This window comes from Variovorax davisae, assembly GCF_030316845.1.
GTDB classification, from domain to species: Bacteria; Pseudomonadota; Gammaproteobacteria; order Burkholderiales; family Burkholderiaceae_C; genus Variovorax; species Variovorax davisae.
In genome coordinates, this window is sequence record NZ_JASZYS010000013.1 from 112,130 (window position 1) to 166,188 (window position 54,059).

Here is a 54,059-nt window from a genome sequence, read left to right on the forward strand (position 1 = left end):
CGCACGGTGCTGATGGTGGAACACAACATGAAGGTCGTGGCCGAACTCTGCGACCGCATCACGGTGCTGCAGGCCGGCGAGGTGCTGGCCGAGGGCAGCTACGACGAAGTCTCGAACGACGCGCGGGTGCGCGAAGCCTACGTGGGAGGGGCCCATGCCTGAGCAGAACGTACCCTGCCTGGAGGTCCGCGGCCTCACCGGGTTCTACGGCGAGACGCAGGCGCTGCACGGCATCGACTTCGTGGTGCAGCCGGGGGAGGCGGTGTGCCTGCTGGGGCGCAACGGCGCCGGCAAGACCACCACGCTGCGCGCGGTGGTGGGGCTGCTGGCCAAGCGCCGGGGCCACATCGCGATCGACGGCCGCCCGACCCAGGGCATGGCGCCCGAGGACATCGCCCGCCTGGGCGTCGCCTACTGTCCCGAAGAGCGCGGCATCTTCGCCAGCCTGGACGTGGAAGAGAACCTGCTGCTGCCCCCGGTGCTGATGCCCGGCGGCATGACCATCGACGAGATCTACACGCTCTTCCCCAACCTCAAGCTGCGCCGCAAGAGCCCCGGCACGCGGCTGTCGGGCGGCGAGCAGCAGATGCTGGCGATCGCCCGCATCCTGCGCACCGGCGCCAAGCTGCTGCTTTTGGACGAGCCCACCGAGGGCCTGGCGCCGGTGATCATCGAGAAGATCGGCGAGGCCATCGGCATCCTGCGCCAGCGCGGCTTCACGATCCTGATGGTGGAGCAGAACTTCCGCTTCGCCTCGGGGGTCGGCGACCGCTTCTACGTGATCGAGGAGGGCCGGGTGGCCGAGCATTTCGACCGCCGGACGCTGGCCAGCGACCACGCGCGCATCGAGGCGCTGCTGGGCGTCTGAGGCGAACCACGAAAAGACAAAGAGACATCCTATGCTGGACACCCTGTTTGGATTTCCCCTGGCCGCCATCGCCGGCCAGGTGCTGGTGGGCATGATCAACGGCTCGCTCTATGCGTTGATGAGCCTGGGCCTGGCGATCATCTTCGGGCTGCTGCGGGTGGTGAATTTCGCGCATGGCGCGCAGTACATGCTCGGCGCTTTCGTGGCCTGGGGCCTGCTGGAGTACCTGGGCCTGAACTACTGGTGGGCGCTGGTGCTGGCGCCGCTGGTGGTGGGCCTGAGCGGCGTGGCGCTGGAGCGCACGCTGCTGCGCCGGCTCTATCACATCGACCATGTCTACGCGCTGCTGCTGACCTTCGGCTTCGCGCTGATCCTGGAAGGCGTGTTCCGCTACAAGTTCGGCGCCACCGGCCAGCCCTATCCGAACCCGATCGCGGGCGGGCTGGACACGCCGATGGCCTTCTTCCCCTGGTACCGGCTGTGGGTGATCGCCACCTCGATGGGCATGTGCATCCTGACCTGGTTCGTCATCGAGCGGACCAAGCTGGGCTCCTACCTGCGCGCCGCCACCGAGAACCCGAACCTGGTGCGGACCTTCGGCGTGCGCGTGCCGCGCATGCTGATGCTGACCTACGGCCTGGGCGTGGCGCTGGCGGGCTTCAGCGGCGTGATGGCCGCGCCCATCTACCAGGTCAATCCGCTCATGGGCTCGCAGCTGATCATCGTCGTCTTCGCGGTGGTCGTGATCGGCGGCATGGGCTCGATCATGGGCGCCATCGTGGCCGGCTTCGGCCTGGGCGTGCTCGAGGGCATCACCAAGCTGGTGTATCCGGACGGCGCCGGGATGGTGGTGTTCGTGGTGATGCTGATCGTGCTGGCCGTGCGCCCGCAGGGCCTGTTCGGCAGCCTGCGCTGAAACCGCTCGAAGGAGACAACATGACCGCTACATCCTCATTCTTCGAGCGCCACCGCACGGCCCTGCTGGCCGGCGGTGCGCTGGTGCTTCTCGTCGCGCCGTTCGTGGCCTATCCGATCTTCCTGATGAAGCTGATGTGCTTCGCGCTGCTCGCGGCCTCGCTGAACCTGATGATCGGCTACGTCGGGCTGCTGTCCTTCGGCCATGCCATGTTCTTCGGCTCGGCCGGCTACGCGACGGCGCATGCCGTCAAGGTCTGGGGCTTCGATCCCTTGCTGGGCGTGCTTTTCGGTGCGGCCGTGGCGGCGGCGATCGGCGCCACCACCGGCGTGCTGGCGATCCGGCGCGCGGGCATCGCCTTCTCGATGATCACGCTGGCCTGCGCGCAGCTGGTCTACTTCATCGCGCTGCGCTCGCCCTTCACGGGCGGCGAGGACGGCATCCAGAACGTGCCGCGCGGCAAGCTGCTCGGCCTGCTGAGCCTGCAGGACAACCTCACGCTCTACTACGTGGTGATGGTCGCGGTGGTGGCCGCCTTCTGGCTGATCTGGCGCGTGGTGCATTCGCCCTTCGGCCAGGTGCTGACCGCGATCCGCGACAACGAGCCGCGCGCCATCTCGCTGGGCTACCGGGTCAACCGCTACAAGCTGCTGGCCTTCACGCTGTCGGCGGCGCTGGCCGGGCTGGCCGGCGGCATGAAGAGCATCGTGTTCCAGATCGCGACGCTCACCGACGTGAGCTGGGTCACCTCGGGCGAAGCCCTGCTGATGGGCATCGTCGGCGGCCTGCAGACCATGCTCGGCCCGGTGGTGGGCGCCATGGTGGTGGTGACCATGGCCAACCAGCTATCGGCCTTCGCCGAGGCGGTGATGATCGTCCAGGGCACCGTCTTCGTGCTGGTGGTCATGCTGTTCCGCCGCGGCATCGTGGGCGAGATCAATGCCTTCCTGGCCCGGCGGGCGCAACCCCGCGCCGGCGGCCCGCCGGCTTCCGCAGCGGCGCCCACGGGAGCCGTCCATGAATGAACGTCCCGAACCCCTTCTGCTGCACGGCCGGCTCGCCCTGGTGACCGGCGCCGCCGGCGGCATCGGCCGGGCCATCGCGCTGCGCTACGCCCGCGCCGGCGCCCGCGTGCTGCTGGCCGACCTGCGCGCCGCGGATTGCGCGGCCGCCGTGCGCGAGATCGCCGACGCGGGCGGCAGCGCCTGGGCCTTCGCGCTGGACATCACCGACGTGCCGGCCTGCGCCGCGCTGGCCGAACGGGTCGGCCGCGAGATCGGCCCGCTGGACGTGCTGGTCAACAACGCCGGCATCCTGCTGCGCGAAGGCATCGACACGCCCGAGGCGCATCGCAAGATCCGCCACGTGTTCGACGTCAACGTGATGGGCGGCTTCAACCTGCTGCATGCCTTCCTGCCGGCGCTGCGCCAGACGCGGGGCTGCGTCGTCAACATCGCCTCGGGCGCGGCCTTCATCGCGCAGGCCGGCTGCATCGGCTACTCGGGCTCCAAGGGCGCGGTGAAGATGCTGACGCAGTCGATGGCGGTCGACCTCGCGCCGGACGGCATCCGCGTCAACGCGATCGCGCCCGGCGTGATCGAGACCGCCATGACCGATGCCACCCGGGCCGATCCGCAGCGCCTGCAGGGCTTCCTGCGCCGCACGCCGCTGGGCCGCGTCGGCCAGCCGGAGGAGATCGCCGAACCGGCGCTGTTCCTGGCGTCGCCGATGGCCAGCTACATCACGGGCGTCACCCTGCCGGTGGACGGCGGGGTGCTGGCCGCATGACGCGAGGCGCCGAAGACATGGCCCGGGAACCTCATGGCATGCGCATCATCCTGACCGGCGCGGCGCGCGGCATCGGGCGCGCGATGGCCGAACGGTTGGCGCGCGATTCGCTGCAGCGCCACGGCTTGCCGGCGCGCATGGTGCTGGCCGATCTGCATCGCGACGAACTCGAATCGCTGGCCGGGGCATTGCGCGGGGAGGGCGCCGAGGTGCATGCCCTCATCGCCGACATGAGCGACCCGGCGGCACCGGAGCGGCTGGTCGCGGCCGCGGCCGCTTTCGGCGGCCTGGACGCCGTCGTCAGCAATGCCGGCGCCGCGATCCCGGCCTCCCTGCTGGAGGCGCGGCTGGCGGACTGGGACCAGGTCTTCGCGCTGCACGTGCGCGCCGCCTGGCTGCTGGGGCGCGCGGCCCACCCCCTGCTCAAGGCCGCCAGGGGCAGCATGGTGGTCACGACCTCGATCTCGGGCAGCCAGCCGACCGCGCCGCTGGCCGCCTACAGCCCCAGCAAGGCGGCGGCGCTGATGCTGGTGCGGCAGATGGCGCTCGAATGGGGGCCCGACGGCATCCGGGTCAACGCGCTGTCGCCCGGTCACCGAAACCCCGGGCACCGCGGCGGTTTATGCAGATCCCGCGTCGCGCGCACAGCGCGAAGCCCGCGTGCCGCTGCGCCGTATCGCCCGGGCCGAGGACATGGCCAATGCGCTGTCTTTCCTGGTCGGCCCCGACGCCGGCTATGTCAGCGGCACCGACCTGCTGGTCGATGGCGCGCTGTCCGGCGTGCTGATGGGCAGCCTGAACATGGCCGGCTGGAGCGCCGGCTGACCCCCGCGAATTGCAATTTGTTGACCAGAACCTGCATGGAGATGCGCATGAACGCCGACACTTCGAACAATCCCGACGCCGCCATCGGCCAGAACGACCCCGGACCGCGACGCGTCGACGTCCTCGTGGTCGGCGGCGGCTTCGGCGGCATGTACGCCGTCTACCGCTTTCGCGAGATGGGCCTGCGCCTGCAGGCCTTCGAGGCCGGCGGCGACCTGGGCGGCGTCTGGTATTGGAACCGCTACCCCGGCGCACGGGTCGACCTGCCCAGCATCGACTACAGCTATTCCTTCTCGCCCGAGATCGAGCAGGAATGGACCTGGTCGGAGCAGTTCGCGGCCCAGCCCGAACTGCTGCGCTACATCGACTTCGTCGCCAACAAGCTCAGCCTGCGGCCGCACTTCCAGTTCGACACCCGCGTCAACCGGGCCAGATGGGACGCGGCGCGCGCGCTGTGGGTGCTCAAGACCGACCGGGGCGAGACCTGGGAGGCGCCGTTCTGCGTCATGGCGACCGGTCCGCTGTCGATCCCGAAGGAGCCCGACATTCCCGGCGTGAAACGCTTCAAGGGCCGGTTGCTGCATGCCGCCAGGTGGCCGCATGAACCGGTCAGCTACGAGGGCCAGCGGGTGGGCGTGATCGGCACCGGCTCGACCGGCATCCAGATCGTGCAGGAGATCGGCCCGCAGGCCGGCGAACTCTTCGTCTTCCAGCGCACGCCGAGCTTCACCATGCCGATGCGCAATGTCGAGCTCGACGCCGAGTACGTGGCCGAGGTCAAGCGGCACTACCCGGGGATCCGGGAGGCCGCACGCAACAGCGCCGTCGGCGGCACGCGGCCGCAGTCGACGCGGGCCTTCTTCAGCGTGACCCGGGCCCAGCGCCAGGCCCTGCTGGAGGACGCCTGGAAGCAGGGCGGCCTGGCCATGCTCGGCACCTTCTCGGACCTGATGCTCAACGAGGAAGCGAACGAGCAGGTGGCCGAGTTCGTGCGCAACCGGATCCCCGAGATCGTCAAGGACCCGGTGACCGCCGAGAAGCTCAAGCCCAAGGGCTATCCGATCTTCGCCCGCCGGCCCTGCCTGGACTCCAGCTACTACGAAACCTACAACCTGCCGACGGTGCATCTGAAGGATTGCCTCAGCGATCCGATCGTCGAGGTCACCGAGAAGGGCGTGCGCACCGAGTCGGGCGAGGTGGAGCTCGACATGCTGATCCTCGCCACCGGCTACGACGGATTCACGGGCGCCATGATGGCCTTCGACGTGACCGGGCGCGACGGGCGCAAGGTCAACGACAAGTGGAAGGAGGGCGCGCGTTCCTATCTGGGGCTGATGATGGAGGGGTTCCCGAACCTCTTCATGACCACCGGCCCCAACGGTCCGGCGGCGCTCGCCAACATCATCCGCATCAGCGAGCACGACGTGGACTGGATCGCCGGGGCCATCACCCATATGCAAAAGAACGGCCTCCAGACGATCGAGCCCACCCCCCGAGCGGAAGAGGAATGGATGGGCGTGGTGCGCAACCTGGCCAGGCGCTCGCTGATCAACAAGGCCAAGACCTGGTGGGTCGGCGCCAACGTGAAGGACAAGCCGCAGGGGCTGACGCTGTTCACCGGCGGCTTCCATGCCTACCGCCAGTACACGGCGGCGGCCGTGCAGGACGGCTACGCCAGCTTCAGTTTCGGGCCGGCGAAGGCCGAGCAGGAGCCCGAACCGCGCTTCGCCGCGGCGGATCCGGTCGCCGGGGTCGAGGCTTCGGCGTCGCACGCGTGACCGCATCCGGGCGCCGGCCGCGTTCTAATCGCGGACACCGGGCGCCAGGACCGGACGCCACCCTCCAGAACGAAGGACACACCATGTTTGCCGAACCCTCCGCCAAGACACAAGACCTGCTGCAGCGCCTGCGGCAATTCTTCGACCAGCACATCTACCCCAACGAAGCGCGCTATCACGAAGAGATGGATGCGTTTCGCCGCCAGGGCAACGCGTGGCAGGTCTCGCCGCTGATAGAGGAACTCAAGCCGCTGGCTCGCGCCGCCGGCCTCTGGAACATGTTCCTGCCGCACGAGCACCGCGGCGTGCCCGGCATCTCGAACCTCGACTACGCACCGCTGTGCGAGGTGATGGGGCGTGTCTCGTGGTCGGGCGAGGTGTTCAATTGCTCGGCCCCCGACACCGGCAACATGGAAACCATCGAGCGCTACGGCACCGAGGCGCAGAAGGACCAGTGGCTCGAGCCGCTGCTCGCGGGCCAGATCCGCTCGGGCTTCCTGATGACCGAGCCGGCCGTGGCCTCCTCGGACGCCACCAACATCCAGTGCACCATCACGCGCGAAGGCGACGAATACGTCATCAACGGCCGCAAGTGGTTCTCTTCGGGCGCGGGCAGCCCGCGCTGCAAGATCTTCATCGTGATGGGCAAGACCGACACCGAGGCGCCGCGCCATGCGCAGCAATCGATGGTGCTGGTGCCGCGCGACACGCCCGGCGTGAGCGTGCTGCGGCATCTCTCGGTGTTCGGCTACGACGACGCGCCGCACGGCCACATGGAGGTGCTGCTGGAGAACGTGCGCGTGCCGGTCGGCAACATCCTGCTGGGCGAGGGCCGCGGCTTCGAGATCGCCCAGGGCCGCCTGGGCCCGGGACGCATCCACCATTGCATGCGTTCGATCGGCGCGGCCGAGCGCGCGCTGGAGTTGATGTGCGACCGGCTTCGTTCGCGCATCGCCTTCGGCAAGCCCCTGGCCGAACAATCCGTCTGGCACGAACGCATCGCCGAGTCGCGCTGCCTGATCGACCAGGCGCGGCTGCTGACGCTGAACGCCGCCTACAAGATGGACACGGTCGGCAACAAGGAGGCGCGTGCCGAGATCGCCATGATCAAGGTGGTGGCCCCCAACATGTCGTGCAAGGTGGTCGACTGGGCCATCCAGGCCCATGGCGCGGCCGGTGTCAGCCAGGACTTCTGGCTGGCCGAGGCCTATGCGCACCAGCGCACCGTGCGCATCGTCGACGGGCCGGACGAGGTGCACCGCAATGCCATCGCCAAGCTCGAACTGGCCAAGCGGCCCGTGGCGGCGTAAGGAGGCTCAGCCCCTGGCGAAGGCCAGCAGGTCGGCGCTGACCTCGTCCTTGCGCGTGGTGCACATGCCGTGCGGCGCGCCCTGGTAGACCTTCAGCGTCGCACCCTTCACGAGTTCGGCGGACAGCAGGGCGGAGTCGGCGATGGGGACGATCTGGTCGTCGTCGCCGTGCAGGATCAGCGTCGGCACGTCGAACTTCTTCAGATCCGCGGTCAGGTCGGTTTCCGAGAAGGCCTTGACGCAGAAGTACGAGGCCGGCATGCCGGCGGCCATGCCCTGCAGCCAGAACGCATCGCGCACGCCCTCCGACACCTTGGCGCCGGGCCGGTTGTAGCCATAGAAGGGCAGGCTCAGGTCCTTCCAGAACTGCGAGCGGTCGGCCAGCACGCCGGCTCGGATCTGGTCGAAGGCCTCGATCGGCGTGCCGCCCGGGTTGCCTGCGGTCTTGACCATCAGCGGCGGCACGGCGCCGATCAGCACCGCCTTGGCGACCCGTCCGGTGCCATGGCGTCCGATGTAGCGGGCGACCTCGCCGCCGCCGGTCGAGTGCCCGACGTGGATCGCGTCTTTCAGGTCGAGCTGCTGCACCAGCGCCGCCAGGTCGTCGGCGTAGGTGTCCATGTCGTTGCCCTGCCAGGGCTGGCTCGAGCGGCCGTGGCCCCGGCGGTCGTGGGCGATGCAGCGAAAGCCGTGCGCGGCAAGGAAGAACATCTGGTCCTCGAAGGCATCGCTGGACAGGGGCCAGCCGTGGCTGAAGACGATCGGCTGGCCGCTGCCCCAGTCCTTGTAGAAGATCTCGGTGCCGTCGGCGGTGGTGATGCTGCTCATGGTGCTTCCTTCAGGTGAGTGGAGCCCCCACTGTGGGGCCCGCGCATTGCAGCGGCATTGCAGCCGGCGGCGGCCTGTTTCACCTGCAACCGAGCGTGCGGGCCAGGCTTTCGGCCAGCGCCTGCGGGTCGATCGATTTCAGTTGTAATTTGCACGTAGGCTTTCGTAGGAACAATTGCACTACGCTCCCAGCACCATGAATACCGCCGCCCCCCACATCCTTGTCGTCGACGACGATCCGGCACTGCGCGAACTGATGTCGGACTACCTGTCGGAAAACGAGTTCCAGGTGACGGCCGTCGCGACCGGGGCCGAGATGAACGCGGTCTTGCAGGACAGCGTGATCGACCTGGTCCTGCTCGATCTCCGGCTGGGCCGCGAGGACGGCATGCAGCTGGCGCGCAGCCTGCGCGACACCAGCGAGGTGCCGGTCATCATCGTCACCGGCAAGCAGGAGGAGGCCGACCGGGTGATGGGCCTGGAGATCGCGGCCGACGACTACGTCACCAAGCCCTTCAGCAACCGCGAGATGCTGGCGCGCATCCGAGCGGTCCTGCGCCGCTACCAGGCGCGCGCCGATGCGGTGCCGTTGGGCCGCAGCACCAAGCGCCGCGCCTATCGCTTCGCCGGCTGGGAGCTCAACCTGCTGGCCCGCCGGCTGACCTCGCCCGAGGGACAGCGGGTCGAGCTCAGCAACGGCGAGTTCAACCTGCTGCTGGCGCTGTGCGAGCAGCCGCAGCGCGTGCTGTCGCGCGACCAGCTGCTGGAGCTCTCGCGGCTGCACGGCGCCGAGGTCTACGACCGCTCCATCGACGTCCAGATCCTCCGGCTGCGGCGCAAGATCGAGGTCGATGCCTCGGCGCCGAAGATGATCCGCACCGAGCGCGGCGCGGGCTACGTGTTCGAGCCGCAGGTCCAGGCGCTGCACTGAGCGCCGGGCCGCGGCCCGCCCTCAACGCCGCGGCTGCCTGGTGTCCGCAGCGCGCGGCCTGGACGGCACGTCGAGCCCGTCGACGCGCCGGCTCAATGCGCTCAGCTGCTGGTGCAGGGTCGAGACGCTGGCGCGGAGGTCGTCGAACTGCTGGGCCTGGAACTTCGATTGCCGCTCCAGCGCGGACAGCAGCAGTTCCGTGATGTCGGACATGGTGCTGCCCGCCCGCTCAGGCCTGCCGCCCGGTCTCGAACAGGAACCAGGCGCGTCGCTCGGCTTCGTCGATCCAGTTCTCCAGCAGGCTGGCCGTGGCGACGTCGCCGTGCCCGTCGCACATCGCGTGGGTGGCGCGCATGAAGTCGGCCAGGCGCAGGTTGTCCTCGCGCAGTTCGGCGAGCATGTCGGCCGGCGTGACGAAGGGCGCATCGTTGTCCGACAGGCGCTGGTGGCGCGAGATGTCGCCGATCGACCGCAGCGTGGTGGCGCCGAGCTTGCGGGCGCGTTCGGCGATCGGGTCGGTGGCCGCGAAGAGCTCGGCCGACTGGTCGTCGAGCATCAAGTGGTAGTCGCGGAAATGCGGGCCGGACATGTGCCAATGGAAGTTCTTGGTCTTCAGGTACAGCGCGAAGCTGTCCGCGAGCAGGGCCGCCAGGCCGGCGCCGATGTCGCGACGGGCCTCGGTGCCGAGGGTCGTCGGCGTGCGCAGCGGCGCCTGGCGGCGGGCGATGGTGGATTCGAGTGGAGTGGACATGGAAGCGGCCTCTGTGAGTTGCATCGGTGGAGGATGAAGCGCCGGCCGATGCGGTGCCGGCGTCCATGGACGAACTTTGCGCATCGAGGATTGCCGGTTGATTTCAGGTCCGCGCGGCGATCTTGCAGTTGAAATCGACCGCGGCGCCCTACGCCTGGGCGCCCGGGTATGCGGAAACCGACTAAGGGTCTGCCGATCGCGTCGTTCACAGGCGCGCGCCGCAGGCGAAGAATCCCTGTCCTCACCACCAGGATCCTTCGCGCATGCTGCACCGTCATACCTTCATCCGCCTCGCCGCCGCGCTGCTGCTGGCACCGGCGCTGGCCGCGGCCGCGCCCGCCACCGGCGAGCCCGTCTGGTTCGGCGTCAGCGGCCCGCTCACCGGCCAGAACGCCCAGTACGGCGCCCAGTGGAAGGCCGGCTTCGACCTGGCGCTGGAGCGCATCAATGCCGATGGCGGCATCCATGGCCGGCCGCTCGCTTACGTCTTCGAGGACAGCCAGAGCGACCCGCGCCAGGCCGTCGGGCTGGCGCAGAAGTTCGTCAACGACAAGCGCATCCAGATCGAGCTCGGCGACTTCTCGAGCCCGGCGTCGATGGCCGCCTCGCCGATCTACCAGCGTGCCGGGCTGGTGCAGCTGGGCTTCACCAACTCGCACCCGGACTTCACCAAGGGCGGCGACTACGTCTGGAGCCCGTCGGTCAGCCAGGCCGATGCGCAGCCGCTGCTGGCCGACCTGGCCGTGAAGACGCTGGGCTTCCAGCGGGTCGCGGTGCTGTTCCTCAACACCGACTGGGGCCGCACCAGCCGCGACGTGTTCGTGAAGGCCGCCGAGGCCCGCGGCGCCCAGGTGGTGATCGCCGAGGGCTACCAGCCCGACGAGAAGGACTTCCGCTCGACCCTGGTGCGGGTGCGCGATGCCAACCCCGATGGCCTGGTGCTGATCTCCTACTACCCGGACGGCGCGCTGATCGCGGGCCAGGTGCGCAGCGTCGGCCTGAAGCAGCCGATCGCCGCCAGCGGCTCGGTGTACTCGCCCAAGTTCATCGAGCTGGGCGCCGCCGCCGTCAACGGCATCCACACCAACACCGCCTTCTTCCCCGATGAGCCGCGTCCCGAGGTGAAGGACTTCGTGCAGCGCTTCCGGGCCAAGTACGGCAAGGAGCCCGATGCGTTCAACGCCTATGCCTACGACGCGGTGGTGATCGCCGCCGCGGCGCTGCGCGTGGCCGGCCCGAAGGGCGACCGCACGGCCGTGCGTGACGCCTTCTACAAGATCAAGGACGTGCCGAGCGTGGTCTTCGGCAAGGCCAACTTCGATCCGCAGACCCGCCGCGTGATCGGCGTCAAGAGCATCGACCTCGTGGTGCAGGACGGCAAGTGGGCCCTGAGCGACGGCAAGCCCGCCAAGGCCTCGGTCGCCGCGGCGCGATGAACCTGTCGTTCACGTCGTTCTTCGACTACACGGTCAACGGCCTGATCATCGGCAACATCTATGCGTTGCTGGCGGTCGGGCTGGCGCTGATCTTCGGCGTCTCGCACCTGATCAACTTCGCCCACGGCTCGGTCTACACGGTGGGGGCCTACATTGGCTGGGCCGCCATCACCTTCCTGCACACGCCGCTGCCGCTCACCATCGTGTTGGTGGTGCTGGGCTCGGGTACGCTCGGCATGCTGATCGAGCGGGTCGGCCTGCGGCCGCTGCAAGGCTCGGCGCGCATCGCGCCGCTGCTGGCGACCATCGGCATCAGCTTCGTGCTCGACATCCTGGTCCAGCTGGTCGCGAGTCCCGACCCGCGGGCGCTGCCGACGCAGTTGCCCGACTGGCGGCTGCAGATCGGCTCCGGCACCATCGGCGCGCTCGACCTGCTGATCGCCGGCATCGGCCTGGCCAGTGCGGCGCTGCTGTTCGGCTTCCTGCGCTTCACCAAGCTCGGCTGGGCCGTGCGGGCGACCGCGCAGGACCGCGACGCGGCGCAGCAGATGGGCGTGGACGTGAACCGGGTCAACCAGAGCGTGTTCGCGATCGCCTCCGCGCTCGGCGGCCTCTCGGGGCTGCTGGTCGGCATGTACTACAACAACATCAGCCCCGCGATGAGCTTCCAGGCGACGCTCAAGGGCGTGGTCGCGACCGTGGTCGGCGGCGTCGGCAACGTGCCGGGCGCGATCGTCGGCAGCATGCTGCTGGGCCTGATCGAGAGCTATGGCGTGGCGCTGTTCGGCACGCCCTACCGCAACCTGTTCGCCTTCGCGCTGCTGCTGGTGATCCTGGTCTGGAAGCCCGACGGCCTGTTCGGGCGCCGGCGCGCCTTGCCGCCCGAGCCGCTCACCGGCACCTTCATCGCGCCGAGCCGGCCCTGGCACCCGCCGCGCTGGCTGCAGGCCGCGCTGTTCGCGCTGGCCGCCGTGCTGCCGCTGCTCGGGCCTTCGCCCTACCTGCTGCAGACCTTGACCAACGCGTGGCTCTATGCGGCGCTGGCCCTGAGCCTCACCCTGGTCGCGGGCACCATCGGCCAGATCTCGCTCGGCCATGCGGGCCTGCTCGCGATCGGCGCCTACGCCTCTTCGCTGCTGGTGCTCGACCTGCAGCTGCCGGTGGGCACCGGCATCCTGCTCGCGGGCCTGCTCACCGCGCTGATCGGCACGGCGCTGATCTTCCCGGCCTTCCGGCTGCGCGGGCACTACGTGTCGATCGCCACGCTCGGCATCGGGGAGATCGTCGCCCTGACCATCCTCAACTGGGAAAGCCTCACGCGCGGACCGATCGGCGTCTCGGGCATTCCGCCGCTGTCGCTGTTCGGCCGCGACGCCTCGTCGAACAACGCCTTCTACTGGGCCTCCTTCGGTGCGATGGTGCTGCTGGCGCTGCTGCAATGGCGCCTGCTGCGCTCGCACCTGGGGCGCACCTTCCGCGCGGTGCGCGAGGACGAGGTGGCGGCGCGCGCCTACGGCGTCAGCCCGGACCGCTACAAGGCGATGGCCTTCGGCTTCGGCGGCTTCGCCGCGGGCGTGAGCGGGGCCTTCACGGCGCACCTGTATTCCTACATCAACCACGAGACCTTCACCTCGCAGATCTCCATCCTCGCGCTGACGATGGTGATCCTCGGCGGCCTCGGCAACATCAGCGGCGCACTGCTCGGCGCGGTCGCGCTGGTGAGCCTGCCCGAGCTGTTCCGCGTGACGGCCGAGTACCGCATGCTGATCTACGGCATCGCGCTGCTGCTGCTGATCCGCTTCCGCCCGCAGGGTCTGCTGGGCACCGTCTGAACACCCGTCAACCAAAGGACGACCGCATGAGCCATCTGAACGACTACCTGGCCGAGAAGCGCGCCGCCGTGCTGGCCCGCAATGCCGCCGTCGAGGCCGGCACCGCGCAACCGGCGCAGCTCAAGGCGCGCGTCAGCGCCGAAGGCCGCAGCGGCGTGCGCCGGCTGCGCATTCGCGACCACCAGGTCATCAGCGACAGCCCGCCCGACTTCGCGGGCTACAACCTGGGCCCGAGCTCGCCCGAGCTGCAGCTCGGCGTGCTGGGCACCTGCGTGACGCACATCTTCCTGATCCAGGCGGCCGAGCGCCAGGTGCCGCTCGAGAGCCTCGAGGTCGAGGTGACCGGCCTCATCGACCCGCGCGCCGGCAAGCCGGGCCACGAGCAGACGCCGATCTGGCCGCACCTGATCGGCTACACGGTGCACATCGATTCGCCGGCCTCGCGCGAGGAGATCGATGCCCTGTTCGAGGCCGTCGAGCGCAACTGCCCGATCCTGAACCTGCTGCGCCATCCGCAGACCATCCGCGCCGAGGTCCGCCTGGTCGACTCGAAGGCCAACTCGAGCGTGAAGGCAGGCGATGCCGTCGCTGCTTGAGGTCGAGGGCCTGACCCGCCGCTTCGGCGGCCTGACCGCCGTGGACGGCGTGGGCCTTCGGGTGGCGGCGGGCGAACTGGTCAGCGTGATCGGGCCCAACGGCGCGGGCAAGACCACGCTGTTCAACCTCGTCACCGGCCTCGACCAGCCCGACGGCGGGCGCGTGCGCTTCGACGGCGTCGACATCACGGGCTGGCCCGCGCAGAAGCTCGCCCAGCACGGACTCGCGCGCACCTTCCAGCACGGGCGCGTGTTCGCCAACCTGAGCGTGCTGGACAACGTCCTGGTCGGCGCCCACACGCGCCTGCGGGCGGCGCGGCCGCGCCTGGGCGGCGTGCCCGGCGCCGCCGCGCTGGCCGAGCTCGCTCTGGCGCTGGTGCAGCCGCCCGCGGTGACGCGCGAGGAAGCGCGCCTGCGCGAGGAGGCACTGGCGATCATCGCGCTGTTCGGCGAACGCCTGGCGCCACGCATCCACCACCCGGCGCACAGCCTTTCGTACGCCAACCGGCGGCGGGTGGAGATCGCCCGCGCGCTGGCGCTGCAGCCGCGCCTGCTGCTGCTCGACGAGCCCACGGCCGGCATGAACGAGAGCGAGACCGCCGAAATGCTGGAGATCATCCGCGCGCTCAAGTCGCGCGGCCAGAGCATCCTGCTCATCGAGCACAAGCTGGACCTCGTGATGCAGCTGTCGGACCGCGTGGTGGTGCTCGACGACGGCCGCAAGATCGCCGAGGGCCTGCCGCAGGCGGTGCGCAACGACCCGGCGGTCATTGCGGCCTACCTCGGCAACCGGCATGTCGGGCGGGCGCCGGTCGTGGCGCCGGCGGCCGAACCGGCGGTGGCGGCATGAGCGCGCTCGCGACCGTGGCCCGCACCGGCCTGGCGCCGGGCCCGGCCTGGGGCGAACCGCGCGACGAAGGGGCGCCGGCGCCTCGCGCGGGCGGGTTGCCGGCCGGCGAGCCCCAACCGCTGCTCTCGCTGCGCAAGATCAACAGCTTCTACGGCCCGGTGCAGGCCCACTTCGACCTCGACCTGGAGGTTCGACCCGGCCAGATCGTCAGCCTGCTGGGCGGCAACGCGAGCGGCAAGTCGACCACGATGAAGGTGGTGCTCGGGCTGCTCAAGCCGCGCTCGGGCGAATTGCAGTTCGAGGGCCGTTCGCTGCTCGGGCTGGCGACGCCGCAGGTGGTCCGGCGCGGCATCGGCTCGGTGCCCGAGGCGCGGCGGCTGTTCCCGGCGATGACGGTGCGCGAGAACCTGCTGATGGGCGCCTATGCGCGCAACGACCGCAAGGCGGTGGCGGAGGACCTGGCGCGCATGCTCGAGCTGTTTCCGCGCGTCGCCGAGCGCATCGAATTCCAGGCCGGCACGCTGTCGGGCGGCGAGCAGCAGATGGTGGCGATGGCGCGCGCGCTGATGGGCCGGCCCCGCCTGCTGTGCATGGACGAGCCCACCATGGGGCTGTCGCCCCTCTATGTCGACAAGGTGCTCGAACTCATCGCGCGCATCAACCGCGAGGGGATCTCGGTCTTCATGGTCGAGCAGAACGCCAGCCTGGCGCTGCAGATCGCGCACCACGGCTACGTGCTGCAGACCGGGCGCATCGTGCTGAGCGGCCCGGCCCACCGGCTGCTGGCCGACGAGCGCATCCGCGACGCCTATCTCGGTGGCGGCGACGCCGCCCGCACCGCTTCCTGAAAGAAAGCTCCATGTCCCTCTTCCTCGATCACATCGTGATCGCCGTCCACGATCTCGAGGCGGCCATCGACGACTACGCCGCGCTCGGCTTCCACGTGCTTCGCGGTGGCGAGCACCCGGGCCGCCCGACGCACAACGCGCTGGTGGTGTTTGCCGATGGCAGCTACTTCGAACTGATCGCCTGGCGCGAGCCTGCGCCCGCGGATCGCTGGTGGCAGTTGCTCCAGCGGCGCGGCGAGGGGATCGTCGACTTCGCCCTGTTGCCAGCCGACACCGCCGCGACCGTGGCCGCCGCGGCCGGCCGGGGGCTCCGGCTGGAAGGCCCGCTCGACGGCGGACGGCTGCGGCCGGACGGCGAACGCCTTCGCTGGCAGACCGCGCGCCCCGCCACGCCCGACCTGCCTTTCCTGTGCGGCGACATCACGCCGCGCGCGCTGCGCGTGCCCGAGGGCGATGCGCGGCGGCATCCGAACGGCGCCACGGGCGTGGCGAGCCTGGCGCTCACCGTGCACGACCTGGACGCCACGCTGGCACGCTACCGGGCCTTGCTGGGACCCGCCGCCGCGGGCGTCGGCCGCGCGGTGACGCTCGGCGGCGGGCGCGGCCGGCTGGCGTTGATCGCGCTGGCAGAGACGTCGCTGCTGCTGTGGGCCCCCGACGCGCAGCGGTCATCCGATGCCGGGGAAGCCGAGGAGGGCGCGCACGGCGATCCGCTGCAGCAGCGGCTCGCGGTGCGGGGCGAGGGGCCGCATGCGGTGGTCCTGCGCACCCGCGGCGACGCCTCGGCCCGAACGCCCGCCCTGACGCTCACGCATGGCGCGAGCATCGAGTTCGAACAAGAGGCGGCCTGAGCCATGTCCGATCTTTCTGCATCGGGCGCAAGCCGGGTGCCACCCAAGCGCCTGGGCTTCTTCAGCCGGCTGCTCGACGATGCGCCCGCGAGCGAGCGCTATCGCCTCGTGGCCGAGCAGATCGCGCACGCCGAGCGCTTCGGCTTCGACACCGCCTGGGTGGCGCAGCACCATTTCCACGAGGCGGAGGGCGGCCTGCCGTCGCCCTTCGTGTTCCTCGCGCACGTGGCCGCGCGGACCTCCCGGATCCGGCTCGGCACGGGGGTCGTGACGCTGCCGCTGGAGAACGCGGTGCGGGTGGCCGAGGACGCGGTGGTGTTCGACCTGCTGTCGGGCGGCCGGCTCGAGTTCGGGGTCGGCACCGGCGGCACGCCGTCGTCGTTCACGGCCTTCGGGCTGGACAGCGAAGCGCGCAACGAGGTCTTCGCCCGCCACCTGGCCGTGGTGCGCGAGGCCTGGGGCGGGCGTCCGCTGGCGGGCGGCGATCGGCTGTATCCCTTGTCGCCGGGGCTGGCCGCGCGGATCTGGCAGGCTACCTTCTCGGTCGCCGGCGGCGCCAGGGCTGGCCTGGCGGGCGACGGCCTGATGCTGTCGCGTACACAGCCGCGCCCCGAGGACCGGCCGCGGGCTGCGCTGGCCGAGTTGCAGCGCCCGATCATCGACGCCTACCTCGAGCGGCTCCCGGCGGGGTGCGCACCGCGCATCATGGGCTCGCGCTCGGTGTTCGTGGCCGACGACCGCGAAGAGGCCTTGCGCCTGGCCGAGCAGGGCCTGCGCCAGGGCGCGGCCCGGCTCGCGATCCCGGGCCGGCCGGGGCCGCAGGCCAGCCTGCGGGAACTGATCGAGGGCTACGACGTGCACGTGGGAACGCCATCGGAGGTCATTGCCTCCCTGCAGCGGGACCGCACGCTCGACCACGTGACGGACCTGGTGTTCCAGGTGCATTCGGTGGATCCGCCGCATTCGCTCATCCTGCGCTCGATCGAGCTGGCCGCCACCGAGGTGGCGCCGGCGCTCGGCTGGGCCCGTGCGGCGACACCGTCTTCCACCCCCTCTCATCGTTCGCATGACCACCACCTTCAGACACGACACGATCGACGAATTGGCAGACGTGCAGCCGGGCAGTTTTCTCGACGGACTTCGCGCGCGCCGCCCGCAGACGCGCCGCCACAGCCAGCAGAGCCACCTGGCGCTGTTCGATCCGGTGGCACCGGCGTCGACCGAATTCACGCGGGCCGAACGATTCGCCGTCGCCGCCTTCGTCGTGGCGCTGCACCGGCAGCCGGCGCCGCTGCGCTTCTATGCCGAAAGGCAGGCGCGGGGGCGCCGTCCGGCTGGGCGGAGACGATTGCCGCCGAGGCCGCCTCCGGCGCGGCATCGGGTCCGTACGGGCGCTATCCCGACGGACCCCTGAGCGCCGAGGATGCCGACGGCCCGGCCTACCGGACCAGCGGGGAGGGCAGGGCGGTGCTCGGCGATCGCCTCTCGGCGGCGCTGGCGCATGCGCACCTGCTGGTGTTCCACCCGCGCGATGCGGGCAGGGAGGCGTTGCAGACCCTGCTCGACGCCGGTTGGTCCGCGGACGACATCGTGACCCTGTCCCAACTGGTCGCCTTCCTGGCCTACCAGCTGCGGGTGGTGGTGGGCCTGCAGGCGCTCGACGCCTCCGCTGCCCCGGCCGACCCGCTCGCCGAAACCTCCACGACCTTCCAGACCCGTCCTTCCGCATGACCGCCACGACCCTTTCGCATCCCGCACGCACGCCGCCCGATCGCTTCACGCAGGACGAACTCGACTGGCTGCCCTGGCTGCAGCCCCTGCCGGAGGGCGCGCTGACCGATCGCCACCGCGAAGGGCTGGTCGATGCCGCGCGCGCGAAGTCGCCTTATTTCATGCTGCTGGCGCGCGACCCCGACATCCTGGGCGCCCGCACGCGGACGGACAAGGACATCTTCTACAACCTCGACGGCGGCCTGCCGCGGGCCGAGCGCGAACTCGCGGCGGCCGCGGCCTCGCGCCACAACGGCTGCATCTACTGCGCCTCGGTGCATGCGCGCTTCGCGACCCATTTCTCGCAGCGCGGCGCGGACGTGCAGCGGCTGCTGGACGAGGGCACGGCCACCGTGCTCGACGACCGCTGGCAGGCGATCGTCGAGGCCGCGGTGGCGTTGTCATCGACCCCGATCCATTTCGATGCGACGCACGTCGAGCGCCTCCGGGCGGTCGGCCTGGACGAGCTCGCGATCTCCGACCTGGTCCATGGGGCCGCCTTTTTCAACTGGGCGAACCGGCTGATGCTGTCGCTTGGCGAGCCCGCGTCGGCAAAGCTGCGCGTTTGAAAGGGCGTGTCGCCTACGTGCCCGGGTGGTGGCCGTTCGCAAGATGGGGACTTCGACCCCATTCACACCACCCGCCAGAAGGACCCATGATGACCACCACCCCCAAGCGCGCCGCGCCCGATGCCTGCAGCCTCCTCGATGCCGACCATCGAAAAGTCAAGAAGATGTTCGGCGACTACGAGACCCTCACGAAGTCGAAGGCCGCGAGCGCGGGGCAGAAGAAGCGCGACCTGGCGAACGAGATCTGCATGGAACTCACGGTGCATGCGCAGATCGAGGAGGAGATCTTCTACCCGGCGTTGCGCCAGGCCATCAAATCCACCGATCTGCTGGACGAGGCCGAGGTCGAGCACGCGACGGTCAAGGACCTGATCGCGCAGCTGGAATCGGCGTCCGAGGTCGACGAGATGTTCGACGCCAAGGTCAAGGTGCTCGGCGAGTACATCGATCACCACGTGAAGGAAGAGCGCAACGAGATCTTCGTCAAGGCACGCGCGGCGCGCAGCCTCGACCTGGTCGCCATGCGCGAGCAGCTTGCCGCGCGCAAGGAGGAGCTGCTGGAATCGCTCACCGGCGTCACCGCCTGATCAGGCGCAGGCAGGGGCCCTTCCAGGACTCATGGCTTCCTGGCCCCCTGCCGACCAGGGAGCGCGGGGCCACCCGCCTGCTTCACCGCGCCGGTGACCTGGCGCTGAATGGCCCCGCAGTTCGTTTCTTCACCCGGACCGGTCTCGATCAGGGGGATCAGTGCCGCCAGCGGGTTGAGCGCCGCCAGTCCGAGCGCCGCGCCCAGGCGAGCGGCCAGCGGGCCTTTCACGATCTCGAACTCAGGCTGCTTGAACGACCCGTGCAGCCGCACCGGGGTGCGCAGCGACAGCAGGCCGACCTCCTTGGGCTTGGGTGCCACCGTGATGTCGAAGCGCTCGTGCTCGAGGTCGAAGCTGCCGCTGCCCAGCACCTGGGTCTGCTCGGTGTCGACCACGAAGAGGGTCGACTTGCCGCGCCCGCCCGCGACGTCGAAATTCACGCCGCCACAGCGGATCACGATGTCCTTGTCGCCGCCGGCCAAGAGCGTCAGCACCTTGCCGCCGTTGAGCCCGCTCGCCGCATCCAGCAGGTTCGAGATCCTGCCGTTCACCACCGTCGCGGCAATGCGCCCGTCGGCCTTGGCCGCCGCGTCCGCGATCGAGTTGCCCGTGCCCTTGAGCCGCAGCGTGGCGCCGACCCGGCCCGCGCCCTTGGCCACGGTGGCCGGCATGGCCGGCAAGAGCTCGCCGACGCGCACGCGCTGCAGGTCGATCTGGACGTCCGACCGGATCGTCGGCTCGCGGGCGTCGAGCGCGACCTTGGCGGCCAGGGTGCCGCCCGCGAAGCCGAAGTCGAGCGGGTCCACTTTCAGCCGCGCGTCCTGCAGGCGCAGAGAAGCCTTGAGGCTCTCCAGAGGCAGGGCCTCGGGCACCACCAGCTGGCTGGCGACCAGGTCGACCTCGGCGTCGATCTTCTGCAACCGGCTGCCATCGAAGCGGCCGGCCGGCAGCACGTGGTCCGGGTCGATCGCCTTCTCCTTGGCCTTGGCGGCCGGGCGGCTGCTGCTCTCGGACTGCGACACCGCGGGCTTGCCGCCGCTCTCCTTGGTCTGGACGCCGATCAGCGGACCCAGGTCGGCGAGGTTGAGGCGCTTGCTGCGGAGGTCGGCCGTGAGCAGGGGACGGGGCTTGCGGTCGATGTAGGCACCCTTGCCGCTGACGTCGCTCGAGCCGATGTGGCCGGCCAGGTCGTCCATGGTGTAGCGGTTGCCTTTCAGCACCAGGTGGCCCTGCAGCCGGTACGGCGGCGACGCCGGCAGCGGCAGCAGCAGGAACGGATAGAGGTTGGCCAGCGTCTGGCCTTCGATGCGCAGCTGCACGTCGATGCCCGAGATGTCCGCGGCGTCGGCGATCGTGCCCTCGATCGCGGCGCGCGTGGTGCCGGCGTCGAGCCGGCCTTGCAGCGGGAAGGGCACGCCGGATTCCTGGAAGCTCAGGACGTCGCCCGTCAGTGCCTGGCCCGAGAACCTGGCGTGGTGGTAGCTGCCCTTGAAGTCGTATTGCGTGGTGTAGCGGTTGTTGTCGGGCCTCGCGTCGGCGTCCTTGGCCTTCTGCTGGGCCGCCGGATCGAAGGTGGTGCCCTGGACCTCGAGTTCGAAGGGCTCGCCGTGGTCGATGTAGCGCAGCCGGCCGTGGTCGACCGAGAGCGTGCTGATGCGCAGCTTGCTCGGCGAGGTGTCATCGGGATCGGAGAGGATCCAGTTCTTGCGGTTGTCGGGCAGGCGTTCGAAGACCAGGTCGGGGCGCGTGAGCGCTACGCGAGGTACCAGGATCTTTTCGGGCAGGTCGCGCAGCGACACCGAGAACTCCAGCATCTCGACCTGGGCCATCGCCGGCTCTCCCTTCGCCCACGCGGCATTGCCGAAGTAGACATCGCGCATGCGGATCGTCGGCGTCAGGCCGAGCTTCACGTGCAGGTCGGAGGTCCGGAATTCGCGCTCGGTCTTCTTCGAGATGTAGCGCTCGAGCGGCGGCCGCACCCAGTTCCAGTCGAACGATGCGAAGAACACCACCACGGCAGCGACCAGCAGGCCGAGCGCCGTCCAGATCGGATGGCGGCGCAGCAGGCTGTGGCGCGATGGGTTCATGGAAGTGTCGATCTCGGGGCTGCGCTGGCGACGCCGGCCTGCCGCGGCGACGGGGGCGACGACTCAACGGGCGGGAAACCGCTCCGGCAGCGGCCCCGGATCCTCTTCGCCAGTGGTGCGCTCCTTGGCGCCCTTGCCGGCATCGCGACCCAGATCCTTCATCATCTGCTCGCCCACGGGGTCCTTCCCGTCGAGGGGAACCGACTCTTCGGCGCCCAGCTCCGGCTCTTCGTTGCTTGCATCTTTGCGAGGGGTGTTCATGGCAATGCTCCTGTGATGACGCACCTTGACCCCTGGCGAGGCCATCCGGCCTAGGGAGAAAGCCGAAACCCCTGTCAGCGCCGGCCGACCGCTGGCACCCGAAGGAACGGCGCCCCGCCCGGCCGGCGGCGAAGGCCGCAGACAAGGCGTCGGCTACGGGTCTTCGCTCTCCCATTGGTCCACGAACGGGTAGCGCGCCGCCCAGTGGTCCAGCAGCCGGGGCTCGGTGTCGACGCGCCGCACCACCTCCGCCATGCGCGGGGCTTCGCGGTAGAACCGAAGCCGGCGCGGCTGCCAGCGCGACACCACCGTGACGTACAGGTCCAGCACGCTCAGCCGGTCCCCCAGCAGGTAGCGGGGCCCACGCGGCAGCTGTGCATCCATGTCCCGCCAGCACTGCGCGATCCGCTCGGCGGTTCGGTCGAGGAGGGTCGCTTGCGCCTCCGGGCTGGCGGCGAGACGGGAGGGCTCGTCGCGGACCCAGTAGAGCGAGTAGATCGCAGCCGAGACGAAGCTCATCCAGCGCAGAAACTGGCCCCGGGTCGGATCGTCGATGCTCGGCGCCAGGCCTGCGGCGGGGTAGCGGTCGGCAAGCCACACCAGCATCGCGGCGCTCTCGGTCATGACTTCGCCGGAGGGCAGCACCAGCACCGGCACCTGGCGCATCGGATTCACGGCCATCAGCCGCCCGCGCTCCTGTTCGCCTTGCCAGGGAGCGACGTCCACGACCTTGACCGGCAAGTCCAGCAGCGTGAGCGCCGCATGCACCGGCGTGGCGCCGGAGCCCGGCGCACCATAGAGGATGAAGGGGGCGGAGGCCATGCCGTACCTCGCAAGGGAATGCGCCAAGCTAGCACGCGGACTGTCGCGAAGTCTGTAGGCCCGCGCCCCGCATGGACTCAATAGCGATAGGGGTTGTCCGGACGCCGGTCGTAGCGATCCGGCACCCCGTCGCGGTCGTAGTCACGGCGCGCGCCGGGCGGCGGCGGCGGGGCAGGTCGGCTGTAGTAGGCCCCGGGCGGCGGTCCGGCGTCGTACGGAACGGCAACGCAGCCGGTCAGCGCGGCGGCGGCGCCAGCCAGGAGGAGGGGGAAGAGTGTTTTCATGAAGTTGAAGTTGCGCCGATCCGCATCGCCTGGCAGCGGCGGATCCGCCCGTGTCCAGGTAGGTGCATGCCCTTTTTGACGGTGGCGTTAACTTGATGGCGCTCGCCAATCCGACCCAACGATGTCAATGTTCTGCCCGCGCCAGTGCCCGGGAGCGGCCGCATCAGATGGAGGGGCGAACCATGATTGCATTTCTTGTCTCCGTGTTGCTGGCTGGACTGCTTGCAGGTTGTGGCGGCGGAGGCGACGGCGGCATGGCCGTCGGCACCGTGGTCCAGTCCGACGCGCCACCCGCCGCCGGTTCGTCGAAAGGGCTGGACACCGCTCCCCGCCTCAAGCCGGACGAAGATGCAGCGCTGTGCACGGTCGAGATCTATGGCGACTCGATCATGGCCCTTAACGGAACCGCGGAATCGCCCGTGATGACGCTGCAGCGCATCCGGCCCAACCTGGTGTTCACCGATCATTCGGCCCAGGGCATGAGGCTGCTCGACCTCGCGTCTGCCTTTCCCTGGGTGACTCGCAGCGCCCGCTTCGTGATCATCGAGAACGGCGTCATCGACGCCTGGCAAGGGGCGAGCATCAACGCGGTCATCAACGAGTACAACGCCATCATCCAGAGGGTGCGGGACGAGGGCCGGGTTCCGGTGCTGACCGGCTTTTCGCACCAGGCCAGGGGTGGGCCCATGGGATATGGCGACCTGCTGCGCCGGGACTTCTACGATTCCGTGGTCCAGGCGGTCGCCGCGAACACCCACACCGCCTTCGCCGACTGGGGGTCGGTGCCCTTCTATGGCGCCTGGGATCTGCTCGACTTCGTGCATCCCAACAAGAACTACAGCGACCGGCTGGTCGGGCGGCTCGCGATCACCCTCGATCCGCTCACCACGAACTGCACGAACCTGCTGGTTCCCGCCGGCTGATCGGGCCGGGGGTGGCCTATTTGGGCCTGGGCCGCGACAGTGCGCGGTCCGGCACGCTGAGCCTGCCCGCGCGCAGCTCGCGCACGGCGAGGGCGACGGCGCGCGCCACGTTGCGGGTTTCCTCCTGCATGTCGACGTCGCGGTCCAGCGTGTCGTGGCTGGTGGCGTACGGCTCGTAGTAGCCGATGTAGCGGTCCAGCCGGGCCTGTGCGCCGGCGTCGACAAGGCCCATCCAGTCGAGCCAGTCGCAAAGATTGCGGCGCAGGCTTTCGATGCCGGCGACGTCGCCATGCACCAGCACGCCGTAGACGCGGCCGGCCAGGTGCTTGGGAAAGTGCCAGCCGTCGCCGTCCAGTTCCAGCGCCTTGGCCTCGTCGGCCTTCTTGCCGTGCGTGCTGGTCGGATCGGGATTGCCGCCGTCGGCGCACACCAGCCGGTCGATCATGAGCTTCAGCGGGCTCGTGGCCTGGTACCAATGCGTGGGCGTGATCAGTATCACACCGTGCGCCGCCACCCAGCGCTCGTAGATCTCGTTCATCCAGTCGCCGATCTGGCGCAGCGAATGATTGGGGTAGCAGCTGCACGGCCAGTGGCACAGCGGCATGGCGGTCGAGACACAGCTCTTGCAGGGATGGATCTGCTTGCCGTATTCCGAGGTCACCAGACTCAGGTCCAGCACGTCCGCCTGGATGTCGGCGGCTACGAGCACTTCGCGCGCCAGTTCGGTGAGCCGCCAGGATTTCGATACTTCGCCGGGACAGGTGCCGTCGTTGCGCGGCGATCCGTTGACCAGCAAGACACGCGATCGCGTGTCCGGTCGGCCCCACAGCGCCTGTGCGGCATCGATGCGCGCCTTGCATTCGATCCAGTCCACGGAGAGCTCGTACTGCGGATCCGCATGACCGGCGCCTGCCTTGCGCGTGACAGGCGCCTTGCGCCCTTGCTCGTAGGCCTCCCACGCGATGAGCTCGATGCGTTCGAGTGCCTTCGCCTCCGCCTTGAAGGCGGGGTCCTGGTAGGGCTGCATGAATCGATCGTGGAACGCGGCGCGCTGCAGCGACTCGGGCGCCTGTCCTTTCCGGATTCTCGGCGTCATTGCGTCAGCCTCGTCTGCGCTGGGCCTGCACCGGGGCGCCGATCGGTCGGCATGCCCTCTTCGTCGATGGAATGGGTCTCCTTGCCTCTGCCACCGTCCTTGGCGCGGGCGGCCAGGCGGACGTAGAACTCCGCCACGTCCCGCAGGTCCTGCTCGTCCAGGTCCTCGATCCCGATCATGCGATTGCTCGCCTGCTTGCTGGCCGCCAGAAGCTCGTTGAGCTTCAGGTGCAGTGCGATGCTGTCCTTGTTCTGGCTTTGCTGGATCATGAACACCATCAGGAACGTGACGATGGTGGTGCCCGTGTTGATGACGAGCTGCCAGTTCTCCGAGTAGTGGAAGAAGTGCCCGAGCGCGGCCCAGACCACGACCGAGGCCAGGGCCAGCGCGAACGCAAGCGGCGAGCCGGCCCATCGGGTGACCCGCGACGCAAAACGGTCGAAGGCCGTCAGGACGACGGAATGGCTGGCATAGGCCGACGTGTTCGTCGTCGGCATCGAGCCCAGCGCTTCATCCTGCGGCGGAGCCAGATCTGGGGGCATTCTTTTTTCCTTCTTGGCAAGGATTCCAGCGCCGCGCGCTGCACTCGTTCGAGTGGCAGAGTTTCCAGGCACGGGGGGACGGGGTGGTGTCGGCGGGGTGTTGCCAAGGATGTAGGCGGGCACGCAGCGTCCGACCGGGCGGGCGCCGGGGGCGCCCGCCGTCGACCTGCTTCGCGCCAAGAATGGAAGCTGTCCTACGCCGTTGCATTGCGCCACATCGCATGGTTTGCTGTGCTTCGGCAGCCCTCGGACGCCAGGTCCGCGCCGCAGCTGGATCCAGCCCTTTCCAACCGGGAGCCGCCATGGCCTATGCGAAGTACGAGCAGCGAGGTTGCGAGCCTGACCACGCGGAGGAGGCCGTGGGTGGAAGCGCAGCGCGCGTGCGGTCAGAGGGCGGGCCGGTGATGTGGGCTTTCGGCCCGGCGGCGGTGGCCGCGCCATGAACGCCGGCTGGCCAGGGCAGCTGTGGATCGTCCGGCATGGCCAGAGTGCCGGCAACGTCGCGCGCGACGCGGCGGAATCCGGAGGCTTGGCCGTCATCGACCTGGCTTGGCGTGACATCGATGTTCCGCTGTCGGAACTCGGGGTGCAGCAGTCCATGGCGTTGGGCGACTGGTTCGCCAAGCTGCCTGCGCACGAGCAGCCCGAGGTGATCCTGTGCTCGCCTTACGAGCGCGCGCGCCAGACCGCCGAGCTGGTCGCCGATCGTGCCCGCATGTCCAGCCCGGCCGCTCGCCTGCGCCTGGACGAGCGCCTGCGCGAAAAGGAGTTCGGCATCCTCGACCGGCTGACGAAGTTCGGCATCCAGCAGAAGCATCCCGAACTCAACGAGCAGCGACTGCATGTCGGCAAGTTCTACTTCAGGCCACCCGGGGGCGAAAGCTGGTGCGACGTGATCCTTCGATTGCGCAGCCTGATCGAAATGATCACGCGGGAATATGCGCAGCGCCGCGTGCTCGTGGTGGCGCACCAGGTCATCGTGAACTGCATGCGATACCTGCTCGAACGCCTCGACGAGAACAAGATCCTCGAGATCGACCGCCAGGGCGACGTTCCCAATTGCGCCATCACCTCCTACCGCGCCGGACGCGGTCCTGGGGATGAAGAGATGCTGCAACTGGACCTGGTCAATTTCCTCGCCCCGCTGCGCGAAGCGGCCACGCCCGTCACCACCGCCCCCGACCTGCCGACGGCGGCGAAACCTTGAGCGCGCGATGGACGCGACCGGTTCCCGACCGAAGCGACTGACACCTGCCGCCCTGGCGCGTTGGCCGCTGCCGAAGCCGGGTGACGATGCGGACAAGGAGGATCGCGGCCATGTGCTGATCGTTGCTGGCAGCCAGGAGATGCCCGGTGCGGCGCTGCTGGCTGCCGTGGCAGCATTGCGGGCAGGCGCAGGCAAGCTCACGATGGCGGCGCCGGCATGCATCGCGCAAGGCCTCGCGTTCGCGGTGCCCGAGGCGCGCGTCGTCAGCCTTCCCCAGGCGCGCAGCGGCGGCCTGCTCGTTCGCGGCGGCGATGCGCTCGCCGCCACTGCGGAGCACGTCCGGGCGCTGGTGGTGGGGCCCGGCATGCAGGATGAACGCGCGACCGTCGGCTTCGTGCGCGCGCTGATGCCGCTGTTCTCTCACGCGACGGTGGTGCTGGATGCCTTGGCCCTGTCGATCGTCCGCCACGGCGCGCTGGACCAGCCGACGGTATTGACGCCGCACGCTGGCGAGATGGCCTACCTCAGCGGACAGAGCAAGGAGGCCGTTTGTGCCGACCCGGTCGGAGCGGCCCGCGAGGCGGCCACGCGCTGGAACGGCTGCGTGGCGCTGAAGGGGGGCAGCACCGTCATTGCCTCGCCGGACGGCGCGATGTGGAAGTTCGACGATGGCGCGGCAGGCTTGGCCACCTCCGGTTCCGGCGACACGCTGGCGGGATTGATCGGCGGCCTGGCGGCGCGTGGCCTGCAGCCCCTCCCCGCATGTGCCTGGGGTGTGGTCGCGCACGCCAGCGCTGGCGCTGCATTGGCGCGCTTGCACGGTCCGGTGGGCTACCTGGCGCGCGAGTTGGCTCGCGAGCTGCCCGGCAGCCTGCACGCTCTCAGCCAGCGGCGGCGACGCGGGTCGAGCCCATCGCCTACCCGCGCGCTGGTCGCTGGATGACCGGGCGCGAAGGCACCGACACGGAGATTGCAGCCTTCGAACATGCAACAGGACATCCTCGCCTGCGCGACTGCGCGCAGGCGACAGCACCGAACGTGGACTTTCTGGACCTCGTGCAATGGCCGGCATTCGCGGCATCGATCGCTGCGGCCTATCTGGTCGGCTCCAACTCGAAGGGAAAACGCAATGCGGGCTTCTGGATATTCCTGCTCAGCAACGTCCTTTGGGTGGCTTGGGGGATTCACACCGCCGCGTGGGCCCTGATCGCGCTGCAGCTCTGCCTGGCCGCGCTCAACGTTCGGGGCTTGTTCAAGACCGAGGCGTCACCGCCGTGAGCGGCTTCGCCGCCGGCGCGTGCGGGCGCCTGCGGGCGTTCTCTCGATGGCTTCGCCCGTCAATCCCTACAGCCGCTGGGTCTTCCGGCTGACGGCTCGCGGCCTCGCGTCCGGCGAAGATCGCGCCAATTCATGGGCAAACGCTCGGATGCGCCGCCGGGGCCACCCCGGTCATCGGATCCAGAGCAACTTCGAAAGAACTGGGATGGCCACCGGCAGCAGAACACTTTGGAAGGGCGCGATCACCTTCGGCCTGGTCCACATCCCCGTCGGCCTGCACACCGCAACCACCGAGGAGGGGGTCGATTTCGACTGGTTGGACAAGCGCACCATGGACCCGGTCGGCTACAAGCGCGTGAACAAGAAGACCGGCAAGGAGATCGACAAGGACAACATCGTGAAGGGCGTCGAGTACGAGGACGGAAAGTACGTCGTCATCTCGCCCGACGAGATCGAGGCGGTGTATCCGCGCACGACCCAGACGATCGAGATCCAGCGCTTCGTCGATGCGAATGCGCTCCCCTTTGTCTATCTCCAGCGACCCTACTACGTGGCGCCGATCAACAGAGGCCATAAGGTCTACGCGCTGTTGAGGGAAGTGCTGCACAAGACCGGCAAGATCGGATTGGCCAAGGTGGTGATCGCCACCAAGCAGCACCTGGCCGCGCTCGTGCCCGGCGAGAAGGCGCTGGTCCTCAACCTGCTTCGGTGGGGCGACGAGGTGAAGTCGCTCGAGGGCCTGGATCTTCCCGGTGCGGGCATCAAGGGCGCCAAGATCAGCGGGGCGGAAATGAAGATGGCCGAGCAGCTCGTGAAGAGCATGTCGGGCGGGTGGAAGCCGGAAGATTTCAAGGACGAGTTCAAGCACGAAGTCATGAAGCTCGTGGCGAAGAAAGTGAAGGCGGGAGACACCGAAACCGTGATCCAGCCGGAAGAAGAGGCGCCGTCGGAAGGCGCGGAGATCATCGACCTGACTGATCTGCTCGCCCGCAGCCTCAAGGGCGCGAAGGCGCCGAAGCCGGCCGCGCGAAAGACGCCGCGCAAGGCGCCAGCCCGCAAGAGCGCGGCGGCGAAGGCGCGCAAGTCGGCGTGAACGGCAAGCACATCGGCCCCCGGATCGCCTGGGCCTGGGCCCGGCTGCGGCAGGCCGCGCTGGCCACCCCCGGCCTGCGCATCGTGCTGCTGGCCATGCGCAACTACATCCTCCACCAAAGCGCGAACCAGGCGGGCAGCCTGGCGTTCTCGTCCGTGCTGGCGATGTTTCCGCTTCTGATCCTGGTGTCCGCCGCAGCCGGCTTCTTCGGCCAGCCCGGCGATGCGGCGGCCTTGGCCGCCCGCGTGATGGGCTATGCGCCGCAGGTGGTGCGCGACGCGGTGCAGCCGGTCATCGATCAGGTGCTGGCGCAGCGCAATCAGGCGCTGCTGACCATCGGCGTGATTGCAACGCTCTGGACCGCCTCCTCCGGCCTGCAGGCGGTGCGCACGGCGCTCAACCGTTCGTACGGCATCCAGCGTGGCCTCCCGTTCTGGAAGGCGCGGATCAAGGTCACCCTGTTCACGGTGGTCGTGGGCGCCGGCGTCCTGGCGGCGTTCAGCTCGGTGATCATCATGCCCATCGTGTGGCAGCTGCTGGAGGCGAACGTGGGGGCTGGCGAAGAGCTTCTCTGGCTGCGCAACAGCGTACGCTACGGCTCGGCCTTCCTGGTGCTGAGCGTCCTGTACGCGCTGCTCTACGGCTGGCTGCCGGACGTTCGCCAGCGGCTGGTCTCGGTGATACCGGGCGCCGTCGTCGGTGCGACGCTGTGGGTGGGGGCCGCCGCCACGCTGTCCTACACCCTGCGCACGGCGGGCAACCTGGCGTTGATCTATGGCAGCTTCGCCGGCGTGGTCGCGACGCTGGTCTTCCTGTACATCAGCGCCGCCACGCTGATTTTCGGCGCCGAGGTCAATGCAGTGCTGCACGCACCCGCGATCGGGCCCGCGCCGGCGCCGGCGGGCTGATGCGACCCGGCCGCGGCATTCTCCTACTCGCGTCGACTGAACTTTCTTCCGCGAACACGCCCCTGGGCCCGCATACCCTGCGGTCCCTCAGTTGGATCCGGGGGCAACATGAAAGACGGGTTGACTTCTCCCCGCGCCGCGGTAGTGGCGGCGCTCTTGGCTGCCGGGTGCTCGGCGCCGCCGCAGCGCTGGGGCGAATGGATCGATCCCGCCCTGGGATCTGACTCGGGCGTTCTGCGCGACGGCAAGGTCCTGGTCGCCTGCGAGACCTTCGACCTGGCGGCCCGGGCGCAGTGCCAGGACAACCTCCAGCAAGCCCTCCAGGCCAGGGGCGCCCAGACCGTGGCCGCCCCGATGGACACGACTGCGATGAACCCCCGCGACTGGGAGGGGCAGTTGGCCGCCAGCGCCAACGCCGCCGGAGCACGGACCGTTTTCGTCCTGAGCCTGACGCCGGCGACGACGTCAATGGGCTCGGGAATGTCGGTCGGGGTGGGCGGCTTCAGTTTCGGACGCGGCAGTGGCGCAGGGATCGGCCTGAGCGCGCCGATCGGTGGCTGGGGGAGCACTGGTTTCTCGGCCACGGGACGCGTCAGCGACGTGCGCAATGGCCGGATGGTGTGGACCTCGACCTTCGCGGCGTCGCCGTCGTCCGATTTCGGCGGGCAGTTCCGAGACCTGACCCGCACCGTGCTGGACGCCGCGCAAGCCGCGGGCCTGCTCTGAGCCGGTTGGCGGCGCGCTGCGCCATCGGCCCATCCGGACCCATCGGCCGTGAGCGAAGCCGGCATGGGGACAGCGCATTTGCTGACATTCGGTAACCCCTCGTACAACAAGAATCAGGCGACAGATCCTTCAGAGGAGCCGCGATGTTCGAAAGGTACAAGGTCAAGATCCAGGCCTATTGCGAGGAAGCCGGCATCGAGGTGCCGGTCGGCTTCGGCCGCCACGCGGCCGGCCGCTACGTGGCCATCGACGAGGAATCCTCTCCGCCGAAACTGGTGGCGACCACCTGGCCGTCGCGCAAGGAGGCGGTGAACTACCTGGTCAGCCTGGCCGCCGGCAGGAGGACCCGGATTCTCGATTTCAAGGACCGTTGCGAACTCAGCTTCGACGGCAAGGCGAGCCTGCTCCGGGGCGCCGCGTTCTGAGACCGGATGGTCGCTGGGCTGCCGCAATCACGGTCGTCGCCCCCAGCGCGTACTACGGCCTCTGAGCGTTTCGCGCCTGCGCGCCCGGCTCGGCGGGCGCGGCTCCTGGCGGGGCGGAAAAATCCATGATCTCGAGTTCGATCGGTGCCTCGGGCCGCCGCCTGCGCCGTTGGGCCGCAACTTTTTCGATGGCGTCGAAATTCGCCTCGCAGGCCTCGAGCAGGCTGTCCGGGCCATCGCGTGCGCCGAACACATCGCGCAGCGCGTCCTCCGAGATCTCCGCCAGGACCCGGGGGCCCTCGAGGCCTTCCGGGTACATGGCAAAGCGAACGGTCGCGCGGTCAAAGCAGTAGACAGCCTCGCAGGTCGTCGTCATGGGGAGGTCTCCTTGATCGTCACGCCACGCACACTGAGCGGGTCCGGACGAGGAGGGCGCAGGAGGAGGGGGAAAATCCTTGTGAGCATTCGCCTGCGCGATGGCGATCCGAGGTCTTGATCCCGCCGTCGACGCAGCCATCCATGACAGGCCTCCGAGAAACCGGTCTCAAGGTCTTCGGACGCATGGGCCGGATCTTCCCGTAGCATTCGCTCCAAACACCGAGGATCCGCGAGATGCTCTTGGAAGCGCACATGGAAGAGGGCGCGTTCGTGCGTGGCGAGCGCCGGCTGGGCGTGCCGGCGTACATCGGCTTGGTCGCGTCCTGCCAGTCTGCCTTGAACGTCGCCATGGCCGGGCTCAGCCCGGCGAGCCAGGTGGCGATCTGGAGTTCCCTGCAGCCGGATGCGCTCCTGCCCTCCAGTGGGAAACGCACATTGTGGGCGTTGCGGCGAGGCGTCTTGCACGACCTGGCGCCCTTGGCCGAAAGCATGCTGCCAGCCGAACGTCAATGGGTCCCCACGAAGGACGAGCAGCTGGCCTTTCGCGCGGTGCTCGAGGCCCTCGCGACCGGCCGCCAGACGCAAAGCGAGATCAGCGGCTTCTGCAACCTCATCCACGCCTGGCCGACGGTGCTGGGCGTGTCGCAGTACCTCAAGGGAGAGCTGGCGACCGCCGTCCGAATGGCGACGCTGGAGGTCGCCGACAACGACCAGCCGAGGCAGGTGCAATTGCCCAGTTGGGGCTTGGTCGGCGCGTTGCTGGATCCGGTGCGTGCCGCCGGGCGCTGGTCGGAAGCCGGCATCGGCGCATTCGCGGCGGCGCTGGCATCGCTGTTGGGGCCGGCGAGCGCGGTGCTCACCGGGGCGCATGTGCATTTGCTGGTTCGTCTCTACCGGGCCACGCACGCAGGCCGCAAGGCTTCGGCGCCTGAAACCGTGCTGCGGGTCCTGCCGCGCGTGACGAAGAACGGCGTGGCCCTGTCGCAGCAGTTGGCCGACCGGTTCGCGCAGATCGCGCAGGAGCTGGAGGGCCTCGGGCTGATCCAGCGGACCGAGACGCAGCAGATGCGCTGGGTCTCGCTCACCCTCGTGCACCTCCCGCCGGGCCAGGGCAGCGCACAGCCGGCCTGAGGGTGTCGTCGTCTGGCCGAGGGCGCCGCAGCGAACGCCTGCCCGGCGCCGACCGATCCGCCGTGGCTGCCGTCATGGCGGCGCGCTGTCCCCAGCCTGGATATCACAGAATCCGCTGTCGCCAGCGTGAGGCCGAGCGATCCAGCCATCGATGAAGGCGCGCGCCTTCGTGCCAAGCGCCAGCCGGGCGCGCGTCGGATCGAGGCGCGAGGTGGCGAGCGCGACGCGGCACTTGTGCTGGCCGCGCCAATACAGATCTGCGTGCCCGGAAATCGCTTCTCCCGCGGGCTCGATCTCGACGCGCACGATCCAGTTGCGGTATACGAAGTCTGCGTCGCCTTCAGTCAATATCGGCTGTCCGTTGTTGTTGGGCCTCGCGGCGATAAAAAGCCCGCCGAAGCGGGCAGGAGGGAGAACGCATCATGGGACGAGCGCCTGAACGAAGACTGAATGCCCCTGACGCAGCGGGCGGGTCGCGGCGCGGCGCGGCGCCACGCGGTCATTACACTCTCGAACCCCAGCCAGATGCCCGACCAAAGGCAACGCCATGTCCCTGTCCGACAAGCTCCAGATCCCCAAGCCGAACGCGGACGGCCGCTTTGCCGCACCGGTGCCTCCGCCGGCCGACAGTGCAGCCGACGCGCTGCGCGATGCCCAGGCGCAGCAGGCGGTGCTGGCCGAGCAGCTCGACGCGGTGAACGCGTTGCTGGCCAAGCCGCTCAACGAGATTCTGGCGGACCGCGAACGCTTCAAGGAATCGGCCGCCGCGTGGGATGCCTTCGGCGCCATGTGGATGCTGTCGCAGCGCGCGATGAAGCGCGTGGCACTCGACCTCGCAGCGCAGCTCGGCGTGAGCGAGGACGCGGTGGTGGCCCGCGCGCTGGTGCACGCCAACGAGGTGCTCAATGGCGACGGTGCGGATCTCGGCGGCCTCGTCGCCGAGGCGCAGCTGGCGCACATCGCCCGCCACAAGCCCTTGCTGCGCAAGCAGTTCCGCTGAGCCTCGCGGCGACGCGGAAAGGCGCGTCGCAACTGCTGTATATGAATCCAGTTCCGGCCCGCCGGCGATCGAGCGGCCGAGACCCTTCGAAGGCTGGCAAGAGGGCTGACAACGGCGAGCGGAGACGCTATATTTTTCAGTCGGAGGGGAGAGAGTGGGGCGCTTTGTTGGAGGTCTTGGCAATGTCACCCGACGCTGCACTTCATCGGTTCGAATACGACGGTTGGTTTGTGGTGATTGAGTTGGACGGGTCAAGTCTGGAAGGCGTGTCCTCAGGGCACGCCGACCTTCAATGGAAGGACGGGCACCGATGTCGAATCGCCCTCGCCGGGAAGTACGACGATCGGGCGAGTGCCATTTCGGCGCTCGCCGCGAGATCGCGCGCCTTCATCGATGACTGGGACATCCAGCGCGCGGAGCGCGCTTCACCCTTCATCGATCAGTAGGCTCGATCGGAGGCGCGGCAGGGTTCCCGTGCCCCGAGCGGCGGGACGCTGCTCGCGCTGTGACAGGCGGCCGAGGGTCAGTCGTCGTGGGAAACCGCGCCTGGGCCTGTGTGGGTTATGATTTTACATAACACACATTGTGTTGTCGATTCGAACCGAAAAAAAGCGAACACATGGTTCGCAAGTTCCGAAGGCAACCGAGCTCTCCTATACGCAAGAGCATCCCCCGCTGATGCACGACCTGAAGTCGAAGTCTCGGGCCCACAGTGTCAATCCGAACCCGTCTGCATCCTGCATCAGAAGATTTTGAGGACCGGATTCGACGGCGGCACCGGCTGGACCCACTTGCCGGGCTCGATCAGCACCACCGCGGAGAGCCTGCTCACGGCAGTACCGCCTCGGCCGATGACTTCGTAGCGCAGGATGTTCTTCTTGGACGGTCTCATCATGTGCCAGCCAGCCAATCGCGGGCCACGATTGCGGCCGCCAGTAGGGGTCTCGCTGTGATGGCTGTCAACACAGATGCGTGAGTGTCCAGTGTTTACCGACGCGAAGGTAGTCGAGGGGGTTCACGCTAGTTCGGACTCTTCGAACACTTCACCTTCATCTCCGAGCAGAACAAAAGGATGCGTTCGAGGATCAGCGATGAGACGTTCTGGTCGCCCGTATGGGCAGACGTGATCAGGATTTGAGAAAGTCGGTCCGATAGTGCGTTGACCTGCAGCCCCGCGATCTGAACGTTGTTCGTGAACTGGATGACCCGCGTTTGTTGGTCTTGGCCAGTGATCCGCAACTGAGGCTGGGCGCTGAGGTTGCGAAGTGCGACGGCATAGACTTTCTCTGCAGGAACTTCAACCACCACGGCGGCGGTGTCGTACGCAACGCCGCCGTTGCCTTGCTGTTGCGACATCTGCTCCACGCGACCGATTACGTGCCGAGCGATGAAAGCAATTTGCGCGTGGACGTGCGTGCTCCATCCCAAGGCAGCCATCGTTGCGATCAGAAAAACAGGTCTTGCCCAATGCATCTGAAACTTCATCTGAGTTGGCGACTGGCGACGGGCCTTTTCGCCATTAGGGGCGGCTCTCGTTTGCTACGTTGAATTGTGGCAACTGTCATCAGCCCTGTCCATACGCGTGCATGACCCAAACTTGACGAGTAACCGGCTCCGAGCGCATCTGCCTCGCGCAGTCGCGGATGGCGGCCCTGCGTGGCCAAACCGTCGCGTTCGCCGGCGTTTGTCGAGTTCGCGGCTGGGCAGGCGGGGGCGAGTGACTGCAAGTCGGCATTGCTTTGTGCGAGCTGAATGACCGTTCCTGGGCGGCGACGGGAGGGGCAAGCATCGCGCATTTCCATGCGCCCCAGCCGAGCGATGAATCCCGGTCCGGGAACGTCCCCGAGTGATTTGATCCGGTGAGCTGACTACGGACGTCCTTGGTCTGGCCTGCTGTAGTCGCATACGCCTTGCGGGAAAGTCTGCTTGAGCTTGTCGACAGACACGGGATCGGGGGCCCACGGTTCATAGGTGCCGTCGGTCAACGCCGCGTCCACGCTTTTCAACGCGCATTTGTAGATCCCGCCTTCCAGCGGCGCGCCGGCGACGATGCGCGAGGAGCTGAACAGCGGGAACGCCAGCGTGCAAATGCCCTTGGCCTTTTCGTCGAGGATCCCATTCCAGACGTCGGGCCCTGAAGCGATCAGATTTCCGTTGACGTCGAAGCAACTGTCCACCGCGGCGACCGGCCGGTTCCTGGCAATGCCCAGGAACGGATGGGCGCGAATGTTGGCCATCCACTGCGCCATGACGTCGACCGCGACGTAGCTTTTGTCCACCGGCAGTGTTCCAGGCTTCGCATCGGTGAACCAGATTACAAAGTGGTCGCTCGTCCCCATCCGCTTCAGCACGCGCTGGCGTATCGCGAAGGCCTGGTGCGCGTTGTGCATGTTGACGTCGCGCTCAAGGTATGGTCGGCTGTCGATGGTGGGCACGGGCATGAGGCCGCTGAACACAAGGCCGGAGGTGTAGGCCGCACGCATGGCGTCGAGGTTGCCCTCGGTGCGCGGCGCAGGCATGCCTTCAGCCGGAACGAGTGTCATGTTGCGCCGGCTCCAGGGATCGAACAGTGCCGGGTTCGCGACAGCCATGGCCGGCGTAATGCCAGGAAACAGCGGAAAGCCTTCTTGCACCATGTCCTTGGGCTGCTTCCATCCGCCCACCTTGAAGTTGAGGTCGATGAACTCCGCCGGCGTGATGTGGCCGGCCTTCATCGACTTCAGGCCGTACTGGACGCCGACGTTGTCCCACGTATGGCGCGCGTAGCCGTCGGCACCGACACCGTAGATGTTGCGAGCGTCGTCGAAATGCGTCCACTGGATGGCGAGGATGTCGCTATGCGGCACGTAGCTGTCCGAGTTGGCCGCGCGTCCAAACCAAGGGTTCATCACCAGCGGGAACAGGCCGCGCCAGCTTCTCACGCACTCCGTCGAGCCCGTGGTCATGCTCGGACCGTTTAGCCCGATCAACGGCTTCACCGCTGACATCGGATCAATCACCGCAGGTTCGGCGTTCAGTCCCACAAGCAGCGTGCGATTCTTGGCATCGCTCCACCGCACGTTGTTCCGGTCGGTGACGTCCATGTAGTGCTCGAGCAGCTCGCAATCACCAACGCTGGTCACCTGCGAGACCATATCGGGGTAGGACTGCACAGGAAGCGCAGCGTCCAGGATACCGGGGTGGTTCTGCGCCAGGATGTACTGCGCGATGGCACCGCCCGAGGCGCCCAAGCCCACTGTATACGACGGTACGCCGTAGCGCTCGATGAAACGCTCCTTGGCCATCATCGCAGTCTCGTCGGCCAACTGCAGGTTGTAGTGGGTGTTCGTGTTGTTGCCGCTCGTGTGTGCAATCGCGTAGCCCCGCTTCAGCATTTCAATGTCGAGCGAGCGGCCATGCACAGCGCCTTGCGAATGGCCAACCGCCACTCCCCCCTGGAAATAGTAGTTGAGCCGACTGTTCCACAGACTCGTATCCGGGTGGGCCGGATCATCCCCGCGCGGCGCCAGCATCGCAAAGCTGTACAGGAAGCGATTGATGGTGCCGACTTCACGGCGCACGATGAAGTCCACTGTGCGCCCGTCAGCCAGTGTCACTTGCGTCATGTCGGCCAACGCCGTTTGGCCTGGCGGTAGCACCTTCCACGTGTTGTCGGTCGCCCAGTACAGATAGCTCACAAAGGTGTCGATGGAGCAGTCGCGGCTGTAGCCAGCAATGGTTCCCCCGGCCCCGACCACTGCGTAGCCGGGTGGGGTATCCGAGTCGATCTTTGGCTGCAGAAAGAACTGGTTCGTGGTGCAGACGAAGGGATGCTGGTGAGGGCCCGAGAACATCGGACCCTGGATCGGATGATTCGTAAGCCGGATCGAATCCGCGACGACGAGACCGTGCGCGAAACGGACCTCGAGCTTGTTCTCCCCGTCGATGAAGCCGCTGATGACGCCCTCCAGCCGCAAACCGCGCGAGACCAGCGGCTGCGAAGTCTTCCGGCCGTTGATCCAGATCTCCAGGTTGTCATGCAAACCGGGCGGCGCCCATACCTCGACGCGCGCGTCGCCACCCGATACCCACTGGGGTGCACTCGACACGAGCCGGATGAACACCGGCAGCAGCTTTTCGTCGCGAGCGTCCCCGGTTCTCTCGTCAAGTGCTTGTGGATTGCGTGCAGCTTGCACCGGTGTTGAAGAGGGTTTCATAGACGACGCCAACCCGGACGAGTCGCCACTTCCGCCGCCGCAGGATGCGACGGACAACGCCACAAGCAACGGCCACGCAAAGCGTCGCCGGCTCGATTCAACCCGCGTGCTGTTCATGAGCTTCCCCACGCCGGATGCAATCCTGCACTTGCAGTGTGTGCCGGGTATTCGAAAATTCAAGGCCAAGTTCGCGAGCGCCGGAGCCCAAGGGGGCGAAGGGTGAACTCAGACCGGTGGCAGCTTCCACATAGCGCGAACCGGCTCCTCAGACCCGGTGCTCTCTCGCCGTCGTGACCCAGGGTTTCGCAACGCGAGCGGCAGCCATGGATGCCACGGACGACGCTGTTTAAATCGCCCGAGGAACATCATGAGTTTGAAGGACCCTCGGCCGTCAATGCGGGTGCGGATGATGCGCGTCCGGCACGTGTGCGCGGCTTCCCCGGGGAAAAAACGGTCAGCCGCTTCGGAGCGAGGCGTACGGCCAGTCCGGGGCCTGACCGCCATCTCGCGACGTTTGGACGCAGCCGCTGACAGGAAAGCCGGCGTTGCCACCAAGCGACCCGACAGCTGCCCTGCCCTGTCCCGGATCTGGTCACGATGTCTCCCCAAGCGAAAGCTCCGAAATAGACCAGCCGGTCACCAAAGGAAGTGCGAATGTCAGCTCTAAGCGCTCGCCGTCGTTCGACGCAGAAGATCGACCGGCAGCAACCAGTCTTGAAGCGACATTGCGGCACCCCGAAAGGGCCGCGACATGACAATCTCCCTCAACCGCCTCATCGCCATGAGGCGTGGAGGACCTGCAAGCCGCGAGGACCTTCTACCAGTCTGATTCGGCGTTCAGGTGGTTTTCGAGATGAGAACTCGTTGGCGGTCCTGTTCGAGAACCTGATCATCAACCTGCTGAAGGTCGACAACGCCCGTGAGATCATCCATCCGGACCGCGTGGCTGCAGCGGATGCCGGCTCCCGCTTTCAGCTCAGCATCTGGGTCCCCGACGTCAATCCGGTCTGCCGCGAATTGCAGCAACGCGGCGTGGCCTTGCTCGCGGGGCCTGTCGACAAAGCCTTGGGGGATGCGCTGTGCGAACTTCGTCGATCCCGCGGGCCACAGCTGGGAAGTGGCAGCAAAGATCCGCCCGGCGTAGGACGTCTTGGAAGTGAGGGGTTCGATCCGATTCAGCACCACCCCGCCCCGCCAATTTCATTGCTTTTATTGCAGTTCGATCTTGGCGCGTTTGATGATGGCTTCATGGCGCTTGGACTCGGCCTGGATGAACGCTTCGATCTTCGCGCGATCCAGCGCCAGCGGGACGTAGCCCAAGGTCGCGTAGCGATCCTGCACGTCGGTACTGGCGACGGCCTCGGCGATGTCCTGGCGGATCTTGTCCCTGACCGCCAGCGGCAAGCCCTTGGGACTGGCGATCACGTTCCAGCCGCTGACTTCGTAGTCCTTGGGGCCGCCGGCCTCGGCCACGGTCGGCACGTCGGGATAGGCGGCCAGCCGCTGGGGCGCACCCACGGCCAGGAAGCGGACCTTGCCGGCCTTGTACATCGGCCCGGTCGTGCCGGCCGTGCCCAGCGTGACCGGCAACTCGCCGGTGGCGACCGCGGTGTAGAGCTGCGAGGTCTCCTTGTACACGACGTGCTGCATGCTGGTGCCGGTCAGCTGCTGCAGTTCCTCCATCCCCAGATGCACCGGGTTGCCGATGGACCAGGAGCCGTAGTCGATCTTGCCCGGGTTGGCCTTGGCGTCGCCAACCACGTCGCCCACGGTCTTGTACTTGCTGCCGGTCGGCACCACGAACATGAGATAGGCCTTCCACAGCGTGGCCTGCACGTCGAAGTCCTTCGCCGGGTCGTACGGCAGCTTCTTGAACAGGTACGGGTAGGCGGCGATGTGCACGCTGTCGAGTTGGATCAGGTCGTGCCCGTCCTTGGCGCCGCGCTTGAAGGCATCGATCGCGATGAAGCCGTTGCCGCCCGGCTTGTTCTCCACGATCACGCTCTGGCCCCACTTGCGTGAGAGCTTTTCGGCCAGCACCCGGGCAATCGTGTCCGGTGCGCCGCCCGTCGGATAGGGCGTGATCAGCCGCACGGTGCGCGTGGGCCACTTGTCGGCGTCCTGGGCTTGCGCTGCAGGGCCAAAGGCGGCCAAGCTCAGGGCCGACAGGGTGAACAGAGCGGCGCGCCGCCTCAAAAGGGATGTCGTCATGGCGTTGTCTCCTGGAGTTGCGAAAGGTTGTTTCCGCCAAGCCTGCTGATCGATGGGTAATCGCCGTGCGGTGATTGCTTGCGTGGACGGGCAACGATAGTCGGATTGACGCTTAGCGGACAGGCTTCGACTTGGTCCATGATCCGACAATCGAACAACAATGATCGCTAATCGCGCACTATTCGGGACTTCCACTACGCCGGCGGCTGGCGCGTAGCCGCGCGGTAGGCCGTCTTTTCTTGTTGGTCAGTCTCGACCATGGTGGCCTTCCTGGCGTCGAGCCGCTCCGCACATACCGCCGGGATCGTGGTGACGATCGACAGGGCGCTGGCGGGGAGCGCCTGAGCTCTGATGAAGGACTTATTCGGCCGAACTGCTGATTTGGGCCCGATACGCAGCGCGATATCGCGCATCGACAGCTACTCCCGCCCTCCTCCGCTTGAAGGCAGTTGAGCAGCGTCTGCGGTCCTCCGCGCCGCCAGACCAACTCACGCTGTGATCCAGAGTGCGGTCATTCAGGTGCCGCGAACATCTCAGAATCCACGGCCGGTCCCGAGGCATTGCGGACATCGCCCGGTATGCATCCCCTCGCCGACTGCCCCAACCCGGTTTCGAAGCCAGATCGAGCGGCCGCTTTTGACGTGGCCGGAGTGGCAATCAGGGCCCATCAGCGACCTTCGGCCTCGCAGCGGGAATCTCCGCTTCGCACTTGGAAGCGGTCATCGCAATGTCGATCTTGAACTCGATACCTGGAGTGCGCCGACGTCGAAGTGATACGGCCTAAGCGAGCGAACTCAGCGTGGATTTCGGGCCCTCGCAATCTCGATTCGTCATCGCAGTCGCCGCTGGCGACGGCAGTCATCACAGGAACTGCGCTCGCGGTTGCTGCTGAACAAGTCGCTGAGTCAAGCGGCATCGACTCAAAGATGCAGGCCAGCGCTGGCTGGCACTACTCCGAAAGGTGGAGTGCCGCAAGTCGCTTCAGTCCCTGCTGGATGTTGTCGCGTACCGCGCCGTCTACGGGCGAACGCAGGCGAGTGACACCGCTTGGTTCGTCCGGCGCAGAATGGCTCTTTGCATCAGGAGCGATCGATCGGAAGTCTTCACGAGCGACCAGCGTGCTTCCATGACCACAGGCGAGGGATCCTCGAACGTCGGTTGCGTCAGGCGCATCAGAATGACCGGTCGTACCGGGCGACACACGAATGACCGGAGGTGGCCGTCTGGGGCCGGCCACCGACCAAGGTCGGCTCCGGCCGGCCCAAGTCGGCTGCGTGCGTGCGGCAACGCTCTTCAGGACAGGTGCTTCCCAACAAGACCCGACATTTCGAACATCGTGACCTCGGGCTTGCCCATCACCGCTTGAAGCTTGGCATCACAAAGGATGTTGCGCTTGTTCGCCGGGTTTTGGAGGTTGTTCAGCTTGATGTAGTCCCACAGCAGCTTGGTGACCTCGGTTCGAGGCTGGGGTGCGGAGCCAATGATGGCTGCGAGCTCGACGCTGGGTGTCAGGGGGCGCGTGAACGCCGTTTGCTTCTTGGCAGTGGTCATGTTTGTCTCGGCAAAGCGGTGAATTCTACGGACGCCCCCGTAAGGTTTCGCTGGGCGCGGCTCCGACGGCGGTTGTGGGTCATGTCCGTCGGTGAGTTCTTGGCAAATTGGAAGGCAGGCATGAAGGTCCGATGTTGGGCCGCAATCTGCCGTACGCGCACCGACTTCGGCGGGCACTCGCGGGGGTCTCCGTTCTTACTCTTCCGGTCTGACGTCAATCCCTTGGGCCTCGACGATGGTCAAAGCTTGCGCGGTAGTGACGACCGCCCCATTGAGCTGTACATGCTCCGGTTCAAGCGCGCTGAGGTCGCCCAACCGATGCCCACCAACCATGCCCCGGCCTGAACGGTGTCGATGTCGCCCGGCGCGGCCCAGTGGACCACCACCGCGAGCGCCAATCCGGCAAGGGCGCCAAGACAAGACCATGGTGAGACGAGAGCATCAATCATTTGGGAGGTATGGGCGGGTGTCCGGTCCTGGCTCGCATTCTGACCTACGCCACCAAGCCAGATACGACGCGCCTGACACCGCCGCTGCGGGTGCCCGGAAGCGCTTCATCCGGAACCTTTGTTCTTGAGCGAAAGGTGGTTTCCTTTGTCGCGAGCGCCCTGCGGCAAGCACGCCTTGAATTCATCGCACCTCCACGGTCACCTTCTCGATCTTCCCGGTGAAGCGGCTCTTGATGCCCGCCACGTAGTCGCCCGAGACGGGCGTGTCGTCGTCCTCTCCAACGTCTGCGCCCTCGTCGGGCGAGATGAGGAACGGAATCGTTTTCTCGATTCGGCCTTCCGCCACCTTCTGTCCGCCGACCGACAGTGAAGCGATGCCACCTTTGCCCGGGCCGCCGCCGTCATACGCGAAGTCCAGCTTGATGGTTGCCTTGCCGGGCGCAAGCGCCTGGGGAGAGGCCACCGTGTAACGTTCGAGGCCGACCCAGTTGTAGGTGTACGTCGGCTTGCCGTCCTTCAGGTACAGGCTGAAGCCGCCGAAGCGCCCGCCTTGTGCGAAGACGACGCCCTTGACGCCCTGCAAGCTGTCGCCGAAGAGATGGGGTCGAACCCGGGACGGGTGGCCATCGCCTGGGTGGCAGCACGCGGTGCCATTCCCATCATCGGGCCGAAGTCGGTGGTACAGCTGGAGGACAACCTTGCCGCCGCGGATGTGCGCTTCACAGACCAGCAACTTTCGCAATTGAACGCGGCGGGCTCGCCCAGTCTGGGGTTTCCGCATGACCTGCTGAACCAAGCGTCCACCCGCCAGAGCTTGGCAGGGGGTCAGCTTGAGCAACTGGATGCGCCGAAGCGCTCGGTCGCATGAACCTTAGCGAGGCAATGCAGCGTGCGGGTCGAGTGAACGCGCGCTACACGTTGGGCATTTGAAGGGAACGTCCGGTTATGCCGAACCCTGCGGCAGGGCCGACCGGCTGCTTTTGGCCGCCTGTAGCCTGTCGGCCACCAGGCGCTTCGGGCCTCCCCTGCCTTCCGCCAACGCCCATCGTCCGGCCGGTGTGCAGCAGCGTTAGCGGTCCTCCCTTGCCGCCAGACCAACTCACGCTGTCATCCAGAGTGCGGTCATTCAGTGCCGCGAACATTCAGAATCTACGGTCGGTCCCAAGGCATTGTGGACATCGCCCGATATGCATCCCCTCGCCGACTGCCCCAACCCGGTTTCGAAGCCAGATCGAACGGCCGATCTTCACGAGGCCGGAGTGGAAGTCAGGGCCCAAAGCGGAAGGACAGCGGCCTCCAAAGCCGCCGTTCAACTTCTATCAATGCTCGAAGATGAGCCCGAATATTTCGGCGTGGCAGTTGGTCCCGCGCAGCTTCAGCAGCGACGGCACGCAGCACTTCGTACATTCTTTGAATGTCGAGAGCATCACGCGGTGCCAGCACCGTGTTCCTCGCCTGAGCTAGCTCAACGGAAAGGATTCGCCGGCGGAGGCGCTCGGCCAGCAAATATGCGGACAGCCTATCAAACCATCCGGCGTGGTTCTCGGCGACCGATTGTCGAGTGACCGCCGCCAGTTCATCAAGCCGCGCACGCATATCACCAAGGCCTGAACGATCCGCCACAGCGCGAGTCAGCATGACTGCGCCGGATGCTCGATTGAAGCAACAGTGCTGTCCCAACATGTCGAACCGAAGGATCACGCGCGCGTTCATGGGCGATCACGGGCATAGCCCGCGAACTCGCCGACACTCCGCAGTACAAGCAGTCGCGGCGCGATCGCAAGAAAGTTGAGATGCTCTTTGCGCACCTCAAGCGCATCCTCAAGCTGGATCACTTGGCCGGCGAATCACTCCCGCGAGGCGAGATGTTCGCGCACGGCAGCGACGTGATTGCCGACCTTGGAGATGGTCTCCCGCAGTTTAGCCTCAGTGCATCGAAGCTCCTTGCACCAGTACTGCAACTCTAGGGAATCTTCTTCAAGGATCCGACCTGGATCCAGTGGCTGGAAATTTCTCTGATCATCAGGCATACAGCCTCCTCAGGGTGGCCGGACCTTTATAGGCTGAACCGAACCGATCTGCAAGGCGGCGATAGCGCGAAATCCACCCATTTGAGCGTCAGCTGTCAGGCGCTACGAACTTCTGCTTCGGGCCGCTTGACGAAGCGCAAGTGATGCTCAAAGAGGCCGCTCAGCCACCGACAGCCGTATTCCAGAAGGCGTTGGCAGCCCTCCCCAAAAGCTCGCTGTCGCGATAGAGCCTGATTTCCAGCGGCACGGACCACTCGCTACTGGCTGCAGCGACCAGGCGCCCTTGGCCAATGTCGTGCTCTACAAGAGTCTGCGGCAGCCACGCGATGCCCCGGCCATCGAGCGCCATCGTTCGCAGCACCGAGGCCAGGTGCGCGGTGAAAACGATTTGGACCCCCAGCGCTTTCAGCCTGCGCCCCAGCACGGCCCGGATGATGCGTCCCAATCCAGATTCCTCCGTGTACTGGAGCACGGGAACCGCAACGCCGCCTATCCCCAGTTGGTAACGCGCGCTGCCTCCTTCGTTTGGCGCCGACACAGCGACCAGCACATCCTCGCCAATCCGAGCCGATCTGTATGGCTCGGCGTCCAACGCGCCGTGCGCCTTGCCGTGCGCGTGACTCAGCACGAACTGAACCTTGCTCTGCAGCATCAGTGCTTCGCAACGCTCGAGCACATCCGACATGAGCTGCACCGGGCCGAGCGTCGTGTGCGATTCGAGGCTTCTCAACCACCGCGGCAGGAATGTGAAGGAGAGTGCGTGCGTGGATGCGATTCGCAAAGTGACCGAGCTTGCCTCGGCGATCCTCTTGGCGTCGCCGGGCACCCGCGCCACCCGGGCGTTCAATTCCTGCGCCACGCCGGCAAACCACTCACCGACCTCGGTCAGCGTGGCGGGCTGCGAACTGCGGTCGAACAGGTCAGCCCCGATCCATGCCTCCAGCGCGCGGATGCGCCGGCTGAACGCCGGTTGCGAGCTGTGGCGGTCATCTGCCGCACGCGAGAAATTCCCTGTGGCCGCCAGTGCCAGGAAGTCGTCGAGCCAGATCAGATTCATAGCAGTTCGTCCAGCGCATAGAAGTTGAGAAATTGAGCATTGGCCGAAAAGGCTTGCGTCGCCGACCATTCAGTCTGCCTATCCAAACCGCCTGGAGACAACCATGAAGATCGTCGAAATCCGCGAGAAGACCATCCCCATCAGCTCGCCCATCCGCAACGCCTACATCGACTTTAGCAAGATGACCCTGAGCCTGGTCGCGGTGATCACGGACGTGATCCGCGACGGCAAGCCGGTGGTTGGCTACGGCTTCAACTCGAACGGCCGCTATGGCCAGGGCAAGCTGATGCGCGAGCGTTTCATCCCCCGCATCCTCGAAGCTGACCCGGCATCGCTGGTGGACGCCACTGGCGACAACCTCGACCCGAACAAGATCTGGAACACCATGTTCACCAACGAGAAGCCCGGCGGCCACGGTGAGCGCTCGGTGGCGATTGGCACGATCGACATGGCGATCTGGGATGCGGTCGCGAAGATTGAGGGCAAACCCTTATTTCAATTGCTGGCCGACCGCTATGGCGACGGCAAGCCGAACCGCAAGATCTTTGTCTATGCGGCCGGCGGCTACTACTACCCAGGGCAGGACCACAAGAAGCTGCAGGACGAGATGCGCAGCTACATCGACCGCGGCTACACCGTGGTCAAGAAGAAAATCGGTGGCGCCTCGCTCGACGAGGACTTGCGCCGGATCGACTCGATCATGGAAGTCCTGCAAGACGGCCAGAAGCTCTGCGTCGATGCCAACGGCCGCTTCGATCTGGAAACCGCCATCGCCTATGCCAAGGCCCTGTCGCAGTACGACCTCTTCTGGTACGAAGAGCCGGGCGACCCGCTGGACTTCGAACTGCAGGCCGCGCTGCGCAACTTCTACAAGAACCCGATGGCCACGGGCGAGGATCTGTTCTCGATGCAGGACGCGCGCAACCTCATCCGCTACGGCGGCATGCGCCCGGACCGCGACTGGCTGCAGTTCGACTGCGCGCTCAGCTACGGCCTGGTCGAATACCTGCGCACGCTCGACATGCTCAAGGAGCATGGCTGGTCGGCCAGCCGCTGCATCCCGCACGGTGGCCACCAGATGTCGCTCAACATCGCGGCCGGCCTCGGATTGGGCGGCAATGAGTCGTACCCGGACCTGTTCCAGCCTTTCGGTGGCTTCCCGGACGGAGTCAAGGTCGAAAACAGCTTCGTGACCCTGCCTGACCTGCCCGGCATCGGCTTCGAAGGCAAGGCGGACCTGTATCGCGAGATGCATGCGCTCTCAGCCTGACGCAGCATCGAACCACCACGGAGACAAGACATGAACAAGCTCTGGCGCCACGTCGCCGGCGTGACCCTGGCCGGGTCAGCCACGCTGGCCTGCGCGGACTTTCCTGACAAGCCCGTCACCATCGTCGTACCCTTCGCGGCCGGCGGGCCGACCGACAAGATTGCCCGTGATCTGGCCGAGGCGCTTCGCAAGCCGCTTGGGCAGACCGTGATCATCGACAACACGATCGGCGCGGGGGGCACCATCGGGGCGGCCAAGGTGGCCAGGGCCGCGCCTGATGGCTATACGCTGCTCGTGAGCCACATTGGCATGGCGACCACCCCCGCGCTTTACCGCAAGCTGAGCTACAAGGTGCCGGAAGACTTCGAGACCCTGGGGCTGATCAACGAAGCACCGTCGGTCCTGATCGGAAAGCCGGGCCTGGCGGCGAACAACTTCGTAGAGCTGCGCCAGTGGCTCGCGGCCAACGGCACCAAGGTGAACCTCGCCAACGCGGGGCTCGGTTCAGCCTCGCATCTGTGCGGATTGATGTTCCAGAGCGCGTTGAAGACCACCATGACGCCCGTGCCCTACAAGGGCACCGCGCCGGCGATGACCGACCTCATCGGCGGGCAAGTCGACCTCATGTGCGAGCAGGCGGTCAACGCCGTGCCGCAGATCGAAGGCAAGAAGGTCAAGGTCTTCGGCATCACCAGCCTGCAGCGGCTGCCGCTGGCCGCGCTGAAGGATGCGCCGACGCTTTCCGAAGCCGGGTTGAAGGACTTCAACGTTCAGGTGTGGCACGGGCTGTATGCGCCGAAAGGCACGCCGCCTGCGGTGCTCGCGAAGCTCAACGCGGCGTTGCGCGTGGCCTTGAAGGATCCCGAACTGATCAAGCGTGAAGAAGCGCTTGGCCTCACGGTGGTCACCGACGAGCGGCTCGATCCGTCCAGCCACCGGAAGTTCGTCGAGATCGAGAAGACGCGCTGGGCCAAAGTGATCAGGGACGCCGGCGAATACGCCGACTGACGGGAAGAAGGCAGCGGGCCGATAGGGCGCGCGCCCTCTCCGTCTGCGACAACAGCCAGGCCCCGTGGGCGCCATCGGGCGGCGTGCGCCCAAACTTCGTCACGCCATCCATGTGGCGGCCCAGCCCACATGTCCTTCGACAACCCCGCCATCAAGCCAAACGTGCCCGCCCGTGGCAGTCGGAAGCCATGACATCGCCTCCCCTCGGCTACGTCCTCCTCGTCCGTACCCTGCGCCTCCGCCCGCGTGACTCGAACACCTGAACGCACGAAGTAGGAAGGCGCCGATATACACGCTCGGTCCTTCATGTAAGTTCAAGGGAACTCGTCCAAGGCGATCATCCATGTCCACTCTTTGTGAACATTGCGGGCAAAGCAACCGTGCAACCGCGATGTTTTGTATCGGGTGCGCGCGGAAGCTGCCCGCATTCGCGCCATCCGGTCCGTCCGCGCTTGAGGCGATGAAGGCGTTGTCGCCGGGAACGCGCAGTGCGGCTTCCAATGGAAAGGCAGAATCCAGTCACGGGGAACCCTTACTGCCCTCCGAGACCCGGGCGTTCTGGTTGCAGTTCGGAGCGCTGGGCCTGGCCATGTTGATCGGCTTCGTGGTCTGGTTCATGCACGCCACGGGCAAGCCTTCCGCCCCTCTGCGCGGCACGCTGATGCAGTCGGCCGAAGCGACGGCGCCAGAAGTAGTAACCAAAGAGGTCATGGCGGGCGCCCCACGACGCTCAGCGCCGCCTCCCGTCGCAGCAGTCGAACCCGCGCCGGAGCCGAGTGCGGAGGTTGGTTCGATACCCGGTGGTTCGGCCGGCAAGGCGCCGGTCGTCGAATCCACGGCGCCAACCAGCGTCGCTTCGCCTCGCGAGTTGAACCCCGATCGCCAGGTTCAGGCTGTGAAAGCTTTCTATCGCGCTCTGTCCGCGGCCGATGGCAGGACGGCGGCCGCGTTCGTCGTCCCTGCCAAGCGCGGCCTCGGCCCATTCAACGAGGCCAATATCTCAAGGTTCTATGGTTCATTTGATCGGCCGCTTCTCGTTCGGTCGATCCGCGCCATAGATGCCAGTGTGGTCGAGGCAAAGTACAGCTATCGAATTTCCAAGACAAGGTGCGAAGGAACTGCGTTCGTTGAAACCGAGCGAGTCGGCCGGGAAACCTTGATACGGCGCATTCGCGCCAACTGCTAGCAGCATCGCGGGGCACGCTACCGACAATCTAGGCCCCCGCGTGGACGCTCCGGTTCAACGACCCGTTCGCGGCCCTTGATGGACTGAGAAACTCACAGCGTGTGTTGCATTCAGGCATTGTGCCGCCGATGACAAATTGCACGGACAGATTTCCGCAACGATGGCGACTTCGCCTTCGGAGCCCAGGTCGAACGACCCAAGCACTGTAGTTGAAGGGGAGCCGCTTGGTTGGACGGGCTGCGGCGGTCAGCCCGTCGAGGGCTGGCCACCGGGCCAGGCCGGTCCGACGGCCAGCACGTGAGGGCGGTGCAGGAGAAACTCGAGCGCTTCGGACTGCGTCTCGAACAGATGGGCGGCCCCCCGACGGGAGGACAGCGACTCGCCGAGTTTCAGGCGCATGACGGCACTGGTCGTGTAGCGCGCCGCGGTGCTGTAGTACTGAGCATGCAACTCTTCGACCATAGCGAAGTACGAATCGCTCAGGGATTCGTCGATCCGGAACCCGTCGTAGTTCGCGACCAAGGCCATCTTGCGGCCAGCCTTCTGGTACAGCGCGGCGAAGACTCGGCGCACGCTGTCCACATCGTCCATGTCATGAATCGAGTACCCCTGGAAATTGACGAAGAGGATGTTCCGCTCGCTGTCGTAGCTCAGCCGCTCGTTCAACTGCAGGTCGAGCAGTGCGGCCGACAGCCCCATCGGGCCGGAGCGATAGAGGCGCGCATCCATGCATCCGACCTGCCCGATCAGCGGCTGGAACTGCATGCGCGCCAGGATGTCCCGGTCGATGTCGATGCCAGGCGCCACCTCGGTCAACTGCAGTCCGCCCGACTGCAGACTGAATACGCAGCGCTCGGTCACGTAAAGCACCGACTGCTGCTTGCTCACGGCCTGTGGACCGCTGAAAGTGATCTGCTCGACCGCGTTGACGAATTTCGAAGCAGTGCCCTCGGTCACGATGCGCAGCCTTCCGTCTTCGATGGCGACTTCGAGGCCGCCCGCGGTGAAGGTGCCGGCGAAAACCACTCGGCGCGCGTTCTGGCTGATGTTGATGAACCCGCCGGCACCGGCCAGCCGGGTGCCGAATCGGCTGACGTTGACGCTCCCGGCGTGATCGACTTGTGCCATGCCGAGGCAGGCCAGGTCGAGGCCGCCGCCGTCGTAGAAGTCGAACTGCTGGTTCTGGTGCAGCAGCGCCTGCGTGTTGACCGCGGCGCCGAAATCGAGCCCACCGCTGGGCATCCCGCCGATGACGCCAGGTTCTGCCGTCAGCGTCAGATGATCGAGCACGCGCTCCTCGGCGGCCACGGCACCGAGCACCTCCGGCACGCCGATGCCGAGGTTGATGACGCCTCCCAGCGGCAGTTCGAAGGCACAGCGCCGTGCGATGAGCTTGCGCTCGTCCAGCACCGCCACGGCGATCCTGTCGGCCGGCACCCGCATCTCGCCCGAGAAGGCGGCGTTGTAAGCAGTGCCGTAGGTCTGCTGGTGCAACTCCGGCGACGCCACCACCACGCAGTCGACCAGGACCCCCGGCACGACCACGCTTCGCGGGTCGAGCGTGCCGGCGGCGGCGATGCGCTCGACCTGGGCAATGACCAGGCCGTTGGCGTTGCGCGCCGCCATGGCGGCCGCTTGCGCATCGAGCAGCAGCGCTTCGTGCTCCATGGTGAGGTTGCCCAGCGGGTCGGCGGTGGTGCCCCGGATCAGCGCCACATTGACAGCAAAGGCCTTGTAGAAGAGCCATTCCTCGCCGTCGATCTTCATGACCCGCACCAGTTCCTCACAGGTGCGCTGATTGATGCGCCCGCCGCCTTGCCGCGGGTCGACGAAGGTGCCGAGCCCTACCTTGCTCAGCGTGCCGGCGCGGTGCGCAGCGGCGTCGCGGTACAGGTGCGAGATGGTGCCCAGCGGCAGGTTGTAGGCCTCGATGAGGTTGTCGGTGGCCAGTTTGGCGAGCTTGGGCACCAGCGCCCAGTGGCCGCCGATGGCGCGCCCGACCAGGCCCTCGTGGGCCAGCCTGTTGACACCGCGTGTCTTGCCGTCGCCGGGTGCGGCCGCGAAGACCAGCGTCAGCTCACGCGGGCTCCGCGTCGTCAGGAAGCGCCTCTCCAGGGCGACGATCAGTTCTTCCGGGGTGCCGATCCCCACGAAGCCGGAGCAACTCACACTGTCGCCATCGCGGATCAGCGCGATGGCCTCGTCGGCGCTGACGATCTTGTTCCGGTTCATGATGTGCTTCAGTCGAACACGATGACCTGCCGGGTGGCCTTGCCTTCGCGCAGAAGGTCGAAGGCGTGGTTGATGTCCTCGAGCGCGATACGGCCGGTCAGGAGCTTGTCGACCGGCAGCCGCCCCTGACGGTACAGCGCGATGTAGCGCGGGACATCGCGCGAAGGGACACAGGTTCCGATGTAGCTGCCTTTGAGCGTGCGCTCTTCCGCCACGAGATTGACGGCCGCCAGGGGCAGGGTCGCCGTCGATGGCGGCAGACCCGCCGTGACGGTGGTGCCGCCGCGCCGGGTGATCCGGTAGGCCAGGTCGAGCGCCGGGATGGACCCGGCGAACTCGAAGGCGTACTCGACGCCGCCCGCGCTGAGCTCTCGAACCTGCGCAAGCGCATCGCCCTGCCCCGCGTTGACCGTGTGCGTGGCGCCCAGTGCGCGTGCCTGCACCAGCTTGTCGTCCGACAGGTCGATGGCGATGATCTGCCGCGCGCCGGCGCACTGCGCGCCGATCAATGCGGCAAGGCCGACCCCGCCCAGGCCGACGACCGCCACCGATGCACCCAGGGGAACCTTCGCGGTGTTGACGACCGCGCCGACGCCCGTCAGGACGGCGCAGCCGAAGAGCGCCGCTTCGTCGAGCGCGACCGCGCTATCGATCTTGACGAGCGAATGACGAGAGACCGTCGCGTACTCGGCAAACACGGAGCAGCCGAGATGATGGTGGAGGACCTGTCCAACCTGGGAGATGCGCCGCGCGCCGGACAGCAGCGTGCCCGCGCCGTTGGCGGCGGCACCTGGCTCGCACAAGGCTGGCCGGCCCTCTGCGCAAGGCGCGCAATGGCCGCAGCTCGGCACGAACACCACGACCACATGGTCGCCGGCTTTCAGATCTGTGACGCCGTCGCCGAGGCTTTGGACCACGCCGGCAGCCTCATGGCCCAATGCCATCGGCATCGGCCGCGGACGATCGCCATTGATCACCGAAAGATCCGAATGGCACAGACCCGCGGCACTCACCTTGATGAGCACCTCGCCAGGCCCCGGGGGCGCCAGGTCGACCGTTTCGATCGAGAGTGGCCTGGACGTTGCATAGGACGGCGCGGCGCCCATTTCTCGAAGTACGGCGGCCTTGATCTTCACGTGAGTGTTCCCGGTTGGGCGGCGACTGCCACGACACGATGGCGCAGTTCGTCGACCAGCACCCGGGTGTTCTCCGAATAGTCGATCGGCACGGCGACGATCTGCACGCCGCCTTCGGAGAAGGCCGCTTCGAGCGCCGGCGCCAGTCCTTCTGCGGTCTCGACGCGGCGCCCCTTGGCACCGTACGCGTCGGCGTACTTCACGAAATCGGGATTGCCGAAGGTCATGCCCCAGTCCGTGAACTGGTCGACCGACTGCTTCCAGCGGATCATTCCGTACGCGTTGTCCTCGATGATCAGCACCACGAGGTCGAGCTTGAGCCGGATGGCGGTCTCGAGTTCCTGCGAATTCATCATGAAGCCGCCGTCACCGCACACCGCCAGGACGCGGCGCTTCGGATGAAGCAGCGCGGCCATCATGGCCGATGGCAGGCCGGCGCCCATGGTCGCCAGCGCATTGTCGAGCAGCAGTGCATTCGCAGTGCGCGTGGGATAGCAGCGCGCGAACCAGATCTTGTACATGCCGTTGTCGAGCGCGACGATGCCGTCGTCCGGCATGACCTGGCGCACGTCGTGGACGATGCGCTGCGGCGTCAGCGGATAGCGCGATTCGGTGGCGCGGCTCATCGTGCGCGCGAGGATCCCCTCGCGCTGCGACAGCAAGGCTCCGGCGTTCGGCAGGTGGCCTTCGACGCGATCGGCCAGCTGCGCGAGGCTGGGGCCGACGTCGCCTACCACCTCGGCATGCGGGAAGTACACCTGCTCGACGGCGGCCGGCATGTAACCGACGTGAATCACCATCGGGCCGTCGGGTCCCATGATGAACGGCGGTTTCTCGATCGTGTCGTGGCCGATGGCGAGGATCAGGTCCGCCCGGTCGATCGCTTCGTGCACGTAGTCGCGCTCCGTGAGCGCGGCGGTACCCATCCAGAACCCGGCCCTGCCTTCGGCGATGCCGCCGCCAGCCACCGTGCCCTTGCCCATCTGCGTATTGAAGAAGGGAATGCCGACGCGGCGCACGAAATCGGCCAGCTGCCCTTGCAGCCGCGGGCGGTTGCTCGCCGCGCCGAACATGACGAGCGGGCGCATCGCCCGCATCAGCATGGCGGCAGCCCGTTCGATGGCCGCTTCATGCGCCACCGGCAGATCGATCGGGTGAACGGAAACGACGTTCACGTCGGCCGCCACCTGCTCAGCGGCCACGTCTTCCGGCAGCTCGAGATGCACAGGCCCGGGTCGCTCTTCGGCAGCGACCCTGAACGCATCGCGCACCACGGTGGGGATGCTGGCCGCACTGACGATCTGTCGCGATGCCTTCGTCAGCGGCTTCATCGTGGCGACGATGTCGACGATCTGGAATCGCGCCTGGCGTGCCGTCATGATCGCCTTCTGGCCGGTGATCAAGACCATCGGCATCGCGCCCAGGTGCGCATAGGCCGCGCCCGTGACCAGATTGAGCGCGCCCGGTCCGAGCGTGGCCATGCACACGCCGGGCTGCCCGGTCAGGCGGCCATGGGTCGCCGCCATGAAGGCGGCAGATTGCTCATGCCGTGTGAGCACGAGCTCGATGCTGGATCGTCGCAAGGATTCGACGAGGTCGAGGTTTTCTTCACCGGGCACGGCGAAGATGCGTTTGACGCCCTCGTTCTCCAGCGCCTTGACGAAGAGGTCGGATGCTTTCATGGCGATCTCCGGACGCAGCGGAATCTCTTCAGCGCGCAAATGCACGGCAGTGCCGGTTTCGCCAGATCAGGCCTCAATCGGCGCCGATGCGTTGGACGAGGCCTGCGCGGCGGTTCCACTTACTTTTGTGACATTGGCAGCCAGCGTTTCGGACAGCTGCTTGGTCGCCGCGCTCATGCGCTCGTAGGCCTTGTTCGAGGTGTTCAGGGCGGACTGGGTCAGCGCAACGATCTTCTCTGAGTTGGGCGTGTTCCCGAAGAAACGGCTCATGGCGGCGAGCAGTTTGGCCTGTGCGCCGGCGACGCTCTCCTCGTACGCGGTCCGTCGCGCGGCGTCGAACGCAGCAAAGATCTCCTGCACTTGGCGCCCATACGCCAGCGCCTTGACCGGCGCGGCTTGCAACATGGCCGCCTGCAGCTTCATCATTTCCAACGGGCTGCCCGTGGAACCGGCGAGTCGGCTGCTCTCCTCGCTTTCAGCCATCAGCGTCTTGAGCGTCTGCAGGTTGAGCGAGGAGAGCGTCTCCGCTCCTTTGAAGGCCTCACCGGCGAGGCTG

General features: G+C 67.2%; 59 protein-coding genes and 2 pseudogenes (2 of these 61 running past the window's edge). 35 read left to right on the forward strand and 26 right to left on the reverse strand.

The genetic code is table 11. The features are described 5' to 3' along the window. The 7 genes from QTI33_RS26220 to QTI33_RS26250 form a co-directional block, all read left to right on the forward strand. Positions 1 to 162: the end of an ABC transporter ATP-binding protein gene (locus tag QTI33_RS26220; protein ID WP_286509297.1), read on the forward strand. The gene continues 609 nt to the left of window position 1, outside the view; the window shows 162 of its 771 coding nt (coding positions 610-771); its start codon lies off the left edge, out of view; its stop codon occupies positions 160 to 162. Next, a complete protein-coding gene (locus QTI33_RS26225; protein ID WP_286509298.1) occupies positions 155 to 868 on the forward strand; it encodes an ABC transporter ATP-binding protein in 714 nt (237 codons plus the stop codon). Before QTI33_RS26220 ends, QTI33_RS26225 begins: the two co-directional genes overlap by 8 nt. Before the next feature lie 34 nt (positions 869 to 902). Beyond that, entirely contained in the window at positions 903 to 1,784 is an 882-nt protein-coding gene (locus QTI33_RS26230) for a branched-chain amino acid ABC transporter permease (protein ID WP_286509396.1), read from the forward strand. A gap of 20 nt (positions 1,785 to 1,804) precedes the next feature. Next, complete coding sequence (locus QTI33_RS26235; RefSeq protein WP_286509299.1) at positions 1,805 to 2,809, forward strand: branched-chain amino acid ABC transporter permease; 1,005 nt, start codon at positions 1,805 to 1,807, stop codon at positions 2,807 to 2,809. Continuing rightward, positions 2,802 to 3,572, forward strand: coding sequence for an SDR family NAD(P)-dependent oxidoreductase (locus QTI33_RS26240; protein WP_286509300.1), 771 nt, complete (start codon positions 2,802 to 2,804; stop codon positions 3,570 to 3,572). The genes QTI33_RS26235 and QTI33_RS26240 overlap by 8 nt, the downstream gene beginning before the upstream one ends. A gap of 38 nt (positions 3,573 to 3,610) precedes the next feature. Further along, the gene (locus QTI33_RS35300) at positions 3,611 to 6,175 is read left to right on the forward strand and encodes an SDR family NAD(P)-dependent oxidoreductase (RefSeq protein WP_286509301.1); all 2,565 of its coding nucleotides are present in this window, start codon (positions 3,611 to 3,613) and stop codon (positions 6,173 to 6,175) included. An 83-nt stretch (positions 6,176 to 6,258) separates the two neighbouring features. Then, a complete protein-coding gene (locus QTI33_RS26250) occupies positions 6,259 to 7,485 on the forward strand; it encodes an acyl-CoA dehydrogenase family protein (protein ID WP_286509302.1) in 1,227 nt (408 codons plus the stop codon). A gap of 6 nt (positions 7,486 to 7,491) precedes the next feature. On the opposite strand, the gene QTI33_RS26255 is transcribed toward QTI33_RS26250, so the two are convergent. After that, positions 7,492 to 8,313, reverse strand: coding sequence for an alpha/beta fold hydrolase (locus tag QTI33_RS26255; protein ID WP_286509303.1), 822 nt, complete (start codon positions 8,311 to 8,313; stop codon positions 7,492 to 7,494). Between the two features lie 196 nt (positions 8,314 to 8,509). On the opposite strand from QTI33_RS26255, the gene QTI33_RS26260 reads away from it, so the two are divergent. After that, the gene (locus QTI33_RS26260; protein WP_286509304.1) at positions 8,510 to 9,244 is read left to right on the forward strand and encodes a response regulator; all 735 of its coding nucleotides are present in this window, start codon (positions 8,510 to 8,512) and stop codon (positions 9,242 to 9,244) included. Positions 9,245 to 9,265: 21 nt separating this feature from the next. Here QTI33_RS26260 and QTI33_RS26265 read toward each other — a convergent pair whose 3' ends face one another. Then, positions 9,266 to 9,457: a hypothetical protein gene (locus QTI33_RS26265; RefSeq protein ID WP_286509305.1), complete on the reverse strand. Its 192-nt coding sequence runs from the start codon at positions 9,455 to 9,457 to the stop codon at positions 9,266 to 9,268. A gap of 16 nt (positions 9,458 to 9,473) precedes the next feature. Beyond that, entirely contained in the window at positions 9,474 to 9,995 is a 522-nt protein-coding gene (locus tag QTI33_RS26270) for a Dps family protein (protein WP_286509306.1), read from the reverse strand. Positions 9,996 to 10,258: 263 nt separating this feature from the next. Here QTI33_RS26270 and QTI33_RS26275 point away from each other — a divergent pair, with 263 nt between their 5' ends. The 10 genes and pseudogenes from QTI33_RS26275 (at position 10,259) to QTI33_RS26320 (ending at position 19,334) form a co-directional block, all read left to right on the forward strand. Continuing rightward, the gene (locus QTI33_RS26275; RefSeq protein ID WP_286509307.1) at positions 10,259 to 11,431 is read left to right on the forward strand and encodes an ABC transporter substrate-binding protein; all 1,173 of its coding nucleotides are present in this window, start codon (positions 10,259 to 10,261) and stop codon (positions 11,429 to 11,431) included. Next, the gene (locus QTI33_RS26280; protein ID WP_286509308.1) at positions 11,428 to 13,263 is read left to right on the forward strand and encodes an ABC transporter permease; all 1,836 of its coding nucleotides are present in this window, start codon (positions 11,428 to 11,430) and stop codon (positions 13,261 to 13,263) included. Before QTI33_RS26275 ends, QTI33_RS26280 begins: the two co-directional genes overlap by 4 nt. 26 nt (positions 13,264 to 13,289) lie before the next feature. Then, positions 13,290 to 13,859, forward strand: a complete 570-nt coding sequence (locus tag QTI33_RS26285) for an OsmC family protein (RefSeq protein ID WP_286509309.1) — start codon at positions 13,290 to 13,292, stop codon at positions 13,857 to 13,859. Beyond that, positions 13,843 to 14,709 carry an ABC transporter ATP-binding protein gene (locus tag QTI33_RS26290; protein ID WP_286509310.1) on the forward strand — a complete coding sequence of 289 codons (867 nt, stop codon included), beginning with the start codon at positions 13,843 to 13,845 and terminating at the stop codon, positions 14,707 to 14,709. Before QTI33_RS26285 ends, QTI33_RS26290 begins: the two co-directional genes overlap by 17 nt. Further along, positions 14,706 to 15,557, forward strand: coding sequence for an ABC transporter ATP-binding protein (locus QTI33_RS26295; RefSeq protein ID WP_286509311.1), 852 nt, complete (start codon positions 14,706 to 14,708; stop codon positions 15,555 to 15,557). The genes QTI33_RS26290 and QTI33_RS26295 overlap by 4 nt, the downstream gene beginning before the upstream one ends. 11 nt (positions 15,558 to 15,568) lie before the next feature. After that, the gene (locus QTI33_RS26300; protein ID WP_286509312.1) at positions 15,569 to 16,408 is read left to right on the forward strand and encodes a VOC family protein; all 840 of its coding nucleotides are present in this window, start codon (positions 15,569 to 15,571) and stop codon (positions 16,406 to 16,408) included. Positions 16,409 to 16,411: 3 nt separating this feature from the next. Beyond that, positions 16,412 to 17,458: pseudogene (locus tag QTI33_RS26305) on the forward strand (putative FMN-dependent luciferase-like monooxygenase); the annotation flags it as partial. A 297-nt stretch (positions 17,459 to 17,755) separates the two neighbouring features. After that, positions 17,756 to 18,139 carry a CMD domain protein gene (locus tag QTI33_RS26310; protein WP_286509397.1) on the forward strand — a complete coding sequence of 128 codons (384 nt, stop codon included), beginning with the start codon at positions 17,756 to 17,758 and terminating at the stop codon, positions 18,137 to 18,139. Continuing rightward, positions 18,136 to 18,747, forward strand: a complete 612-nt coding sequence (locus QTI33_RS26315) for an alkylhydroperoxidase domain protein (RefSeq protein ID WP_286509313.1) — start codon at positions 18,136 to 18,138, stop codon at positions 18,745 to 18,747. Before QTI33_RS26310 ends, QTI33_RS26315 begins: the two co-directional genes overlap by 4 nt. A gap of 86 nt (positions 18,748 to 18,833) precedes the next feature. After that, positions 18,834 to 19,334 (forward strand): hemerythrin domain-containing protein, encoded by a 501-nt coding sequence (locus QTI33_RS26320; protein ID WP_444814892.1) that lies wholly within the window; start codon positions 18,834 to 18,836, stop codon positions 19,332 to 19,334. Between the two features lie 29 nt (positions 19,335 to 19,363). Here the strand turns inward: QTI33_RS26320 and QTI33_RS26325 are convergent, their stop codons facing one another. From QTI33_RS26325 to QTI33_RS26340, 4 genes are all read right to left on the reverse strand, one after another. Further along, positions 19,364 to 21,421 carry an AsmA family protein gene (locus QTI33_RS26325; RefSeq protein ID WP_286509315.1) on the reverse strand — a complete coding sequence of 686 codons (2,058 nt, stop codon included), beginning with the start codon at positions 21,419 to 21,421 and terminating at the stop codon, positions 19,364 to 19,366. Positions 21,422 to 21,484: 63 nt separating this feature from the next. Next, a complete protein-coding gene (locus QTI33_RS26330) occupies positions 21,485 to 21,682 on the reverse strand; it encodes a hypothetical protein (RefSeq protein ID WP_286509316.1) in 198 nt (65 codons plus the stop codon). A 153-nt stretch (positions 21,683 to 21,835) separates the two neighbouring features. Continuing rightward, positions 21,836 to 22,504: a glutathione S-transferase family protein gene (locus tag QTI33_RS26335; protein WP_286509317.1), complete on the reverse strand. Its 669-nt coding sequence runs from the start codon at positions 22,502 to 22,504 to the stop codon at positions 21,836 to 21,838. A 77-nt stretch (positions 22,505 to 22,581) separates the two neighbouring features. After that, a complete protein-coding gene (locus QTI33_RS26340; RefSeq protein ID WP_286509318.1) occupies positions 22,582 to 22,788 on the reverse strand; it encodes a hypothetical protein in 207 nt (68 codons plus the stop codon). A gap of 182 nt (positions 22,789 to 22,970) precedes the next feature. Here QTI33_RS26340 and QTI33_RS26345 point away from each other — a divergent pair, with 182 nt between their 5' ends. Continuing rightward, the gene (locus QTI33_RS26345) at positions 22,971 to 23,711 is read left to right on the forward strand and encodes an SGNH/GDSL hydrolase family protein (protein WP_286509319.1); all 741 of its coding nucleotides are present in this window, start codon (positions 22,971 to 22,973) and stop codon (positions 23,709 to 23,711) included. A 16-nt stretch (positions 23,712 to 23,727) separates the two neighbouring features. Here QTI33_RS26345 and QTI33_RS26350 read toward each other — a convergent pair whose 3' ends face one another. Next, positions 23,728 to 24,807, reverse strand: coding sequence for a flavodoxin family protein (locus QTI33_RS26350; protein ID WP_286509320.1), 1,080 nt, complete (start codon positions 24,805 to 24,807; stop codon positions 23,728 to 23,730). After that, positions 24,804 to 25,349 (reverse strand): low affinity iron permease family protein, encoded by a 546-nt coding sequence (locus QTI33_RS26355; RefSeq protein ID WP_444814893.1) that lies wholly within the window; start codon positions 25,347 to 25,349, stop codon positions 24,804 to 24,806. The genes QTI33_RS26350 and QTI33_RS26355 overlap by 4 nt, the downstream gene beginning before the upstream one ends. 439 nt (positions 25,350 to 25,788) lie before the next feature. Between QTI33_RS26355 and QTI33_RS26360 the strand changes: the two genes are divergently transcribed. The 7 genes from QTI33_RS26360 to QTI33_RS26390 all read left to right on the forward strand — a co-directional run bounded on the left by QTI33_RS26360 (position 25,789) and on the right by QTI33_RS26390 (position 30,986). Beyond that, positions 25,789 to 26,556: a histidine phosphatase family protein gene (locus QTI33_RS26360; protein ID WP_286509321.1), complete on the forward strand. Its 768-nt coding sequence runs from the start codon at positions 25,789 to 25,791 to the stop codon at positions 26,554 to 26,556. Positions 26,557 to 26,563: 7 nt separating this feature from the next. Next, positions 26,564 to 27,499: an NAD(P)H-hydrate dehydratase gene (locus QTI33_RS26365; protein WP_286509322.1), complete on the forward strand. Its 936-nt coding sequence runs from the start codon at positions 26,564 to 26,566 to the stop codon at positions 27,497 to 27,499. A 95-nt stretch (positions 27,500 to 27,594) separates the two neighbouring features. Next, complete coding sequence (locus tag QTI33_RS26370) at positions 27,595 to 27,834, forward strand: hypothetical protein (protein ID WP_286509399.1); 240 nt, start codon at positions 27,595 to 27,597, stop codon at positions 27,832 to 27,834. A gap of 205 nt (positions 27,835 to 28,039) precedes the next feature. Continuing rightward, positions 28,040 to 28,927, forward strand: coding sequence for a non-homologous end joining protein Ku (gene ku, locus QTI33_RS26375; protein WP_286509400.1), 888 nt, complete (start codon positions 28,040 to 28,042; stop codon positions 28,925 to 28,927). After that, a complete protein-coding gene (locus tag QTI33_RS26380; RefSeq protein WP_286509323.1) occupies positions 28,924 to 29,835 on the forward strand; it encodes a YihY/virulence factor BrkB family protein in 912 nt (303 codons plus the stop codon). Before ku ends, QTI33_RS26380 begins: the two co-directional genes overlap by 4 nt. A gap of 108 nt (positions 29,836 to 29,943) precedes the next feature. Next, on the forward strand, positions 29,944 to 30,561 hold the full coding sequence (locus QTI33_RS26385) for a hypothetical protein (RefSeq protein WP_286509324.1): 618 nt from the start codon (positions 29,944 to 29,946) through the stop codon (positions 30,559 to 30,561). A 143-nt stretch (positions 30,562 to 30,704) separates the two neighbouring features. Beyond that, the gene (locus QTI33_RS26390; protein ID WP_286509325.1) at positions 30,705 to 30,986 is read left to right on the forward strand and encodes a hypothetical protein; all 282 of its coding nucleotides are present in this window, start codon (positions 30,705 to 30,707) and stop codon (positions 30,984 to 30,986) included. Positions 30,987 to 31,038: 52 nt separating this feature from the next. Here QTI33_RS26390 and QTI33_RS26395 read toward each other — a convergent pair whose 3' ends face one another. Further along, complete coding sequence (locus QTI33_RS26395; RefSeq protein ID WP_286509326.1) at positions 31,039 to 31,362, reverse strand: hypothetical protein; 324 nt, start codon at positions 31,360 to 31,362, stop codon at positions 31,039 to 31,041. Between the two features lie 236 nt (positions 31,363 to 31,598). On the opposite strand from QTI33_RS26395, the gene QTI33_RS26400 reads away from it, so the two are divergent. Then, a complete protein-coding gene (locus tag QTI33_RS26400; RefSeq protein WP_286509327.1) occupies positions 31,599 to 32,495 on the forward strand; it encodes a hypothetical protein in 897 nt (298 codons plus the stop codon). 72 nt (positions 32,496 to 32,567) lie between these two features. Here the strand turns inward: QTI33_RS26400 and QTI33_RS26405 are convergent, their stop codons facing one another. Continuing rightward, positions 32,568 to 32,843: a hypothetical protein gene (locus tag QTI33_RS26405; protein ID WP_286509328.1), complete on the reverse strand. Its 276-nt coding sequence runs from the start codon at positions 32,841 to 32,843 to the stop codon at positions 32,568 to 32,570. A gap of 199 nt (positions 32,844 to 33,042) precedes the next feature. Between QTI33_RS26405 and QTI33_RS26410 the strand changes: the two genes are divergently transcribed. Together QTI33_RS26410 and QTI33_RS26415 are read left to right on the forward strand one after the other, a co-directional pair. Continuing rightward, entirely contained in the window at positions 33,043 to 33,495 is a 453-nt protein-coding gene (locus QTI33_RS26410; protein ID WP_286509329.1) for a hypothetical protein, read from the forward strand. A gap of 182 nt (positions 33,496 to 33,677) precedes the next feature. Further along, positions 33,678 to 33,941, forward strand: a complete 264-nt coding sequence (locus tag QTI33_RS26415; RefSeq protein ID WP_286509330.1) for a hypothetical protein — start codon at positions 33,678 to 33,680, stop codon at positions 33,939 to 33,941. A 296-nt stretch (positions 33,942 to 34,237) separates the two neighbouring features. On the opposite strand, the gene QTI33_RS26420 is transcribed toward QTI33_RS26415, so the two are convergent. From QTI33_RS26420 to QTI33_RS26430, 3 genes are all read right to left on the reverse strand, one after another. After that, complete coding sequence (locus tag QTI33_RS26420) at positions 34,238 to 34,387, reverse strand: hypothetical protein (protein ID WP_286509331.1); 150 nt, start codon at positions 34,385 to 34,387, stop codon at positions 34,238 to 34,240. A 128-nt stretch (positions 34,388 to 34,515) separates the two neighbouring features. After that, positions 34,516 to 34,980 carry a hypothetical protein gene (locus QTI33_RS26425; protein ID WP_286509332.1) on the reverse strand — a complete coding sequence of 155 codons (465 nt, stop codon included), beginning with the start codon at positions 34,978 to 34,980 and terminating at the stop codon, positions 34,516 to 34,518. Positions 34,981 to 35,363: 383 nt separating this feature from the next. Then, complete coding sequence (locus QTI33_RS26430) at positions 35,364 to 37,598, reverse strand: DUF6351 family protein (protein ID WP_286509333.1); 2,235 nt, start codon at positions 37,596 to 37,598, stop codon at positions 35,364 to 35,366. Here QTI33_RS26430 and QTI33_RS26435 point away from each other — a divergent pair. After that, positions 37,591 to 37,914, forward strand: a complete 324-nt coding sequence (locus QTI33_RS26435; protein ID WP_286509334.1) for a hypothetical protein — start codon at positions 37,591 to 37,593, stop codon at positions 37,912 to 37,914. The two genes, QTI33_RS26430 and QTI33_RS26435, sit on opposite strands and share 8 nt — an antisense overlap. A gap of 614 nt (positions 37,915 to 38,528) precedes the next feature. Here QTI33_RS26435 and QTI33_RS26440 read toward each other — a convergent pair. The 5 genes from QTI33_RS26440 to QTI33_RS26460 all read right to left on the reverse strand — a co-directional run bounded on the left by QTI33_RS26440 (position 38,529) and on the right by QTI33_RS26460 (position 42,485). Further along, a complete protein-coding gene (locus QTI33_RS26440) occupies positions 38,529 to 38,873 on the reverse strand; it encodes a hypothetical protein (protein WP_286509335.1) in 345 nt (114 codons plus the stop codon). A gap of 27 nt (positions 38,874 to 38,900) precedes the next feature. Further along, complete coding sequence (locus QTI33_RS26445) at positions 38,901 to 39,902, reverse strand: Bug family tripartite tricarboxylate transporter substrate binding protein (RefSeq protein WP_286509336.1); 1,002 nt, start codon at positions 39,900 to 39,902, stop codon at positions 38,901 to 38,903. A 194-nt stretch (positions 39,903 to 40,096) separates the two neighbouring features. Further along, positions 40,097 to 40,315 (reverse strand): hypothetical protein, encoded by a 219-nt coding sequence (locus tag QTI33_RS26450; protein WP_286509337.1) that lies wholly within the window; start codon positions 40,313 to 40,315, stop codon positions 40,097 to 40,099. Between the two features lie 880 nt (positions 40,316 to 41,195). Further along, positions 41,196 to 41,453 carry an SWIB/MDM2 domain-containing protein gene (locus tag QTI33_RS26455; RefSeq protein ID WP_286509338.1) on the reverse strand — a complete coding sequence of 86 codons (258 nt, stop codon included), beginning with the start codon at positions 41,451 to 41,453 and terminating at the stop codon, positions 41,196 to 41,198. Positions 41,454 to 42,083: 630 nt separating this feature from the next. Continuing rightward, positions 42,084 to 42,485, reverse strand: coding sequence for a hypothetical protein (locus tag QTI33_RS26460; protein ID WP_286509339.1), 402 nt, complete (start codon positions 42,483 to 42,485; stop codon positions 42,084 to 42,086). On the opposite strand from QTI33_RS26460, the gene QTI33_RS26465 reads away from it, so the two are divergent. Beyond that, positions 42,453 to 42,770, forward strand: a complete 318-nt coding sequence (locus QTI33_RS26465) for an aldo/keto reductase (RefSeq protein ID WP_286509340.1) — start codon at positions 42,453 to 42,455, stop codon at positions 42,768 to 42,770. The genes QTI33_RS26460 and QTI33_RS26465 overlap by 33 nt on opposite strands. Positions 42,771 to 43,168: 398 nt before the next feature. On the opposite strand, the gene QTI33_RS35305 is transcribed toward QTI33_RS26465, so the two are convergent. Further along, entirely contained in the window at positions 43,169 to 43,615 is a 447-nt protein-coding gene (locus tag QTI33_RS35305; protein WP_444814894.1) for a hypothetical protein, read from the reverse strand. On the opposite strand from QTI33_RS35305, the pseudogene QTI33_RS26470 reads away from it, so the two are divergent. Further along, a pseudogene (locus QTI33_RS26470) lies at positions 43,563 to 43,740 on the forward strand (IS5/IS1182 family transposase); the annotation flags it as partial. The gene QTI33_RS35305 and the pseudogene QTI33_RS26470 overlap by 53 nt on opposite strands. A gap of 9 nt (positions 43,741 to 43,749) precedes the next feature. Here QTI33_RS26470 and QTI33_RS26475 read toward each other — a convergent pair. Both QTI33_RS26475 and QTI33_RS26480 read right to left on the reverse strand, forming a co-directional pair. Continuing rightward, positions 43,750 to 43,932, reverse strand: a complete 183-nt coding sequence (locus QTI33_RS26475; protein WP_286509341.1) for a DUF3606 domain-containing protein — start codon at positions 43,930 to 43,932, stop codon at positions 43,750 to 43,752. Positions 43,933 to 44,092: 160 nt separating this feature from the next. Further along, entirely contained in the window at positions 44,093 to 44,989 is an 897-nt protein-coding gene (locus tag QTI33_RS26480; RefSeq protein WP_286509342.1) for a LysR substrate-binding domain-containing protein, read from the reverse strand. Positions 44,990 to 45,092: 103 nt separating this feature from the next. On the opposite strand from QTI33_RS26480, the gene QTI33_RS26485 reads away from it, so the two are divergent. From QTI33_RS26485 to QTI33_RS26495, 3 genes are all read left to right on the forward strand, one after another. Further along, positions 45,093 to 46,259: a mandelate racemase/muconate lactonizing enzyme family protein gene (locus QTI33_RS26485; protein WP_286509343.1), complete on the forward strand. Its 1,167-nt coding sequence runs from the start codon at positions 45,093 to 45,095 to the stop codon at positions 46,257 to 46,259. Between the two features lie 30 nt (positions 46,260 to 46,289). Beyond that, on the forward strand, positions 46,290 to 47,267 hold the full coding sequence (locus QTI33_RS26490; RefSeq protein ID WP_286509344.1) for a tripartite tricarboxylate transporter substrate-binding protein: 978 nt from the start codon (positions 46,290 to 46,292) through the stop codon (positions 47,265 to 47,267). A 343-nt stretch (positions 47,268 to 47,610) separates the two neighbouring features. Beyond that, positions 47,611 to 48,453 carry a hypothetical protein gene (locus QTI33_RS26495; RefSeq protein ID WP_286509345.1) on the forward strand — a complete coding sequence of 281 codons (843 nt, stop codon included), beginning with the start codon at positions 47,611 to 47,613 and terminating at the stop codon, positions 48,451 to 48,453. Positions 48,454 to 48,699: 246 nt separating this feature from the next. Here the strand turns inward: QTI33_RS26495 and QTI33_RS26500 are convergent, their stop codons facing one another. The 4 genes from QTI33_RS26500 to phaP form a co-directional block, all read right to left on the reverse strand. After that, the gene (locus tag QTI33_RS26500; RefSeq protein ID WP_286509346.1) at positions 48,700 to 50,685 is read right to left on the reverse strand and encodes an acyl CoA:acetate/3-ketoacid CoA transferase; all 1,986 of its coding nucleotides are present in this window, start codon (positions 50,683 to 50,685) and stop codon (positions 48,700 to 48,702) included. Positions 50,686 to 50,693: 8 nt separating this feature from the next. Next, positions 50,694 to 51,821 carry a zinc-dependent alcohol dehydrogenase family protein gene (locus QTI33_RS26505; protein ID WP_286509347.1) on the reverse strand — a complete coding sequence of 376 codons (1,128 nt, stop codon included), beginning with the start codon at positions 51,819 to 51,821 and terminating at the stop codon, positions 50,694 to 50,696. Then, complete coding sequence (locus tag QTI33_RS26510; RefSeq protein ID WP_286509348.1) at positions 51,818 to 53,503, reverse strand: acetolactate synthase large subunit; 1,686 nt, start codon at positions 53,501 to 53,503, stop codon at positions 51,818 to 51,820. The genes QTI33_RS26505 and QTI33_RS26510 overlap by 4 nt, the downstream gene beginning before the upstream one ends. A 66-nt stretch (positions 53,504 to 53,569) precedes the next feature. Next, positions 53,570 to 54,059 carry the 3' portion of a TIGR01841 family phasin gene (gene phaP / locus QTI33_RS26515; protein ID WP_286509349.1) on the reverse strand. Its footprint extends 47 nt past the window's final position, so only the last 490 of its 537 coding nucleotides appear in the window; its start codon lies beyond the right edge, outside the window; it ends in the stop codon at positions 53,570 to 53,572.

Excerpts from the sequence above, each read along its gene's own strand:
- QTI33_RS26225 (WP_286509298.1), top strand. The coding sequence starts at position 155 with ATGCCTGAGCAGAACGTACCCTGCCTGGAGGTCCGCGGCCTCACCGGG.
- QTI33_RS26235 (WP_286509299.1), top strand. The coding sequence starts at position 1,805 with ATGACCGCTACATCCTCATTCTTCGAGCGCCACCGCACGGCCCTGCTG.
- QTI33_RS26240 (WP_286509300.1), top strand. The coding sequence starts at position 2,802 with ATGAATGAACGTCCCGAACCCCTTCTGCTGCACGGCCGGCTCGCCCTG.
- QTI33_RS35300 (WP_286509301.1), top strand. The coding sequence starts at position 3,611 with ATGCGCATCATCCTGACCGGCGCGGCGCGCGGCATCGGGCGCGCGATG.
- QTI33_RS26250 (WP_286509302.1), top strand. The coding sequence starts at position 6,259 with ATGTTTGCCGAACCCTCCGCCAAGACACAAGACCTGCTGCAGCGCCTG.
- QTI33_RS26255 (WP_286509303.1), bottom strand. The coding sequence starts at position 8,313 with ATGAGCAGCATCACCACCGCCGACGGCACCGAGATCTTCTACAAGGAC.
- QTI33_RS26260 (WP_286509304.1), top strand. The coding sequence starts at position 8,510 with ATGAATACCGCCGCCCCCCACATCCTTGTCGTCGACGACGATCCGGCA.
- QTI33_RS26265 (WP_286509305.1), bottom strand. The coding sequence starts at position 9,457 with ATGTCCGACATCACGGAACTGCTGCTGTCCGCGCTGGAGCGGCAATCG.
- QTI33_RS26270 (WP_286509306.1), bottom strand. The coding sequence starts at position 9,995 with ATGTCCACTCCACTCGAATCCACCATCGCCCGCCGCCAGGCGCCGCTG.
- QTI33_RS26275 (WP_286509307.1), top strand. The coding sequence starts at position 10,259 with ATGCTGCACCGTCATACCTTCATCCGCCTCGCCGCCGCGCTGCTGCTG.
- QTI33_RS26280 (WP_286509308.1), top strand. The coding sequence starts at position 11,428 with ATGAACCTGTCGTTCACGTCGTTCTTCGACTACACGGTCAACGGCCTG.
- QTI33_RS26285 (WP_286509309.1), top strand. The coding sequence starts at position 13,290 with ATGAGCCATCTGAACGACTACCTGGCCGAGAAGCGCGCCGCCGTGCTG.
- QTI33_RS26290 (WP_286509310.1), top strand. The coding sequence starts at position 13,843 with ATGCCGTCGCTGCTTGAGGTCGAGGGCCTGACCCGCCGCTTCGGCGGC.
- QTI33_RS26295 (WP_286509311.1), top strand. The coding sequence starts at position 14,706 with ATGAGCGCGCTCGCGACCGTGGCCCGCACCGGCCTGGCGCCGGGCCCG.
- QTI33_RS26300 (WP_286509312.1), top strand. The coding sequence starts at position 15,569 with ATGTCCCTCTTCCTCGATCACATCGTGATCGCCGTCCACGATCTCGAG.
- QTI33_RS26315 (WP_286509313.1), top strand. The coding sequence starts at position 18,136 with ATGACCGCCACGACCCTTTCGCATCCCGCACGCACGCCGCCCGATCGC.
- QTI33_RS26320 (WP_444814892.1), top strand. The coding sequence starts at position 18,834 with ATGATGACCACCACCCCCAAGCGCGCCGCGCCCGATGCCTGCAGCCTC.
- QTI33_RS26325 (WP_286509315.1), bottom strand. The coding sequence starts at position 21,421 with ATGAACCCATCGCGCCACAGCCTGCTGCGCCGCCATCCGATCTGGACG.
- QTI33_RS26330 (WP_286509316.1), bottom strand. The coding sequence starts at position 21,682 with ATGAACACCCCTCGCAAAGATGCAAGCAACGAAGAGCCGGAGCTGGGC.
- QTI33_RS26335 (WP_286509317.1), bottom strand. The coding sequence starts at position 22,504 with ATGGCCTCCGCCCCCTTCATCCTCTATGGTGCGCCGGGCTCCGGCGCC.
- QTI33_RS26340 (WP_286509318.1), bottom strand. The coding sequence starts at position 22,788 with ATGAAAACACTCTTCCCCCTCCTCCTGGCTGGCGCCGCCGCCGCGCTG.
- QTI33_RS26345 (WP_286509319.1), top strand. The coding sequence starts at position 22,971 with ATGATTGCATTTCTTGTCTCCGTGTTGCTGGCTGGACTGCTTGCAGGT.
- QTI33_RS26350 (WP_286509320.1), bottom strand. The coding sequence starts at position 24,807 with ATGACGCCGAGAATCCGGAAAGGACAGGCGCCCGAGTCGCTGCAGCGC.
- QTI33_RS26355 (WP_444814893.1), bottom strand. The coding sequence starts at position 25,349 with ATGCCCCCAGATCTGGCTCCGCCGCAGGATGAAGCGCTGGGCTCGATG.
- QTI33_RS26360 (WP_286509321.1), top strand. The coding sequence starts at position 25,789 with ATGAACGCCGGCTGGCCAGGGCAGCTGTGGATCGTCCGGCATGGCCAG.
- QTI33_RS26365 (WP_286509322.1), top strand. The coding sequence starts at position 26,564 with ATGGACGCGACCGGTTCCCGACCGAAGCGACTGACACCTGCCGCCCTG.
- ku (WP_286509400.1), top strand. The coding sequence starts at position 28,040 with ATGGCCACCGGCAGCAGAACACTTTGGAAGGGCGCGATCACCTTCGGC.
- QTI33_RS26385 (WP_286509324.1), top strand. The coding sequence starts at position 29,944 with ATGAAAGACGGGTTGACTTCTCCCCGCGCCGCGGTAGTGGCGGCGCTC.
- QTI33_RS26390 (WP_286509325.1), top strand. The coding sequence starts at position 30,705 with ATGTTCGAAAGGTACAAGGTCAAGATCCAGGCCTATTGCGAGGAAGCC.
- QTI33_RS26395 (WP_286509326.1), bottom strand. The coding sequence starts at position 31,362 with ATGACGACGACCTGCGAGGCTGTCTACTGCTTTGACCGCGCGACCGTT.
- QTI33_RS26400 (WP_286509327.1), top strand. The coding sequence starts at position 31,599 with ATGCTCTTGGAAGCGCACATGGAAGAGGGCGCGTTCGTGCGTGGCGAG.
- QTI33_RS26410 (WP_286509329.1), top strand. The coding sequence starts at position 33,043 with ATGTCCCTGTCCGACAAGCTCCAGATCCCCAAGCCGAACGCGGACGGC.
- QTI33_RS26415 (WP_286509330.1), top strand. The coding sequence starts at position 33,678 with ATGTCACCCGACGCTGCACTTCATCGGTTCGAATACGACGGTTGGTTT.
- QTI33_RS26420 (WP_286509331.1), bottom strand. The coding sequence starts at position 34,387 with ATGAGACCGTCCAAGAAGAACATCCTGCGCTACGAAGTCATCGGCCGA.
- QTI33_RS26425 (WP_286509332.1), bottom strand. The coding sequence starts at position 34,980 with ATGAAGTTTCAGATGCATTGGGCAAGACCTGTTTTTCTGATCGCAACG.
- QTI33_RS26435 (WP_286509334.1), top strand. The coding sequence starts at position 37,591 with ATGAACACCGGCAGCAGCTTTTCGTCGCGAGCGTCCCCGGTTCTCTCG.
- QTI33_RS26445 (WP_286509336.1), bottom strand. The coding sequence starts at position 39,902 with ATGACGACATCCCTTTTGAGGCGGCGCGCCGCTCTGTTCACCCTGTCG.
- QTI33_RS26450 (WP_286509337.1), bottom strand. The coding sequence starts at position 40,315 with ATGCGCGATATCGCGCTGCGTATCGGGCCCAAATCAGCAGTTCGGCCG.
- QTI33_RS26455 (WP_286509338.1), bottom strand. The coding sequence starts at position 41,453 with ATGACCACTGCCAAGAAGCAAACGGCGTTCACGCGCCCCCTGACACCC.
- QTI33_RS35305 (WP_444814894.1), bottom strand. The coding sequence starts at position 43,615 with ATGAACGCGCGCGTGATCCTTCGGTTCGACATGTTGGGACAGCACTGT.
- QTI33_RS26475 (WP_286509341.1), bottom strand. The coding sequence starts at position 43,932 with ATGCCTGATGATCAGAGAAATTTCCAGCCACTGGATCCAGGTCGGATC.
- QTI33_RS26480 (WP_286509342.1), bottom strand. The coding sequence starts at position 44,989 with ATGAATCTGATCTGGCTCGACGACTTCCTGGCACTGGCGGCCACAGGG.
- QTI33_RS26485 (WP_286509343.1), top strand. The coding sequence starts at position 45,093 with ATGAAGATCGTCGAAATCCGCGAGAAGACCATCCCCATCAGCTCGCCC.
- QTI33_RS26490 (WP_286509344.1), top strand. The coding sequence starts at position 46,290 with ATGAACAAGCTCTGGCGCCACGTCGCCGGCGTGACCCTGGCCGGGTCA.
- QTI33_RS26495 (WP_286509345.1), top strand. The coding sequence starts at position 47,611 with ATGTCCACTCTTTGTGAACATTGCGGGCAAAGCAACCGTGCAACCGCG.
- QTI33_RS26500 (WP_286509346.1), bottom strand. The coding sequence starts at position 50,685 with ATGAACCGGAACAAGATCGTCAGCGCCGACGAGGCCATCGCGCTGATC.
- QTI33_RS26510 (WP_286509348.1), bottom strand. The coding sequence starts at position 53,503 with ATGAAAGCATCCGACCTCTTCGTCAAGGCGCTGGAGAACGAGGGCGTC.